The organism is Pseudomonas sp. A34-9 (assembly GCF_029543085.1).
GTDB lineage: Bacteria > Pseudomonadota > Gammaproteobacteria > Pseudomonadales > Pseudomonadaceae > Aquipseudomonas.
Map to the genome: position 1 here is coordinate 5061901 of NZ_CP119967.1, position 57671 is coordinate 5119571.

Here is a 57671-nt window from a genome sequence, read left to right on the forward strand (position 1 = left end):
AACGGGCCGAACTCCATGAGCGTTTGCACGCCCATGGCGTGCCGGTGGTGGATGTTCGGCCCGCCGAACTGGGGGCCGAACTGGTGACGCAGTATCTGAGCTGGAAAAGAAGCGGCGTGCTGTAAGGTTTCGCTCAGCGCTCTACCGAGACGTATACCGCGCCACTGTCCGAGGAGCCATCAGAGTTCTCGACCTTGACGGTAAGGGAAATGACATCCGACAAATCCATGGCTTTCCAATAGGTAGAGTATTGCCCCTTGTAATCGGTACTGGTAACCACAAATGGACCTCCATGAATGGAAACCAGAATGCTCCTGTTTGCCATTGGCTCACGGGAGTCCCTGCCCACGATCTGTGCAGTCATCGTGACAATCGAGTCCAACGGAACCGGATTCACCGACGCAACCACCGACTCGACCGCCGCGTGACGTGACTCGACCACCGAGAACGCCAACGACTGCACATCCCATCCGGCCAATCCGCCTTTCACCGAGGCCAGCAACAATGCCTGGCCCGATGCTTCGAGCGTAAAACGAGCCGTGGCCTTGCCATCGGTACCCGTGGAGGTTGGCGCCAAGCGTTTGTTGCCGTATTCCCACATCACCTCGACACCCGCCAAAGGCTCACCGGTGATGGCAGAAACCACCCAGGCGTCTGCACTCACCTCTTGCCCGGGATCGCCAACTGGATGCTCGCTGACCAATGCTTTGATCCGGCGCGGCTCATTCACAACAAACGGCAACGACAGCGACTCCGAATGCAACTCATCCCCCACCGTCGCAGTCAGCACGAATGCACCGGGGATAGTCGGCAGAAAATCGAGCGTCGCCACCCCGTAAAAATTGCTCACCGATGTCTTCACGCCAACATCGGCACTGCGCCAGGTCACCGTCACGCCGACCATCGGTTTACCGGTGATCGTCGAGACCACGGTGATCTGCTCCGATAGCGTGTCGCCCCAGAGCAGGGTCTGGTGAAGACGCTGACGATCAGCGATTTTCACCACTTGCGTACCTTGCCCCACCGACATTGCGCGTACTGGCGACAACCTCGCCAGCCGTGGCGAGGCAAAACAGAAGCCGAAGTTGCCGTCCTGCAGATCGCCGACCGCAAAATCATAGCTCAGCCCCTCCACGCTGAAATGTCTGGCCAGCCCAAGTGCTGGCGGGTCGAAACGAATGCCCAATTCCCCTGGCCCGGTACCGGTCATCCCCAGCAGCAGGTCGTGACCGATCAACGCACTGTCGGCCTCGGCAGACACTTTAAATCTGTGTTGCCCCTTGCGACGCGGGAAGCCGGCGCTCTCTTCTATCGCTCGCCCGTCCAGAAGGGTCGTCAGACCGTCCCACGGATCGCTCGCCAATGCCTTGACCAACATAGAACGTAACTCTTCAAAGCCGTCATACGCACTGATGACCCGAGCCTCTACCGTTTTCTCACCCCCCGTGGCGGGCACGTAGGGAAAACCGCTCCAGCCATCGCCAGCGGTGTTCGCTACCTCAGTGATGTCATCGACTGTCCATTTCACCGGCACCTGACCCACCGCCTGACCGGTGAATTGCGAGACCACCTGCAACCACATCCACGCCGGATCCTGTCCGACGACCGGATCTACCGCCGACTCGCGCGACGTTTTGATCCTGACTTTGTTGTGTGCCAGCGAAACCGCGTTTTCATCGGTTGAACCATAAAACGAACGAACATAAAGCTGAAAATGTCCAGGTTCAGTACTGCGGGAACAATCCAGGGTCCAGGTCGCACCATCGTCACCCAGCCGCTGCACGGTATTCTCAGAGGGATCGAGCGTGATACCCAGCTTCCCCGGTTGATCGCCATTCCAGTGCAGAATCACGCTATCGCCCACCAGAGGACTGAGTGCATGAGGTCTTAATATGTAGCGATGTATGGCCCCCAGACACGGATAGAGTGCCTGCCCCCGCGAGCTCGGCAACTGATCCAGCACCACGGAGACTTCATCGTTGAAATCACGGCTTAGCAGACGCCCGAACAACTCCCGGTCCTCGAGCCCTGCGGTGGTCAGCCGAAGCTCGAACATGCTACTGGTGCTTTGCGCGAGGTCAGACGCCAGCGTCCAGCTCAGGATCTGGCCCTCGCGCAGAACCTTGGGAACGCCCAGATCGCCCGGCACCAGCCCGATGCCAGGATCGGCCTTGCGCCATTCAAGCGTGATACTTTTGCCAATCAATGTGCTGCCGGGCAACGCCTCGACCCGCAACGTGTGCGACTCACCCCGAAAACACACAATGCCCGACTGATGGACTGGCATGTTGTCAGCCAGCGTGATCGTGACCTGATCCTTCCAGGTACTCCTTGCTATCGCCTTCACCGCGAATTCGCGCTCGATTGCCACCGCACCTTCGTGTGCCCTGACACGGGCGGTGACGGTCTGATCTCCAACATGGGTTGGCGGGTAAAGCAGACTTGCCCAGCCACCGGCCCCGGTACGGGACGAAAACTGACCATCAAGGGTTTGCCATTCGACCAGCGCGTCGATGACCCCATCACCTTCGCCACGGCTGGTGTCATGCACCACTTGCAGACGCAACAACACCTCTTCCTTGTCCTCCACCACCGGAGACTTGTTGGCTTCACGCACGTCGGCAATCCTGACCCGGTTACGCGCCAGTGACATCGGTTTGACCGGCGACGGCAACAACAGCTTCGAGCAGACCAGTGACAGTTCGAAGCGACCGTCGAGCCGATCTTCGCTGGTCAGCGTCCAGGCAACATCGCCGCCCGCGTACGGCAGCGGTTCTTCGAGCGACGGATCGACCGTCACCCCGAGCTGTTCATGGCCGAGACCGCGCCAGTGCAGCGCCAGGTCCGTGCCGCGCAAGGGACTGTCGGCGGGCAAACGCGCGATGACGGGATGGTCGCTGCCCCGATTGGGATACCCCGTCGCCTCCCACGCGGTTTCTTGTGTCTCGGTGACGGCTCGCAACGCCTTCCACGGATCCGTGGCCAATACCTTCACGGCAAATTCGCGAGTCACCACGCCGCTGGCGTAATAAGGGCTGTCGACCGAAGCCGTGATGACCACATCACCCGCGGCACTCGGTGCGAAATCAAAGTAAACCCAGCCTTGCTCGTCCGTGACGCCGGCGCCAAGCACACCTTGCCCGGGAGTTGTCCAGTTCACCGTGCGGCCATCCAGCGCCTGCCCGGTATAAAACGAAATGACTTGCACACCCAGACGGACACCTTGCTCATATTCGAGCACCGGGTAATACGCTGCTTCCTGCGCCTCGCGAAGATCCAGACGATGGTGCCCCAGCGACACGTCAATCGAATAAGGTTCGGCGTGGTACTGGTTGATCATGTTGATCGAGAAATCGTAACTTTTCTCTTCACCGATCACGGGGCAGTCGAGCAGCCATGACGAGGTCAGCGCTTGAACGCCCCCCCAGTCAGGCTCTGCCTTGACCGCTTCCAGCGGGTTGCCGGGGCTGGTCAAGGCGATTCCGGTACCCAGCCAGGCATTGCCCGCCTCCGGTACAAAAGACAACTGGTGCGCACTGTCCAAAGGGCGATTGCCCGGGGCTGCGCCAAATGAAGCCCCCAGGCACAGATACAACGTTTGGCCTGGCGACAGAACCTCTTCATCCAGACACACATTCTGCAGCTTCAATGGCTCCAGTTTCAGTTGCAGGTTGATGCGGGTGATACAGATAACCGAGCGTTTGTCCGAAGGGTCGCTCGCAGGACCGCTGACCTGGAAGCTCAGCGTCTCACCGCTGCCGAACGCCAGTTGATCCAGTGATTCTTGATAGGCAATCGGTTTGAGTTCGAGCGGCTGGCCCGCCGCCAAACGGGCTTGATCCTGTTCCAGGTGGCGTGAAGCTGCGTACTTGAGTTCAATGCTCATTAACACATCGCTGCCCTTGACGATGCGCAACCAGCCCGGCTCCCCCGTCCATGAACCTCCCGGACGCAACTCGCAAAGAAACGTCAGTTCGTAACTGGCATTGGCTGCGGGCGTCAGGGGCATTACAACAGCCTGTGTGGCTGAGCCGCCAACCCCGAGTTCCATATAATTGGTGAAGACGTTTTCGTAGTATTCCGCCCCTAAACCCACCGCGCCCTTGTGGGTCCACGCCGACAGCCCCTCATTGAAGTCACCATTGCGCACCAGACTTTGCATCGCGTGGATAACCGGCTCATTCATGTTGGCTGACTCCTTCAGAAGGTTTGCTCAGCGCGGCATTCTCAGCCGCGGTGACCAGGTCTTCGACTTTTTGGGTGAAGGTCGGCTCGCCAGACTTGGCGGTGTAGCGGATGCGCACAATGATGTCGGTCAACGAGTCGAGCATGGCAGCCTGCGGCTGTTTTGCCGGCCACGGGAAATTCAGTTTCCAGTGAGAGACTGCGCCGGTGTTTTCAAACGGGTTGAGCAGCCCCTCATCGGGTTTCATGGCGCTCAGACCGTTGTCGGCCAGCCCCACCGACAAGGCGATTTGCTGAGCGCTGCGCAGGTTGATCACCACATCCGATGGTGCGATACCCTTTGGATTGTGCATGTACTGCACCGACTGCGCGGTGGGCCGGGTCGCCGTCATGCTGCTGATCTGGAGCAAGGTCGACCGGACATCTTCGTAGGGTCCGGTGAGTACCGGCAGATCGACTTCCACCGAACTGATCTGCCGGCAGAAGTGGCCCGGATGATCACGATCGAACAGCAACTGGGTCAGTCTGAACTCCAGCACGCCCGTGTCTTTCAGTTGCTGCAATGCATCTGTCCAGTCCGCAATGCCGACCTGACGGTCAACCTCGTCGTCGAACAACTGCCGCAGGGAGACGGTTTTTATCAGCTCCAGCCGGCGCTCCCGGCGCTGCAGGTATTCACGCTCCATACGCAGCAGATGCCCGCGCAGTTGTTCCCCGGCGGTCAGACCATGGCGATGATCGAGCCAGACCTGGGGTAACGGGATCTGTGCATCATAATCGCCGGTTTCAGCCGCCAGCGAAGCCTGAGCGCTGAGGCACAGGCTGATGACAGCATCGTAGGCCTGATAATGCAGCGCCTTGAGCTGGCCGAGCATCCAGCCGAACAACTCGGCGTTGGTCGCGCGTTTTTTCAGGAAGTTGTAAACCGCCAATGCCTGAGCGTTGGCCCTGAGGGTTTGCGCCAGGCTGGATCGGGCCGCCGTGACCGCGTGCCCCTGGGCAACGATCTGCGCATCGATGGCCAGCACCTCGGCCAGCGCCTGATCGCGTTGCAACGCCCATTCGTTGCGACGGCGACGGTAGCCTTCGGTGGTCGCCTGTCTGTCGGCGTCGATTTGCAGCAGGGACGAGGCGACTTCCAGACCGAAAACCACCGCATCCGCCGCTTTTTCCAGGCGATGCCCACCATTGGAAAAGCCGAAAATATTCGGTAGCGAAGCCAGTACCGCCCCCGCCGGCTTGATCGACTTGGCCACCAGGGCGTACGTCTTGGACTGCTGCAGGCTCTCCATGACCTCATATTCAATGGCCGAAACGTTTTCGTTGTAGCGCGTTGCGTAAGCATCGGCCCGCTCTTGCGCCACTGCCCGGCTTTGCTGCAGCGCCGTGACATTGGCCTCCAACTGGGCAATGGACTGCTCCTGCACCGTTTCGGCGTAGCGGCCCAGTTCCACCAAATGGTTTTGCTGCAATTCTTCCTGCTCGGCGCGATCGCGTCGCTCCAGCAAACCAAGCAACTGACTGCCGTAATCCTGCAAGGCCTGCACGGCGCGCAACGCGACTTCGAAGGTCACGCGCCAGCGGAACGCATTGACCACCAGGCGCCCGCCCATCGGTCTTGGTCCGGCCACGCCACCGGCCGCCAGGTCACGCAACAATTGATTGGGATCGGTCGGTGGGCTGAACAGCAAAATATCCATCGGTTGACCGTCGAGGGTGAGATTGTTGCGCAGGTTATGCATCCGTTGCTCAGGCGCAGCAAACAGGTCCAGCAACGACTGATTGATCGGGATTTCGAAAGGCTCGCACGTCAGCAGTCCGAGCATGGGCGGGGTATCGGAAGCGGAGGGGTAATCCGCCAGGCTGAAATCCAGCGACTGCTCAAATGCTTCCAGCCCTGGCCGCGCCCCGCTCTTGTCCAAAAGATTCTTGACTGTGTCGGTTTGCCAACGGGTGCTGGTGTTTGCCGTGGGTGCCTTGCCCATCAGAAATCCGGCCTGGACATAGCACAACTTGGCCGCCACCAGACTGTCGCGGGTCAGTTGCCGGTAGTACCAGTCGCCCCAGGCCATCAGGTTTTTCACATAGTCGGTGAACACCAGAATCTGCAAATGCCAGGGGGCCGCGTAGCCAATCGCATCCGGGTCCGTGGGGTTCTGGGTTTCACAGCCGGGGTTGCCCTGGAGAGTGTCCAAGGGCCGGCAACGCCAGTACGCCGGTTTTGAATCGGGATTGACGGGCACCTCATCAGGGTCGGCGGGGGCCTGTGGATCGAACAGATAATGCAGCCAGTTCTGTGCCTCGCGAAAGCGTTCTTCATCACGCAAGCGCGTGGCCATCAAATGTGGCAGATGAAAAAACAGCTCCCAGAAAAACAGGCCGTTGGCACCGTCAAAGGCACCATTGGTTTCCTCGAATTGCGCGCCAGGTGGCAACGGCTGCGGCGGCGGTTCGCGCAAAAACTGGGAGTCCCAGTCCAGCACGTCATCCACGGAATCATTCGCGCGCTGCGCCAGTTCCGGGCCAAACAAAGAGTTGAGCCTGACGTATTTCAAGGCCAGTTCGGCCTGGTTGAAAGAAAGGAACTGCGCGGCATCAACGGTATTTTTGTGCAGGGTCGGCGGGGTGAAGTCCATGAGGTCGACAATCGTCAGGTCAAACGCTTTGACGCCAATTCCTTCATTTGTGGAGGAGAATGAAAAGGTGGTCGGCTTCGGCCATGCCCCTTTACTTCGTTTGAAGAAACCCGGTTCGGTAACCCCCCCCCCCGCCTTGGCAAAATCACCTTCTATTGTTTTATCCGCCGCTGAAGGATTGAGCATTTCCAGTTTCATGGAAACCACGCCACCCCCCATACTCCCTGGCCGGCAGACCCCCTGCACCATCAGTGTATCGTCGTCACCTGCGCGCAACGCCACGACGTTCAGCTCCAGATACGGGGTCATGGAACCCGCTGTGGTGACGTGGGAAACGACCGTCACCTGACTGCTCAGCGGATGCTGTACCGTTTCATTGCTGACGAAGCGTTGTTGCAGCGCCAGATCCAGCCAGGCCCCACTGTCCAGGGTGTCACGGCGCATCAGCACGTCATACACCGCAGCCTCCCTCAGATCAGGTTCGCCGGAGGTAGCGACAAACTTGCCCGTCAGCAAAATCCCCAGCTTGCCCTTGGGGTCCAGGTAATCGGTGCGCACACTGGCAATCAGCCGGGTACCCGGCAAAAGGTTGTGATCATGCTCCGAACTGCGCAAACACAGCGGAGCTGACCATTCGCCGTTCTGCCGCATGAATGCCAGATTGATGTCGAGCTTATAGGGGACGAATTCGCCCGTAGTTTTACTGTCGACCCGGACACGCCATTCGGCCCACACCAGACACAGCCGGCCATTCCAGACCACCGGACGTATGTCCAGCACCGGGTTGCCGGCCTGGATGTCCACGGCCTGCCACTCACTCCAGGCCGCCGGATTGACCGCGACACTCGCGGTGTTGAGTTCAATCCCGGCCTTGCGCCAGTAGTACTGGAACGGCTGCACCCGCTGCCGCCCGACAAAGTAATAATCAGCTTTGGCTGGCGTCGTGCCGTCCATATAGCAGCTGAGCACATCCAGATCGCAGGTCTTTTCGAATGACTGCAGATAGTCCTGCAGCGCCGCCTGTACGGAATCGTCGCTCAAACGCGCCTGGTTGAGGTTGTTTTCCAGGTTTTTGAACAGGCTGGTCTTGCGCTGACGCACGAAGGGATTGATGAAGTTTTCCGGGTAGCACGAGATCAACTGCACCGCCGCCCAGTCAGGGTAATTGTCGTAGAGCTGCCATTGGAGCAAATGTTCTTTGTCGAACTGTTGCGCCTGGAAGCCGGGTTCAAGCTTGCGATACACCGCATGAATATACTGCTGCGCACAGCTCGTCGCTTCGGCCACCCAGGAACTCTGCACCGCGTAGGTATCCAGCGGATCCATGCGCAGCAGTTCGAACAGATCTGCCGGCGTTTTCAGAAAAGAGTATTTCGCGCTGCCGACTTGTCCGATGCAGTATTCGAGCAGTGCCGAACGACGTTTTTCCAGCAGCCCGCCAATGTGACTCAGTGCCATGATCTTGCTCCTTGCGAGGGTACCCGGGGACAAATGTGCGCCAGGCGCTACCGCTCAGCCGGTGTGTCTACTCAACGGGCGAAAACGATGGGGTTGGCAAATATTCTTTCCTTATCGCCAGACTGAGTGCGAACACTGAGAGAGAAGGTGCCTCCCGTTGAACTGGACACAAAGACCCGCGTCAGCCCCTGCTGATTGGTGAAACCCTGTGCCGGCCGGATCGTCGCGACATCGAGTGTTGCGGGGGGGACACTCGCGGCAAACCATTCCACAATCGAGTTCTGCCCCAGGTTGCCGTAGTCGTCCTCCAGTACGGCGTAGAGTTCGACTTCCTCGCCTTTCGGCACTTCCCTCAACGGTGTTGGCGACAGCTCGGCAAGCGGGAAATGCAGTGTTGAGTAATCGGCGACGATTTCCACCGCAGGGGCGTACTCCGGTTCAAACAGGTCCAGCCAGAAGACGGGCGTGTCCCTGCCCATGACGCTGCCCGGGACAAACGTGGCCAGCAGCGTCCCGTCCAGTTCGGTCGCACCCGATTCGATGCTGCCCAGCGTGGCACGCCAGTAAACGTTGACGCCGCTGAGCGACTTCCCCTCGGCATCTTTGAGGGTCAACTTATAGGTGACTTTTTCGCCAGCCTTTCCGGCCACCACGGTGCTGCTGTCCACGACTTCGCGGGTTATCGTGACCAGCGCCTTGAGGTCGCCCGGCACCTGCACCATTGGCGCCCGCCCACGGACCTCACCCAACTGGGCAAGCTCGGCGGCCTCGGCATAAGCTTGTTTGTCGACGGTCTCGGGCAAATTGCCGATCAGGAAAATGGTCAACGCCTCCATTCCACTCTCGGTGGACAACTCTCGCACGCGCATCAGCAGATCAAGCTGGATGAGATTCTTCAGCACCTTTAAGTCAGTCGGATCGATGCGACTGACGCACTCGCGTACCTCTTGCACGCTCCAGCCAAAAAAATCGGCCAGTTTGATGGCGGCAGCCTGTTGCGCAAGCCTGAGTGCATCACCCGTGACGTCGGGCAGTTCATTGACCTGGCGCAGGTAATCCAGGAGCTTGTGCTCCGGCTGTTCGCTCAAGCCGAACGCCCGGGTGAGCGTCGACAGGTAATACAGCGTGCGCAACGACAACTCATGCTTGTTGTCCTGCGCGAGCCAGGCCCGGTAACCGTAATCCAGATAGTCCTGCAGCAGCGTGGCGCTGAGGCCCAGTGTCGATACCACCTCACTGCGGCGGCGTACCTCGGCCAGCAGATCAAGCAACGGATCGGCATTGCGATGGTGGCTGCGGCCCGGGTCCTCGGAACTTGCGCCGACTCTTTCCAGCACTTGTTGCAGCAATTGATAAACCGTAGCGTTTGCCCAGTTCAGGGTGGGTATGGCCTGCTCCACCCCGACGCCGGCATACACCGCCAGCGTCTCTTTCACCAGCGACACCTGAGCATCGCGAACCTGCAGCAGCACACTGGTCATCAGATCGATGATGTTCAGGCGCGTGAGTGGATCAATCACTCCCAAGGCACTGTCGACCGCCCACGTGATTTTTGCGCGGACAGTGTCCAGGTACTGCTCGAATGTCCCTGCCGGTGGCAATACCAGACCCTGGACGTCGACAATCGGCTCCAGACCATCCGCCGGTGTCGCCAGGAACTCCAGCCAGTCAGCGGCCCCGGCAGACGGCACGCCCCCAGCCAGAAAAGCGCCATTGGACACCAGCGCCGTCGGCAGCAGATTGCGGACCTGCTCGAAAAACTGCAGATCCTGCTCGGACGGTTCCAGCGCCGGTGGGCTGGCGACCGCATGTTGCAATACCCACAGCACCGCAAGCTTGCTCTGCACACACCACTGCACGCAGCTTCGCATGGCCTCGATCAGCTCCAGCGCATCCGGTGTTCCGAGCTGTATGGTAAGGATACGAGGAACACCTGCCAGGCCTTTGACCCAGTCATCCCCGCCGAGCAACGACAGCATCAGCACACCTTCGACCGGTGTGATGTTCAACAGCCGCGGCAGTCTTACCAAGCGGCAAAACGCGGAAATGATTGCCGGACTGCGCGTCAACTGGTCGGTCAACCCCTGGGCCTTGGCCACCGTCATCGCCAGGTAGTAATACGTCTGCAGGTCAATGGCCAGCCCGCTGCACAGTTGACTGATCGTCAAATCAACCACACCCGGCGCCGGCACAAGGTCGAACGGCTGATTGTCGAGTCTGAGGGGTTCGCGATAGCCCGCTTGAGCGTTGAAGATCTGGTCGAACTGCGAGAGCGCTTCGCCGCGGCCGTAGACCGACACATCACTGACAAACAGCGCAAAATCCGCTGCCGTGCATTCGTAACGCTCGCGCAATGTCTGAAACAAGCCCAGTGCACGCACCACGCCGCTCGATATATTCATCTCCTCCTCGACGGGAAGCTTATTACCCAGCCTTACTGCGCGGATGGCCGAGGTCAGCAGCGCATCCACCTGGTCGAAAGGCAACCCGGTCCAGTTGGCCAGGCGCACCATCCGGTTCATCCGGTCATAGCGATTGAAACCGGTCATGTCGGCGGGGTTGGCTGTCAATTGATGGCGAAGCACTGAATCGTCGCTAATGCGCACCGCCGGTGCGGTGTTGTCATTGATGTAGACCGATCCTGCGCGCTCGCTTTCCGGGAAGTCGGGCACCTCATCCGGGTAGGACACATTGGCCGAGCGCACCGGTGCGAAATCGCCGATCGACAACAAGGCTTCGATCTGCGTGCTGGTCAGCTTTGTGCGTTCACCAAAAAACACCACCTGACTGAGATTTGCCTGGTTATCAATATCACTGGTACCAAAGTTGCGATCGTAAAAATCCTTGCGATTGTCGAATTCCTCACGGGCCTCGGTCAGCAATTGCCGCTGGTAAGGGCCGAGCCGGGAAGCGTGGGCAAAACCGTCGCCGGTTTTGGGACCTCGCGCATTGGCTTGCAAAAAGTAGGGGTAAGCCAGATCGACCCGATGCTCGAAATCCCCCACCGACAAGCCATGAATCTGTGCAATACCATCAATGGTCACCCAATGTTGGTAATACGGCAGACCATTGGGATAGCGAGCTTCGATCAACGCATCTTCAATCGACGCATCGTTCTCCAGTTGCGAATTCGCCGCGATGAACGCCTCCAGCACCGCGACGATGATGTCCACCGACGAGATCGACCGATACACCGCATTAAAGTCGACAGCCAGCGGTAACAGATCCGTGCGGCGCTCATGCAACCTGTATTTTTCTTCCTGATCGCCTTGCGACTCGATACGGTCGCGGATCCAGCGCAACAACTCGATCAGATACGCCACCGGCGACGTGATCGACTCCAGTGCATCCGGCGGACACCGCGCCGCAAAGTCGGTGCCGATCAGGTTGTGATAATTGGGACCGTCCACCATCGACAACAGGCCGTCGGCGCTACGGGTTGCAGCGCGCTTGTCACCGCGCAGGGTCTGCTCGATAAACCGGCGACGTATATACGTGGCCATGCTGTTGGCCGCGCGCAGAAATCGCTGCGCCTCCTGTGCAGTGACCCGTTGCTCCCTGACCAGGCCTTGAACGCCCTTCTCCACCAAAGGAAACACCGAGCCACCCTGCTCGAAATAAGTCTTGAGGTTCTCCAGCCCGATGTTTTGTACTTGTTGTTCCTCGCCGAACAACTGATCGATCAGTTGCAAGGCAGGACGGCGCGAATCAACCATGATGTGTTCCTTGAGGCAACAAGGGGGTCCGGGCAGCCTGACGTTGTGGTCAGGCTGCGCATTCAGCAGATAGGATTGGGCGCTTCAAAACGATCACGGTCTACTGTCAGATCTGACAGGTTTTATGACCGTTCGTCGTAAGTACCGGCGTTCGAATCTGCCGCCGGTTCGACTTCGAAACGCGCACTGGTCACCCGATCGGACATCGTCGCGCCATCCGCCCCGTCCGTGATGGTCTGCTGGAATCGGTACCAGTTGCCGGTCGCGGGCAATGCTTGTGTCGAACCGCGCCACTTTCCACCGGTGACCGGCAATGCCGACGCCCAGCGCAGATCCGGGTTCCACCAGCTCTCGACATCGCCTGTACCCGTGCGGCCCGAGCCGGCAAGCGTCACCGGATTCACCACCCACTGGCCAGCCGCCGGCTCGTCAATGGTCGGCAGGAACGTCCCCAACACCACCGGTCGCAGTGCCTTGAGCGAAGTGAAATCAGCCAGCGATGCCACCACCTCAAGCGTGCAGGCGCCACCCACCAGCGAACTGAAATCCTGCGTCACCACCCAGGTGCGATCGGCCTGCACGATGGTGCTTGCCTGTACCGAACGCGCAGCGACCGTCAGCGACACCGTAACGGTGTCGCCCGGCACACCGAAGCCTGCGACCACGCCATGGCCGCCAATGTGCTTGCCCTCGGTCGGGCTTTCGACAAAGGGGGCGGCCGGGACGACGTCGTAGTGCAATGACTCGGTCTTGTCCGACGCCTGCAGCTGGCCTTTTTCATCGGTGAATGTTTGCCTGGCCCACAGGGTTTTGCTGCCCACCGGCAATGTCACCTCGCCTTCCCAACGGCCATCCCGGCCCACCGGGACATTCGTCAGCAATGGCTCGGCGACGCCCTCCAGAAAGACTTCGACATAGCCGTTGGCCATGCCGCGCCCCTCAAGCTTCGCGGTGCGTGGCAGCGTGCCGCCGGGCATTGGCTGGACGAATTCCGGGGGCAGCAACACCACTTTAAAAATGTGTAACTCACTGCGTTCCGACGGCCGCCCGTCAAGGGTTTGCTGCGCGTCGACGGTGTATTCCACAAACTCCAGATTGTCGAGTTCAATCGACCAGTCCCCGTCCTGCGCCAGTACTTTGGGGTCGCCAAGCGGTCGCTCGAAACGGGCATCGCGCAACTGCAGGGTCGCGCCCGCCATGCCGTCCTTGCCCTCCACGGTGACCGGGCGGCCGACTTTGGAACCCGCCTGCGGTTGGGTGATCTGCGGTTTGCGCATCGGCGCAGCGACGGTGAAGGTTCTGGACGCCGGGGCGGATGTCTGCTGCGCCGCCGTCTGGGTCACCGTCACGGTGTGAGTAATGTCCGGGGCAAACGTCTCGGCGCGCTGAAAGGTCCAACTGCCCTCGGTCACCGTCGCCTCATGGACTGTGCCGTCATCACTGAACACCAGGTTGACCCGGGCGCCCGGCCAGCACGTGCCGCTGAACTTCGGTGAGAGGCCATCCTCGACCGGATCTTCGACCTTCGGTGCCAAGGGTGGGATATTCACCAGCACCTCGATCCAGTGCGGTGATTCATGCTCGTCCTTGAACTGCCGGAAATACACTTTGCGCTCGAACGTGGGGCCCCATTCGTCAATGGCCCTGCTCGACCATTGGCCGTTTTGCACCGGCGCGTCGGGGGCAATGGGCGTAACGAGGTCTGCTTCAACCAGCCTCACCGTCGCGCCGGTAAAGCCTTTGCCACTGAAGGCGGGCCGGTACTCCAGGGTGAAATTGATGCCTTCGACGTTACTCAACGCCCGTTTGACCGTGAAGGCCAACGGCAGCGAGTCGATCCAGCCATTGGCACCGTCGGCGATCTGCTGAATGACTTCTACGGTGCTGATGCCCAACGGCCAGTTTGTCGGTGCTGTCTGCCACTTGCCGTCCGTGCCTACCGAGGCATGGGGCGGGGCTGTCCCCGGCCCTTCCTTGAGGGTGAGCTGGACACGGGTCGCGAAATGTTCGTCGAAATGACCGTCGCCGTAGAAATCCGCCGTGCTGTCGGTGGGGAAGTTGATGTTCGGCAATGCCAAGGTTGGCGGACGGATTTTGAAGGCGCGGGGTTCACTGCGTCCGGATCGGAGGTTAGCGAAAATCTGTTCGACAACGAGGCCGACGGGACCTGGCGGTAACCCGGTGACAGAGACGTTCCAGTCACCATTGGCCTTGGTCACCGTGTCAACGCCTAATGCAACGTCACGTCCATCCTGGAATACCACTAGCCGCGACGTAAGAAATCCGTTGCTGCCCTCTAGGGTTAAGGACGGCTCCTGCACGGATAACGGTTGTGGCTTCGTTATCGTTGGAACACCTACAACATTAATATCAACAGCATTGGTATAAAGATGACCAAAAACTGGATGGCTGACTCGGGCCGTAATCGAATTAAGCCCACTACGGGGGGCTTTCGTCATCGGCATCTGCCAAGTCGCCGCGAATCCTGCGGGGACGGGATTTCCCCACTCTTCATTGTGATTTAAATCACTGACTATCTGGATCACGGCGTCGGGGGTAGCAGTACCCTTGAAAATCAACTCTTTGGTCACCAGCGAGGACTGTTGTGGCGAAGTCATTTGTAACCGATATCCCGTCACAAACCCGGTCCGGTCAGAGGGTTTATCGCCAACCTGTTGATAGGCCTGAACCTTCAAAGACGACTGAGTTGCGGGGACCTGTGTAGACCAGCGCCCGTTGGAGGACAAGACACTCGATCCGATGGTTGTGACACCATTGCTAATAACCAGCGTGGCTCCGGCGATACCGCCGCCGCCCGTTACAGTGAGTGTTGAACCTACATAGGTTTGAATCTGATCGATGGTAGGTGTCGAGGGTTTGGCCTGATAACCAACCTCTTTTGACCCATCCATTATAGGATCCGGTCCATCGTTAACGTCATAGGTATATTTGAAGGTAACTTTGACCCGACTATTCGATGGTACGAATACCTGGCCGCCAAGACTATGCCACTCACCATCCTGGATAGCGGTCTTCGTCAGTTCTCTTTCCTCTATTTTTGAACCCACTATATGAAGAACTACGTCGCCCTTATTGTGACCGTTTTTTTTCGCACGGTATTCGAATCCATAACAATAGAATCCCAAGCCGTCGCTCATCCATTGATATATAAGTTTGAACTCTGCCCACACCCCGGTTTGTGATACGTGAAACGCCAGCGTTTCAGGTGCCTGGCTCTGTAACACTGGCTCGACCTGCCCCGCCAACTCCCCCGAACGCTCACCCAGCGGGCCATTTTCGACTTCGTCATTCTTGTCCATGATTTGACTCCGGGCTGTTCAGGGCGGCATGGCGCAGGGAAACGTCTCGCGCCATTCAATCCCGGCAATGCCCGCTTCCACACCTGACAGTTCTGACAGTCCCGACAAACGGTAACCTTTCCTACGCAGTAATCTGGCGACATCCTTCAGATGCCCACATGCGGCTACGTTGCCTTGCGCCATTGCCTACACATCCCTCAGAATCCGCCGGCTTGTGCGCTTTGTTGATGCCCCGTAACTTGGTCCGTGCCGCTGCCAATCAGTGGTCGGGTTTAGTCGCCCGGGGTGTGTCACCAATGTGTATAAGCGTCATCAAGTCGGGTATTCCCTATCCCCGCACTCGATGGTGGCTGTTCGCAGGGCGCTTCGGCGCGCCGGTTTTTGGTGATACCCCCCGGTCGACTAACCTGCGTCCAGCCGCCACCCCTCGTTTAGTCGCGCAGTGGTGACGGCCCCAATTACTAAGGGTTATCACTATGATCAAAGACACTCCGAATCCCCCCGAAACCAGCGACTCGGTTTCCCCCTACCAATCAGCCGATTCGAAAAAGCTTCACGAGGCCGCCGAAAAAGCCCTCGACCACTACCTAAAACCCGCCCCCTCGCCCACCCCCTCACGCAACTCCGTGGATCGCGGTATGCAAATGTTCATGGTCGTCCCCGACCTCAACCGCGAAGCCGTGGCCATCCAGACCTACGAAACGTTTTCGTCGGTGAGCATTCTGCTGCTGGATCTGGCCGACAGCCTGGAACACAAGCCGCGGCATCTGGCGATGGCGATCTATCAGTTGAGCGAGATGGGCTTGATGCTGGCGGAGAAGGCGCTGGATAACGAGCGGGCGATTGCCGTAAGCGTTTGAAGATCAAAAGATCGCCGCCTTCGGCAGCTCCTACAGGGGATTTATGTGAATCCTGTAGGAGCTGCCGAACGCTGCGATCTTTTGCTTTTGCTTTTGTTTTTGCAGTTCAGGCCGAAGCCGGCAACGGCTGAAAACTGAAGTACTGACGCAGCACCTCGACCAGTTGCCCGTATTCCGGCGGCGGTCGTTGCAGGCTGAAGCCGGCGTCGTAATGCAGCGGCGTCGCGTCTTCGTGACACCACAGGCAACACGCGGTGAGGTCGATCACCTGCTGGCAGCCATCGTCAGCAGGGATTTTCAGGCGCAGATTGAAATCCACCCCGGTCATCATCGGCAACTGGCTGATAAGCATCAGCCCGTCCTCGGAGACATTGCCGAGAAAACCGATGGGTTTGTCGGTGACGCTGTTGAACACCCTGAGAAAATACGGCAACTGGTGCCGTTCGATTCGGCGGTCGGTAAACATGCGCAGTTCGCCATGCATGGCTCTCTCACAGAGCCGCACCTTTGCTTCGGAACGCGCCTGTATCGCCGGCACGCTCTCCCCGCTTCCGGTGTGACGGTCGCTAAATCGCCGTCACCTGACAACTTGCCAGTCGCAGGTGTTGCACGGGCACATTAGAGACTCGGCTCTAAACCCGATTGATTCGACTATAGCTCAGGCTGTACAACCGGCCAGCTTTTGTATGACAACTGCCATCAAAAGCGCGTCGGACGTACCACGGCCGCAGCGCTGCGGGTCGGGTAATGGCCCAGACTCTGCAAGGTTTCCAGGCGCGCGCGGGCGCGGTAGGCGTATTCGCTGTTCGGGTACGAGGCCATGATGAACTGATAGGTCTGCGCCGCATCGACAAACATCTTCTGCCGTTCCAGGCACTGGCCGCGCATCATCGACACTTCCGGCCACACGTACGGGCGGGCACGGCTGGCGCGTTCGACCTTGGACAGTTCGAGCATCACCTGCTCGCAATTGCCGCGATCATAGGCGCTGTAGGCGTTGTTCAAATGATGGTTCATCGACCAACGGGTGCAGCCCGTCACGGCGAGGACGCTGAGGGCAAGGGCGGCAATGGTTACGAATCGCATGAGGGTTCTCCTGTCTTGTGCTCTTTATCGACCCTTGCCGAGAAATCTTCAGAAGTGTTTGCGCCAATCGTCGTGTTCAATAAAGAAAGTAATAAGTAGTGCATTCGAACAATGACTACACCTCAAGAGCATAGTAGCCTTCGCTAGCGCTTGAACTCAGGAGTCTTTGCATGTCCGTCCGTCGTACCAAAATCGTCGCTACCCTTGGCCCGGCCAGTAACTCGCCGGAAGTTCTCGAACAGCTGATTCTGGCTGGTCTGGACGTCGCCCGTCTGAACTTCTCCCACGGCACCCCCGACGAGCACAAGGCTCGCGCGAAGCTGGTGCGTGACCTCGCAGCCAAGCACGGCCGCTTCGTCGCCCTGCTCGGCGACCTGCAAGGCCCGAAAATCCGTATCGCCAAATTCGCCAACAAGAAGATCGAGCTGAAGATCGGTGACAAGTTCACCTTCTCCACCAGCCATCCGTTGACCGAAGGCAACCAGCAAGTGGTCGGCATCGACTACCCGGATCTGGTCAAGGACTGCGGCGTGGGCGACGAGCTGCTGCTCGACGACGGCCGCGTGGTGATGCGCGTCGAAACCGCCACCGCCACCGAACTGCACTGCGTGGTGACCATCGGCGGCCCGCTGTCCGACCACAAAGGCATCAACCGTCGCGGTGGCGGCCTGACCGCGCCGGCCCTGACTGAAAAAGACAAGGCCGACATCAAGCTCGCTGCGGAAATGGAAGTCGACTACCTCGCGGTGTCCTTCCCGCGCGACGCCGCCGACATGAACTACGCCCGTCAACTGCGCGACGAGGCCGGCGGCACTGCCTGGCTGGTGGCGAAGATCGAACGCGCCGAAGCCGTGGCCGACGACGAAACCCTCGACGGCCTGATTCAGGCGTCCGACGCGGTGATGGTTGCCCGTGGTGACCTCGGTGTGGAGATCGGCGACGCGGAGCTTGTGGGCATTCAGAAGAAAATCATTCTGCACGCACGCCGCCACAACAAGGCCGTGATCGTCGCGACCCAGATGATGGAGTCGATGATCCAGAACCCGATGCCAACCCGCGCCGAAGTGTCCGACGTGGCCAACGCCGTGCTCGACTACACCGACGCCGTGATGTTGTCGGCTGAATCCGCTGCCGGTCTGTATCCGCTGGAAGCCGTGCAAGCGATGGCGCGTATCTGCGTCGGCGCTGAAAAGCACCCGACCGGCAAGACCTCCAGCCACCGCATCGGCAAGGAATTCACCCGCTGCGACGAAAGCATCGCGCTGGCAACCATGTACACCGCCAACCACTTCCCGGGCGTCAAAGCGATCATCGCCCTGACCGAAAGTGGCTACACCCCGCTGATCATGTCGCGTATCCGTTCTTCGGTGCCGATCTACGCCTACTCGCCACACCGCGAGACCCAGGCGCGCGCAGCGATGTTCCGTGGCGTGTACACCATCCCGTTCGACCCGGCTTCGCTGGAACCGCACGAAGTCAGCCAGAAGGCGATCGACGAACTGGTCAAGCGCGGCGTTGTGGAAAAAGGCGACTGGGTCATCCTGACCAAGGGCGACAGCTACCACACCACCGGCGGCACCAACGGCATGAAGATCCTGCACGTGGGCGACCCGCAGGTCTGAGTATCGGTGCCTGCACCGACCTGTTTGCGGGCATGCCCGCTCCCACAGGTTTTGCCTGGTTCTGAGTGAACGCTTGCTGAAAAACGAAAGCCCCGCCATGTGAATGGCGGGGCTTTTTGCATTCTGATTGGCCAGAACAGCCAACCGTAGATCACAGAGCCGCCTGCCCCGTCTACTGTCAAACCTGACAGTAGACGGGGCAGGTTGATGGGTAGCTACTTGAGTCGAGCACCATCCACTCAGGGAGAGTTCCATGAACAGCTCCATCCGATCCTTACAAGCCGCCGGCACGCTGGATGAACAGTTTGCCGAGGCCGGCATTTTTCGTCTGAGCCTGCCCCACCTGGCGCCTGAAACACTGATCACCGGCGTTGAGGCAGAGCATTCGCCGCAACGCCTTTATTTCACCGGGCAAGCACGCTCAAGCACCACCAACCGGCCTTACCTGCTGGGTCGCTTGCTGCCCGACGGCACGCTGGATAACAGTTTTGGTACGGGGGGCGTCGTCAGCGGTTCGTTTAGCCCGGGCGCCCCCTCGCTGGGTAAATCCATCAGCCTGCTCGACGACGGCAAAATCCTCCTCACCGGGCTGGTGCGACTCGACGGAATTCCTGCGCTGGCCCGATTTTTTGCCGATGGCACGCTGGATCTCGGATTCGGCAACAACGGCTACGTTGTCCTCGAACACCCCGAGGCTGTTCAGGCCCATCGTGCAACCGCAGGTGCAGGTCTGCTCTCGAGCGTCAGCGCCACGGCTTTGGCCAACGGCAAGATTGTGCTGGTGCACAACTACGTCGTCGCTCATTCGGCAGATACCCGCGCCTTCATTTACCTGCTCGACAGCGTGGGCGCACTGGACACCTCGTTCAACCAGAAAGGTTACGTACCGGTCGTTTATCCCGGTGCCGATCCCGCCAACGTGAGACTGCGCAGTGCGTTGCTCGACGCGGATGGCAAGATCAGCGTGTGCGGCAATCTGACCGCTCAGTCCGGCTCGTCGGCACCGCTCTTCGCCCGCTACCAGGCCGATGGCAACCTTGATGCGGGCTTCGGTGATGCCGGGTTTGTCCTGGTCAGCACGCTACAGGCGAGCGCCGAACTCAATGCCGTGATTGCCCAGCCCAACAAACGCCTGCTGGGGATCGGCGAGACAGACGCCGCGCAAGGCCTGTTGATCAGCCTTGAACCGGATGGGCAGCCGAACATTCAGTTCAACCGTGGCCAACCGTTGCTGACCCGCCTGAATGACCTCGACACCCTTTGGCAACGCGGCGCCATGCAACCAGACGGAAGCATCGTGATGCTGGGCAAGATCCACCGGCCCAAAGAACAAGGCGAAGTGGCCGTCGCCCGGCTGCTGAGCGACGGCTCACTGGACCCGACGTTCAACGGCGCCGGCTGGGCAAGCACCCCGTTGGAGCGGTCGAGTACGTTCGACGCCCTCACCCTGCAGACCGACGGCAAAATCGTCATTGCAGGTTCCCTCGCCGCTGATTTTCAAGGCCTGGTGCTTCGTTACCACGGCCGTGGCTGAACAGGACGATCATCGCCCAGGCGATTGCCCGGACCATTCAAGGAACCAGAACATGAGCAATGATGCAGCGGTTTTGCGTAACGAAGGGCAGCTCGATCCGGCGTTTGGTAGCGCTGGCCGGGTCGTGTTGCAGGCGCCCGGCGCACCCGGGCAAAGCGTCTTGCCCCAAGGCATCGGGGTTGATGCTGCGGGTCGTGTGTATGTCGGCGGTGCGCTGCGCATCGGCGAAAATCGATTTGCCTATTACTGCGTGAGGCTGACGGCACAGGGGACGGTCGATCCGGCGTTCGGCGAGGCAGGTTATGTCATCGGCGAGTTTGCGCCACACAATGGCCGGATATCTTATTCGGGGGTCAGCGAGGTCATCGAACTGAGTAACGGAAAAATACTGCTGATCGGCAATTACTACGATGACACCTTCAACACCTGGAAAGGCCTGATCCGCTTACACCCCGATGGCACGCCGGATCCAGCCTTCGGCGAGGATGGAACACTATTGATTGCGCTTGGCAGCATCAGCGGGACTGACGATGACAGTGTCGATGGCCTGAACGTTTCCTCGACGCCGCGAACGGCCGGCAGCAATCTTCTGCCCGACGGCAAAATCCTTTTGCATGAATCCGTCTACGACGGCCTCGAGGAAACACAAACCGCGATCATCCGACTGACAGCCGACGGCGTACTCGACCCCGACTTCAACCAGACCGGCATTGTCTGGGTCGCTCATCCTGACTTTGCGCATACCGAAATCACCGACATTCTGCTGGCTGACGACGGGAAGTACGTGCTGGCCGGTCATTGCGATGAACCCGGGGATCCGCCTGCCCGGGCAATCTTTACCAGACTGCATGCCAGCGGCATCACCGACACCTCGTTCGCCAGCAACGGTTATCTGTTGATCGAATCGGCGCGAGGCGACACCAACTACCTCCTGGACAGGCTTGTGGCGCAGACGAACAAACGTCTTCTGGGCATCGGTTACGGCCTGGGTCAGGAGGATTGCGGGTTACTGATCAGTCGCGAAGCCGATGGCGGTGAAAACATCCAGTTCAATCGTGGCAACCCTCTGTTGCTGAAGCTCGACGGGCGCATCACCAGTTGGCACGACGCGATTATCCAGCAGGACGGCAGTATTCTGGTGTACGGACATCTGTATGACCCCGCTCGAACTGTCGTGGCAAAATTCACCGATGCGGGCACGCTGGATAAAACCTTCGGTGGCGGCACAGGCTGGCTGCAATACAGTGTCGATCCCTTCGGCCTGACGTCTGCCATCATCACTGATGCCAGCGTGCTGTTTTTTGGCGCAACCGTAGTCGACGGTCAGGCAATGCCGTGCATTGCCCGGGGTCTGATTGCCCCGCCGCGTTGAGGGCGAGGCTTTGTGCCGAGTTGAAGATCAAACGCAGCCTTCGGCAGCACCTCGGCTGCGATCTTTCAATGGCGTTTGATGAAACCGTTCAACGCTGCCAACGCTTCCGGCGAGCGCAGCCGTTGGGTGAACAGTGCGCCCTCCTCCTCGATCACCTGGCGGATTTGCTGGCGATCCGGCGCTTTCATCAATTGCTTGCTGATGCGCACGGCTTGCGGTGGCAGTTCATCGAAGCGCAACGCCATTTCACGCGCTTTGGCTAACACGGCTGCGCCACTGCCCAACGCTTCAGTGGCGATGCCCCACTGGGCGGCCTGTTCTCCACTGAAACCTTCGCCGAGCAGCAGCAACTCTGCCGCTTTGGCCTGCCCGAGCAAACGCGGCAGGATCAGGCTGGAGCCGAATTCCGGACATAACCCAAGATTGACGAAAGGCATGCGCAACCGCGCATCGCGGGCCACATAGACCAGATCGCAGTGCAGCAACAACGTGGTGCCGATGCCCACTGCTGCACCGGCCACAGCCGCAATCACCGGCTTGCGGCATTCGAGCAGGCCGCGCATGAAGTGGAACACCGGGCTGTCCAGATCGCTCGGCGGTTGCTGGATGAAATCGGCGATGTCGTTGCCGGCGGTGAAACACTCGGCGCTGCCGGTGATCAGCACGGCGTTGATCTCAGGATCGCTATCGGCCTGCTTCAGCGCCTCGGCGAGACGGCTGTACATGGCGCGGGTCAGGGCGTTTTTCTTGTCTGGACGGTTGAGGCGCAGGGTCAGCAAACCGCGTTCGCGTTCCAGCAGGATGGCATCGGTCATGGCGTGTCTCGCGTCTGAAATATCAGCGCTCAACCACGGCTCACAAACACATCAGCCAGCAGTTGGTTGCGCGGCAATCCGGCCAGGTACAGGCGTCGGGCGAAGGCGTCGACACTGGCCGTCGAGCCGCAGACTAAGGCCAGGGTTTGCCGGGAAACAAGGCGCAGTTGCGCCAAAGCGGCGGCTGACTCGGCCGCCGTCCATAGCTCCACCGTCAGGTTGTCCCGCTGCGCGGCCAGTGCCGCCAAGGGTTTGGCCAGATAGTGCTCGCTGGCGTCATGGGCCAGGTGAATGACGCGGATAGCGCCTTGGTGATCCTGCCGCAGGGCTTCACGCAGCACACCGAACAATGGGCCGAGCCCGGTGCCGGCAGCCAGCAGCCACAGCGGCCGGGTGTGCCAGTCGGGGTCGTAATGCAGCGCGCCGCCGCGCAGTTCGCCGAGACGGATCGAGTCGCCGATCTGCAAGCGCCGCGCGGCGTCGCTGAATTCGCCGGGCTGACGACAGTCGAGGTGAAATTCCAGAAAGCGGTCTTCTTCCGGCAGGCTGGCCAGTGAATAAGGCCGCGCGATGTGATCGATCCATAACACCAGATGCTGGCCGGCGCTGTAGCGCAATGGCCGTTGCGGGGTCAGGCGCAGACGCAGGACGCTGGCGCTGAGCCAGTCCAGCGCTGCGACCACCGCCGGGCGACCGTCGGTGAGCGGGTCGAAGGTGTGCACCTGCAAATCTTCGATCACCTGACACTGACACGCCAGGCGCCAGCCCTGCTGACGCTGCTCGGCGCTCAAGGCATCCGGGCGATTGTCCGTCGGCAGGCCGTGCACGCACTGCACCAGGCAGGCATGGCAACTGCCGGCGCGGCAACTGTAAGGTACGGCGACGCCGTTCTGGTTGAGGGCGTCGAGCAGGTTGCTGCCCGCCGCCACCGACCATTGCCGTTCACCGACACGAAGTTCAGGCATCGACGTTCTCCCACGCGGCCGCACACCGATTGCGGCCGTCACGCTTGGCTCGATAAAGCGCCTGATCGGCACGCTGCAACGCCTCATCCAGATCATCGCCCAGGGTCAGCAGAGTCATGCCCGCCGACAGGCTGAGACTGCGCACATTCAAGCCGATCAGTTCGACATCGGTGAAGGCGATACGCAGGCGTTCGCAACACGCGGTCAGGCGTTCGGCGTTGCAGTCGGGCAGCAACACCACGAACTCCTCACCACCATAACGCGCCAGCACGTCGCCGTCGCGCAGGCAGGCCTGGGCGACAGCGGCGAACGCCTGCAGCACCTGATCGCCGGCGGCGTGACCATGCAGGTCGTTGATGCGTTTGAAGTGGTCGAGGTCGATCAGCGCCAGGCCATGCACCACGTCGCTGTCCATGGCATTCAGCTCCCGCGAGGCCAGGCGCAGGAAGTGCCGACGATTGAACAGGCCGGTCAACTCATCCGTAGCGACCAGATCTTCGAGCTGGCGCATCATCCCGCGCAGGGTGTCCTGATGCGCCTGCAAGGCAAACCGGCGCTGCCGCTGGCGTTGGCGCGAAACCTGTACGAAGCGTGCATAAAGCACCAGCCACGCCAGCACCATCGCCAGAATGCACACCTGCAAGGCAGCAAGCGCAGGCTCGCGAAAGCGCAAGTGGTAAGCGTCCCACAGCGTGATCGCGCAGAAACTGAAAAACACCAACAGTGCGCAACGGACGAACGCCCGCCGACTGAGATGGAACAGGCCGAACAGCAGGATCAACACATAGAACACCAAAAAGGCGCCACGCGCTTCATCCAGATGGGCGATCAGCCAGGTCTGCCAGCCGAGGCCGAGCAGCACTTGTGCTTCGGTCAGGCTGGGGTCGGCAAAGCGCAGGTTTCGCCCGCTCCAGAACAGCGCGAACAGGGTGGCCTGACTGATGACCACCAGTGCGCTGCCGATGGCGATGGCACTGAGGGACTGCTCGTAATGACCGGTGAAAAACGCCAGCCACAGCAGCAGCAAAGCCAATCCATAGGTGGCTGCAGCGAGGGCAAAGCGTTTGAGCAAAAGACGTTGAATGGCGTTATGGGTCAATCGTTGACTCACCGTGCGATTGGAGGCTGACCGAGTGTCCTACTCTACAGACCGGCTGCCACTTTAGTGGCGTAGTCGATAAATGACCACCGATTTTCGGGCTCGAAATTTGACGTCAAAAGTGTGGCCTCAAAAGCCCCTCACCCTAGCCCTCTCCCAGAGGGAGAGGGGACTGACCGTGTTGTTTATCCGAGGTACACCGACCTGAAACATCGCGCCGGACTCAGGCCTGGAAGCGGCACATCAGCTCCCTTCTCCTCAGCCGAACTCAGGTTTTGAACAGCACCAAGATCGGCTCCCTTTCCCCCAGCCGAACTCAGGTTTTGAACAGCACCAAGATCGGCTCCCTTTCCCCCTCGCCCCCCTGGGGGAGAGGGCTGGGGTGAGGGGGTAGCTCTTGAAGAGCAAACCCCATGTCCGATATTCGCCCACCCATGCGACCAACGAATGACTGCCGGCGCGTGTACGCCCCATCGAGGCGCGTTATACTGCCGCGCCTTTTTAGCGTCGCGCCAGCAGCCCCGGCGTGCCTTGAAAGGTGCTTGCGACCGACCGAAACACCCAAGCCGCAGGCACCTTATTGAATGTTCCCGTCTTTTAGAGGAGCGCGACTCATGACCGTGATCAAGCAAGACGACCTGATTCAGAGCGTTGCCGACGCCCTGCAGTTCATTTCCTATTACCACCCCGTGGATTTCATCCAGGCGATGCACGAAGCCTACCTGCGCGAAGAATCGCCAGCGGCCCGTGACTCGATGGCGCAGATCCTGATCAACTCGCGCATGTGCGCCACCGGCCACCGCCCGATCTGCCAGGACACCGGCATCGTCACCGTGTTCGTGCGCGTCGGCATGGACGTACGTTGGGATGGCGCCACCATGGGCCTGGACGACATGATCAACGAAGGCGTGCGTCGCGCCTATAACCTGCCGGAAAACGTCCTGCGTGCCTCGATCCTCGCCGACCCGGCGGGCGCTCGCAAAAACACCAAGGACAACACCCCGGCGGTCATCCACTACTCCATCGTCCCGGGCAACACCGTGGAAGTGGACGTGGCGGCCAAGGGCGGCGGTTCCGAGAACAAGTCGAAAATGGCCATGCTCAACCCGTCCGACTCGATCGTTGACTGGGTACTGAAGACCGTTCCGACCATGGGCGCCGGCTGGTGCCCACCGGGCATGCTCGGCATCGGCATCGGCGGCACCGCCGAGAAAGCCGCCGTCATGGCCAAGGAAGTGTTGATGGAATCCATCGACATCCACGAACTGAAGGCCCGTGGCCCGCAGAACCGCATCGAAGAAATGCGTCTGGAGCTGTTCGAGAAGGTCAACCAGTTGGGCATCGGCGCCCAGGGCCTCGGTGGCCTGACCACCGTGCTCGACGTGAAGATCATGGACTACCCGACCCACGCCGCTTCGTTGCCGGTGTGCATGATCCCGAACTGCGCCGCCACCCGTCACGCGCACTTCGTGCTCGACGGCAGCGGCCCGGCCTCGCTGGAAGCGCCACCGCTGGACGCCTACCCGGAAATCGTCTGGGAAGCCGGCCCGTCGGCCCGCCGCGTCAATCTCGACACCCTGACCCCGGAAGACGTGCAGAGCTGGAAGCCGGGCGAAACCGTCCTGCTCAACGGCAAAATGCTCACCGGTCGCGACGCCGCGCACAAGCGCATGGTCGAGATGCTCAACAAGGGCGAAACCCTGCCGGTGGACCTCAAAGGTCGCTTCATCTACTACGTCGGCCCGGTTGATCCGGTCGGTGACGAAGTGGTTGGCCCGGCGGGCCCGACCACCGCAACGCGGATGGACAAGTTCACCCGGCAGATCCTCGAGCAGACCGGCCTGTTGGGCATGATCGGCAAGTCCGAGCGCGGCCCGACCGCAATCGACGCGATCAAGGACAACAAGGCCGTGTACCTGATGGCCGTCGGCGGCGCCGCTTATCTGGTGGCGCAAGCGATCAAGAAGTCCAAGGTACTGGCGTTCGCCGAGCTGGGCATGGAAGCGATCTACGAGTTCGAGGTCAAGGACATGCCGGTGACGGTTGCAGTCGATAGCAAAGGCGAGTCGGTGCACATCACCGGCCCGGCGATCTGGCAACAGAAGATCAGCGAAAGCCTGGCGGTAGAAGTGCAGTAAGCGCTTAAACCGTAAAAAGAAGGCCGGCCCGTCACGCGACGGGCCGGCCTTTTTTTGTGCCCGAACCTTCGGCAGCTCCTACAAGATCGGGCAATCTCATTTTTGGCGATAAAAACCTCGCCAATGCTTACAAATCGTTCTTGCGCACCTGTCAGGTCTGACAGGTTACGCCCCGCCCGGTTCTTGATAGCGTCTGTCCATCCTCGCCTCCCGCGTGTGCAACGGACAAGACCATGGCCGATCAGGAACTGAGCATCACCACACCTTCCATTGCCAAAAGCTCGTCGATTGCCACCATTGGCAAAAGTTGGGGTGCCGTCGGGCCGACCGGTGCCGCGTCGTTCGAGCTGCCAATCCCCCTGTCCGCCGGGCGTGGCTGGGATCCGCAGCTGTCACTGACCTATAGCAGCCAGGCCGGCAACGGCCCGTTCGGGGTTGGCTGGGGGCTGGGGCTCAGTCAGATCAGCCGGCGCACCAACAAAGGCGTGCCACGCTATACCGGGCACGACGAAATCATCGGCGCCGACGGCGAGGTGTGGATGCCGGAGCTTGAGGACGACGGCACCCTCAAGTCGCGGCTTGAATCCGCTTATGACGGCGATGACGTCGGACCGCACGCGGTAGTGCGTTACTGGCCACGGGTCGAAGGCGACTTTGCCCTGCGCGAGCTGTGGCAAGCGCAATCCGGTGAGCCGCCCTTCTGGCTGGTGCATGGCGCTGACGGCTCGTTGCATGTGTATGGCAAGTCAGCCACTTCACGCCGTGCCGATCCGGCCGACCCACAGCACATCAGCGTCTGGCTGCTTTGCGAAAGCATGAACGCACGCGGCGAACATATCTGTTATCAGTACCAGGCGGATGATCAGGATCCCGACCTGGTCCATGATTACAGCGCCCAGCGCTATCTGCAGCGGCTGTGCTACGGCAATTTCACCGCGAGCAAGAAGCTCTATGCCTGGGAGGCGGAGGATGCCGCGCAACCGGACTGGCATTTTCAGCTGGTGTTCGACTACGGCGAGCGCGCCACGGCGCTGACCGAAGTCCCGGCCTATGACGGCGACACCCTGCTGCCGTGGCCCGTTCGCCCGGATCCCTTTTCAACCTATGGCCAGGGTTTTGAAGTGGGCACCCGTCGGCTCTGCCGGCAAGTGCTGATGTTTCATCACTTCCCGCTCAGCCTGCCGGGTAAACCGGTGCTGGTGCGTCGTCTATTGCTGGAGTACCACTCGCCGCAAAACGTCACGCAGTGGTCCTACAGCCAGATCAGCGCCGCCCACTATCAGGCTTTCGATGCCAGCGGCGCAGTCGAAAACACCCCGCCGGTGGAATTCGACTATTCAGCCTTCGAGATCAACAAAACCCCGGCGCGTTTGTTCGAAGCGGATCATCAACCGGGCATCGAGGACGGCGCGTTCTACCAATGCGTCGACCTTTATGGTGAAGGCATTCCCGGGTTTCTCTACCGCCACGATCAGGCCTGGTATTACCGCGAACCGCTGCGCGCAGACGCAGGCGGTGACGCGATCGGCTATGGGCCATGGACGGCGCTGGACAAGATCCCGGTGGCCGCCCGTCACCGCCCGGTCGAGCAACTGCTCACCGACCTGACCGGTGACGGACGTCTGGACTGGATCACCGCGCAACCGGGCCTCAGCGGTGTGCGCACGCTGAATGCGCAACGCGAGTTCGCCGACTTCGTGCCGTTCGACGCGTTCCCGCTGGAGTTTTTCAACACGCTGTCGCAACTGGGCGACCTCAGCGGAGACGGCCTCAGCTCGATTGCCCTGATCGGCCCGAACTCGGTACGTCTGTACGCCAACCAACGGGAACAAGGTTTCGCAGCGGCCGAAGTCGTGGCGCATACGCCAGCCGACGACCGCTTGCCGCTGTTCAGCAACTCAGCCACTGAACTGGTCGTACTCGCTCACTTGCTGGGCAGCGACATGCCCGAGCTGTGCCGCATACGCCACAACGAAATCACCTGCTGGCCGAATCTGGGCCACGGCCGGTTCGGTGAAGGTCGCAAGATCAGCGAGCTGCCGTTCACCTATGAGCAATTCGATGCCTCGCGCGTACGTCTGGCCGACCTCGATGGCTCCGGGGCACCGGCGCTGATCTATCTGCAATCCGATGTCTTCGAGATCTATCTGAATCGCGGCGGTAATGGTCTGGAGCAAATTCCGGTCACGGTGCCGTGGCCCGAAGGCGTGCGCTTTGACCGTTTGTGTCAGGTGAGCTTCGCCGACCTGCAAGGCCTGGGCTGTGCCAGCCTGATCCTCACCGTGCCGCATCTGCAGCCGCAGCATTGGCGCTACGATTTCGTCTCGGCCAAACCCTGGTTGCTGACGGCCAGCAATAACAACATGGGTTGCAGCACCAGCGTGGTCTATCGCAGTTCGGCGCAGGAATGGCTGGACGAAAAACACCGCTTGCTCACACTCAAACGTCTGCCGGTCGCGCATTTGCCGTTTCCGGTGGCGGTGGTCAAACAGCAGCAGCAACGGGATGAAATCACCGGCAATTGCCTGACCCAGTCGTTCACTTGGCGTGAGGGTGTCTACGACGGCAGGGAGCGTGAATTCCGCGGTTTCGGCCACTTGCAGCAAACCGACAGTGAAAGCGCTGCGGGTGATGACGACGTCGGTTTCAGCGCACCGGTGCGGGTCTGTACCTGGTTTCATACCGGGCAATCGCTGGACCGCTCCCGCGAGGCCTATTTCAATGAGGATGCACGCGCGGTTGCACTGGGCAAAACAGTGTTCAGCCGTTATCACCCCGCCGACGAAGTCGACGAACCGATCGCGCCGCACGACGCCGACAGCCAATACCAGATAGCCCGGGCGCTGGTCGGCTCGGTCACCCGCGTCGAAACCTATGCCGATGCCGAGGTCGACGAACCGGGCATTGCCCTGCCTTATGCGGTGGAAGAATTTCGCTATCTGGTGCGCGAAGTACGTTGCAAAGGATCGTATGCGGCTGCGGTTCTACTGCCGCTGGTGCTGGAAAAAATCAGCTATCAGTACGACCGTTTCATCGACGATCCGCTGTGCCGGCACGAGGTCAACCTGCGCTGGAACGATTACGGCCTGTCGATCCATGCGCTGACGGTGAGCTACGCGCGCCGCCTGAGCGACACGGACACACCACCGTTTACCGATCCCGATGAGCAACAGTGGTGGCGCGACGCTCATGACGAGGCGCAACAGTCGTTCTATCTGAGCGAGACCCACAGTCAGTTCATTGATCTGGACAAGGATCCCCAGCACTGGCGACTCGGCTTGCCATTTCAACAGCGCAGCAATGCGCTGGTGCTGCCCAAAGGTACGCTGCCCACCGGGCTGTCCCCGGAGCAGGTGTCCTTCGGGCAACTGACGGAGCATCAGAATTCCTCACACTGGGAGACCGAGCGGGTCCTGACAACCCAGTCCGTACAACGCTACGTGAAAGAAGACGGCACCCCGCTGGCTGACGGTGTTGCAGAGTTCGAAGCACTGGCCGGGCCGCTGGAACTGGCGCAATTGGACAAGACCGCGCTGGACGCCTACGACGTGCTGCCGCCGCCCTTCGACATTCGCGAAGAGCTGGCGAAGATCGGTTATAAACCGATGGCTCTCCAGTTCGAACCACCCGCCCCGGCCGACGCCGAAGCCAACCTGTGGTCGGCAACATTCGGCTTTGCCGAGTACGGCAGCCTCAGCGATTTCTACAAAGTGCAGCGCTACCGCGAAACCCTCAGCCACGGTTTCACCACCGCCGAATACGACGACTATCGGCTGGCGGTGACCCGCGTCGAGTTGCCGGACGGCTGCACCACGCAGATCGCTTACGACTATCACGCCTTGCAACCGCTGCGCATCACCGACGCTAACGACAATATCCAGGAGGCGATCTACGAACCTTCCGGGCAGCCGCTGGCCAGCAGTTTTTACGGTAGCGAAAACGCTGTGGCCGCCGGCTTCAGACCGCTGAGTGAATACGAGCGCCCGGAGGATCATCGCCCGGACCCGGCCATCAATGATCCGGGCAAGGCTGTGCAAAAAGCCGCCAGCACCCTGCGCAAAGACCTGTTCAGCTGGATGGGGGAACTCCCGCTCGCGAATGCGGCGACAGCACAGTGGGTGGCGGACGGATACCTGCTGCCCAGCGGCCACATCCGCGCCAGCGCACGCCGGCGGCTTGCCCTGTCCAACAACCTGACGCCCGCCGAACAGACCTTGCGTGAGGCAATCGATGCGGCGCATCGCGAACCGGTCCACAGTGTGGTGCTGAGCGCCGACCGCTACCCCGACGATGAGGTTGCGGCGCAGATCCAGATCGTCAAAGTCTGCGTTGACGGCTTTGGCCGGACGCTGCAAACCCAGCAACGGGTTGACCCCGGCATGGCGTATGCGGTGGCCGATGACGGCTCACTGATTGTCGAGAACGGCAAGTTTGTCGAGGTCCATGCCGACCCGCGCTGGCGCATCAGCGAGCGCATCGAATACAACAACAAGGGTTTGGCGGTGCGTCAGTTCCGGCCGTTTTTCGCCAACGTGCATCGCTACGTCAACGATCACTCCCTGCACGAACTCGGCTACTTCGATCAATTGTTTTATGACCCGCTGGGCCGGGCGATCAGGCTGGTCAACGCCAAGGGTGACTTCTCCCGCGAGACATACCACCCGTGGTACCACACCAGCGAAGACTTCAATGACACCGCCGAGCCATCGCCATCGAAGGCGGCGAGATCATGAACAGCACGGTGGATTGGCGCACACCCGCGCTGGCGGTAATCGACAGTCGCGGTCTGCCGGTTCGGCAAGTCGCTTACTTGCGCACGGTTGCCGAAGACACGCCAGTACCACTGCCCACCCGCCAGCAACACGATGTGCAAGGGCGTATGGTCGCGCAATGGGACTCACGCCTGCCGCTGCCCTGCCTGACCACGGTTTACGGCCTGAACGGTGACGCGCTCAAGTCCGACAGTGTCGATGCCGGCTGGCGCCTGAACCTGCCCGGCCTGGCCGGTGAGCCACTGCAACGCTGGGACGCGCGGGGCAGTCATTGGCGCAGCACCTTCGATGAACAACTGCGGGTAATCGCGCTCGAGGAAAACAGCGAGGCCAGTGTGGAGGTGTTCCACTACGCCGACGCCTCGGACGACGCGCAGTACAACCGCCGCGGCCAGTTGCTGGAGCACAAGGATCGTTCCGGTTCGTTGCTCACGGACAGATTTTCCCTGACCGGTCAGGCACTGAAGGAAACCCGCACCTTCCACGATGACCAAGCGTTCACCAGCCTGCATGTCTTCAGCCCATTGGGTGCGCTTCTGGAACAGACCGACGCCGCTGGCCATCAACGACGCTCGCGCTACGGTCTGGCCGGGCAGCTCAAGCAAGTCGATCTGCTGATCAGCGGCACGCCGGACTGGCAACCGGTGTTACGGGACGCTCAGTACAACGCCAACGATCAGATCATCGAGCAACTGGCCGGCAACCATGTCCTCAGCACGTGGACGCATAACCCGGCGGATGGTCGTTTGCATGCCCAGTCCAGCCGCAAGGACGGCGGCGCTGTCCTGCAAAATCTCGAATACTTCTACGATCGCGTCGGCAATATCACTCGTATCGAAGACCACGCCTATCAGCCGCGCTACTTCGCCAACCAGCTGATCGACGGCCACCGTGATTTCAGCTACGACTCGCGCTACCGAATGACCAGCGCCACCGGCTACGACGACGCACCGCCGCCGGACATTCCCGGTCTGCCGCAGCCGGGCGATCCGAACAATCGCCTCAACTACACCCAGACCTATCAGTACGACAACGGTGGCAACCTGATCGAACTGTGTCATGTACGAGCGGGCAACAACTCGACCCGGCACATGCGCATCGACCCGAACAGCAATCGCGGGGTGCGCTGGACACCGGGCGAGCCGGAGCCGGTATTCGACGAACTGTTCGACCCGCACGGCAATCAACGGTCGGTGCAACCAGGCCAGCCGCTGCAATGGAACGCTCGCGATGAGCTGGAGAAAGTGACCCTGATTTCGCGCGAAAACGCCCGCAGTGACGCCGAGCATTACCGCTACAGCCAGGGCATGCGCGTGTTCAAACGCCACGAAACCTTCGCAGCCAACGCCGAACATTTTCATCAGGTGCGCTATTTACCGGGGCTGGAAATCCGCACCCGCGACAACGGCGAAGAACTGCACGTCATCACCCTCGGCAACGCCCGCTGCCTGCATTGGGCAGCGGAAAAACCCGATGAAATCGCCAATGACCAAATGCGTTACAACCTCGAAGACCATCTCGGTTCCAGCGTGATGGAACTGGATCAAGACGCCGTGATGATCAGCCAGGAGGGCTATTACCCCTTTGGTGAAACCGCGTGGATGGCACCGAATTCGGAAACCACGTACCGCTTCATCCGCTATTCAGGCAAGGAGATGGACGTCAGCGGGTTGTATTACTACGGCGCACGCTATTACGCAGCGTGGTTGCAGCGCTGGGTCAGTGCCGATCCCGCGGGGGATGTGGATGGCCTGAATCTGTACGGATTCGTCGGGAACAACCCGTTAACTTTTGTGGATGTGCATGGCAACAGCCAAGAGAAATTCGATATCGTCAATTTCTCAAACTTCGTGACCACTCTCGGTGATTACTCCGCCGCAACGCTTGACCAGATGCTGAAAGTATCAAGTGGGCTGTATGGAGCCGAACTGCTGGCGAACGCTGTTGCAGAATCACTGATAGGCACTGCCGGCTTCTTCGCTGGTTATTTCGGTGCCGGGTTCGCAGGCCCAACACTTACCACCGGCATGCCCGCCGCCATCGGCTACTTGTCCGAGATGATTGCCATGCACGTCAGCGGCGATATCGCCGAGGCGATCGCCAGCAAATACACTTCCTTTGCAAATTTGACAGCCCCATTGATTCCACAAACATCGGCAATGAGCGTCGCAGCCATTGATCAAAAGGTTGGCATCACAGAGCGTTCATCGAGTTTCACGCCGGCTGATGCAGCCAACATCTTACTGACCCGCGGCGTCGGAGCATATCTTCCAGGCGTAGGCGCGGCGCTTAATATCGGTTCGCGGGTGCAGGAAGCGCAGGACATTAAACAGGGTCTGGATCCGGTCAAGATTGAAAAAATCGAAACGATGCTCGCCGACTGGCAACAAGCCCTCACTTCGCGAATGGTCGATATTGAGAAAGCTTTCAGAAGCGTAGGACAAAACACGATCAATTCGGCTGACGTGCTACCTGACAAGAGCCGCTTGATGGCTGCCAAGACCATTCGGCTCAGTACCTTGCGAGAGCAGACCCGGACGATCCTGGGATATATCGAAAGCAGCCAGACCACCCTGAAGTGGTACAAAGAGGACTTGCTGACCGACAACAGATTTTTGCGCGAACAAGCGAAACCAGCGTCGAAATTCCAGAAATTTGTTAAGCCTTTCACCAACCATCATTTCAAATGAAATACGACCCCGTTCATAGGCGTACTCCCACGGTGGCGGTGATCGATAGCCGGGGCTCGCCGATCCGTCAGGTCAGTTACTTGCGCACTCTGGCCGACGACACACCAACAGCACTCGTGTCACGTCAGCAATATGATGTGGCTGGGCGGCTGGTGGCGCAGTGGGATCCGCGCCTGCAGGTGCCCAGCCTGACCACCGTTCATGGCTTGGGGCGCGCAGTGCTGAAGTCGGCCAGCGTCGACGCCGGTTGGGGCCTGAACCTGCCGGGGCCGGCCGGCGAACCGTTGCAGCGCTGGGACGAGCGCGGCAGCCATTGGCACACGACCTTCGACAATCAGTTGCGCGTGGTGGCGGTCGAGGAGAACGACGAGCGCGACGTCGATGTTTTTACCTACGCCGACGCCACCGCCGACGCGGAGCACAATCTGCGCGGAACGTTACTGGAGCAGAAAGCCCCTTCAGGCACGCTGCGCACAAATAGCTTCGCCCTGTCTGGCCAGCCCTTGAGCGAGACCCGTACCTTCATCGATGACGAAGCTTTCACCAGTCAACGGGTGTTCAGTCCGCTTGGCGTCGTGCTGGAACAGACCGATGCCGGCGGCCATCGGCAGCAGTCACGCTATGGCCTCGCCGGGCAACTCAAGCAGGTGCAACTGTGGATCAAGGGCCAGCCCGACTGGCAGCCGGTTTTACTCGACGTGCAATACAACGCCGCCGACCAGATCACCGAGCAACAGGCGGCCAACGGTGTGCTCAGCCAATGGACGTACGATCCGGCCAACGGTCGTTTGCACACCCAGTCCAGCCGCAAGTTTGTCGACCTCAGTCGCACTTAAATCGGGAAAAATGGATCCGGTAAGGGTTGAGCAAAAAGGCGAATACAAAACCGCGTCGCTGGGATCCTACGGCTATCAAAAGCTCCTGAAGACCTTCGAAGCAATCAGGAACCCTACTGAACTCAATATACTCAAAGCGTTCAAGGGCACCTCGACAACACTCGCCTCCGCCGCAATGAAGGCCCATGAAACCCCGGTAGCGGGAGAAGTCGGTGCGATTCTCGGTACCTTGTTGGGCGCCGCCGAAATCATCTATGAAATTGAATCAGCCAGGAACGGGATGACGCCCGGGATGCAGGAGAAGCTCGGCAAGCTGAAGCAACACATCCCCGGTTTGATTGACATATTGGAAAGGGGACTGGATGAAGTGAACAGCAGTTTCAGCGCCGCCCATCGCGATTCAATTAATACCTACCGCATGTTCTCAAAGATCTTCGGCCATGCACCCGGTGATACTCGACAAAGCGTGGCCGCTGCAACATCCGCGACGATCGATAACTTGAATAGGCTTAAAACCATACTTGAATGAGCAGACCGCTCAGGTCAGTTCAGGCAAATCAAATCGCATTCTGCATGCTATCGTGCCCGCCCGACCTGCCATCCATCTGCCCAGCATGCTGCCGACTTCCCGTACCCTGCGTCTGTCGTTGTATACCCTGCTGATCATCGCCGGTGCGGCGCTTGCCGCCACGCTTGCGATCCGCCACGCCGAGCGTCAGGCGCTGGAAGAGGACGCCGCTCGCGCCAACCAGCAACTGTCGCTTTATGCCAACTCGCTGCACACCCTGATCGACCGCTACCGCGCCCTTCCCGCTGTACTCGCGCTGGATCCGCAGTTGCGCTCGGCGCTGGCCGGGCCGGTCGATGCCGAGGAACAGGCGGCACTGAATCTGAAGCTGGAAAAGATCAACGGCGCGGCGCAATCCTCGACCCTTGAACTGCTCGATCACACCGGCCTTGCGGTGGCCGCCAGCAACTGGCGTTTGCCGAGCAGTTACGTCGGCCACAACTACGGTTTTCGCCCCTATTTCAGCCAGACCCGCACCCAGGGCAGCGGGCGTTTTTATGCGGTGGGCGTGACCAGCGGGATACCCGGTTATTTTCTCTCCAGCGCAGTGCTCGGCGACAACGACGAGTTCCTCGGGGCGATGGTGGTCAAGCTGGAGTTCCCCGAACTTGAACGCGAATGGAGCCAGGGCAGCGACACCCTGCTGGTCAGCGATGCGCGCGGGATCATCTTCATCGCCAACCAGACCGGCTGGCGCTATCGCGCGTTGCGACCGTTGAATGCCAGTGATCTGGCCGAGATCAAAGCCACCCGCCAGTACGATAAACAGTCGCTGGTGCCACTGACTCATCTGTCGCTGCGCCGCTTCGATGACAACAGCGACCTGCGCCGGGTCGAAGGCCCGCAGGGCACGGCGGATTATCTGTGGGAATCACTGCCGCTGACGGCTGAAGGCTGGACTCTGCATCTGCTGCGCCAGCCACAAGTGGCGTTCGAGGATCTGCGCAACGCTGGCCTCGCTGCCGCGGGTGTCTGGCTGGCGCTGGTGTTTCTGTTGCTGTTCCTTAATCAGCGTTGGCGGCTGTCGAAAATCCGTCAGCGCAACCGCGAAGAACTCGAGCAATTGGTGGAGGAGCGCACTCGCGACTTGCGTACCGCCCAGGACGGTCTGGTGCAGTCGGCCAAACTCGCCGCGCTCGGCCAGATGTCCGCCGCGCTCGCCCACGAGATCAATCAACCGCTGACCGCCCAGCGCATGCAACTGGCAACCTTGCGTCTGCTGCTCGAACATGGCCGCGTCGACGATGCTTACAAAGCACTGAAACCGGTGGACGAGATGCTCACGCGCATGGCCGCCCTCACCGGCCACCTCAAGACCTTCGCGCGCAAAAGCCCCAGCGGTTTGCGCGAGCGGCTGGACCTGGCGACGGTGGTGGATCAGTCTCTGCAACTGCTCGACGCCCGGCTGCGTGACGAACAGGTCAGTCTGGTGCTGCACCTGACCCGCCCGGCATGGGTGCGCGGTGATGCGATCCGTCTGGAGCAAGTGCTGATCAACCTGCTGCGCAACGCCCTCGACGCAATGCAGGGCAAGCCGTGCAAGCGTCTGCAAATCCGCCTGGAAGCCGATGAGCAACTGTGGCGGCTGAGCGTCAGCGATAATGGCGGCGGCATCGCCGATGAACATCTGGGTCAGGTGTTCGATCCGTTCTTCACCACCAAACCGGTGGGTGACGGCCTCGGCCTCGGGTTGGCGGTGTCGTTTGCCATCGTGCATGAATCCGGCGGACGCCTGAGTGTGGAAAACGCTGAAACAGGCGCAGTGTTCAGCCTGACTTTGCCGATCGATCTGGAGGCACACATCTGATGCTCAACTCGGTGATGGTGGTCGATGACGAAAGCAGCATTCGCAGCGCCGTGGAGCAGTGGCTGAGCCTGTCGGGGTTCGAGGTGCAACTGTTCAGCCGCGCCGAAGAATGCCTCGCCGCCCTGCCCGCGCACTTTGCCGGGGTGATTGTCAGCGACGTGCGCATGCCCGGTCTCAGTGGCCTGGAACTGCTGGCCGAGGTGCAGCGCCGCGATGCCGATCTGCCGGTGATCCTGCTCACCGGCCACGGCGATGTGCCGATGGCCGTCGAAGCGATGCGCGACGGCGCCTACGACTTTCTGGAAAAACCCTTCAGCCCGCAAACCTTGCTCGGCAGCTTGCGCCGGGCGCTGGACAAACGCCGTCTGATCCTCGAAAACCGTGCGTTGCACGAGCAGGCCGACAACCGCGCGAAACTCGACGCGACCCTGCTCGGCGTGTCCCGTGGCCTGCAGACGTTGCGTCGGCAAGTGCTGGATCTGGCGGCGTTGCCGGTCAATGTGTTGATCCGTGGCGAAACCGGCAGCGGCAAGGAACTGGTTGCGCGTTGCCTGCATGATTTCGGCCCGCGTGCGGCCAAGCCGTTCGTGGCGCTGAACTGCGCGGCGATTCCTGAACAGTTGTTCGAAGCCGAGCTGTTCGGCCATGAGAGCGGCGCGTTTACCGGAGCGTCGGGCAAACGCATCGGCAAACTGGAATACGCCGATGGCGGCACGCTGTTTCTCGATGAAATCGAAAGCATGCCGCTGGCCCAGCAGGTGAAACTGCTGCGGGTATTGCAAGAGCAGAAGCTGGAGCGCCTGGGTTCGAATCAGAGCATTCGCGTGGATCTACGCATAGTTGCGGCGACCAAACCCGACTTGCTCGACGAAGCGCGGGCCGGACGGTTTCGCGAGGATCTGGCGTATCGCCTGAACGTCGCCGAGCTGCGCTTGCCAGCGCTGCGTGACCGGCGTGAAGACATTCCGTTGTTATTCGAAAACTTTGCCCAGAGCGCCGCTCAACGGCTGGGGCGGACATTCCCGCCACTGACCGGTGCTCAGCTGAGTCATCTGCTCAGCCACGACTGGCCGGGCAATGTCCGCGAACTGGCGAACGTCGCCGAACGACAAGTGCTGGGGCTGGCCGAGCCGGCCCCGGGGATAGATCCGGGGCAGTCGCTGGCGACGCAGCAAGAGGCGTTTGAAGCGCAGTGCCTGCGTGCGGCACTGACGCGGCACAAGGGCGATGTGAAAGCGGTGCTTGAAGAGCTGCAACTGCCGCGCCGCACCTTCAATGAAAAGATGCAGCGGCATGGGTTGAGTCGGGAGATGTTTCTGGCCGAGTGAGGCTGGGTCGGGATTTTTGCTGTGGCTTAAATCCATCCCCCTCACCCCAGCCCTCTCCCCCAGGGGGCGAGGGGGAAAGGGAGCCGATCTTCATGCTTTTCAAACCTGAGTTCGACTCGGTATCTCAGGTCGGCGTAACCCTCAAGAACAGCTCGGTCAGTCCCCTCTCCCTCCGGGAGAGGGTTAGGGTGAGGGGCTTTTGATCTTCGCCCCAATAAGCGGAAATCCGCTCACAAGATCAAATCCATCGGCACAAACCCGCTCACCCAATCCCGTCACCCCCTCTAAACCGCCCCTCCCACCGTTGGCACACGTCCTGCTATAGCCCTCGCAGGCTGCGTTCCAACGCGCTCCACAAAAACAATTAAACGAAGGATCCTTCAATGGATAACTCCAACGCCCTGCCACTTGGGTCGGCTGCCGTGCCCGCCAAAGAAAGAACCACCGCCAGCCGGATCAAATCGATCTTCAGCGGGTCCGTCGGCAACATGGTCGAGTGGTACGACTGGTACGTCTACGCCGCCTTCTCGCTGTACTTCGCCAAGACCTTCTTCCCCGCCGGTTCCACCACCGCCCAACTGATGAACACCGCCGCGATTTTCGCCGTCGGCTTTCTGATGCGTCCGATCGGTGGCTGGCTGATGGGGATGTACGCCGACAAGGTCGGACGTAAGAAAGCCCTGATGGCCTCGGTCTACCTGATGTGCTTCGGCTCGCTGTTGATCGCCCTCAGCCCGAACTACGAGACCATCGGCATCGGTGCGCCGATCCTGCTGGTGTTCGCGCGACTGCTGCAAGGTCTGTCGGTCGGTGGCGAATACGGCACCTCGGCCACCTACCTCTCGGAAATGGCGACCAAGGAACGTCGCGGCTTCTTCTCCAGCTTCCAGTACGTGACCCTGATCTCCGGCCAGCTCATCGCGCTCGGCGTGCTGATCGTGCTGCAGAACGTGCTGACCACTGAACAGCTGTACGCGTGGGGCTGGCGTATTCCGTTCGCCATCGGCGCGCTGTGCGCAGTCGTCGCGCTGTACCTGCGTCGCGGCATGGAAGAAACCGAGTCGTTCACCAAGAAAGAAAAGTCCAAAGAAAGCGCCATGCGCACTTTGATGCGCCACCCCAAAGAGCTGTTGACCGTGGTCGGCCTGACCATGGGCGGCACCTTGGCGTTCTACACCTACACCACCTACATGCAGAAATACCTGGTGAACACCGTCGGCATGAGCATCTCCGACTCGACCACCATTTCTGCCGCCACGCTGTTTCTGTTCATGTGCCTGCAGCCGATCATCGGTGGCCTGTCGGACAAGATCGGTCGTCGTCCGATCCTGATCGCCTTCGGCGTGCTCGGGACGATCTTCACCGTGCCGATCCTGATGACCCTGCACACCATTCAAACCTGGTGGGGCGCGTTCTTCCTGATCATGGCGGCGCTGATCATCGTCAGCGGCTACACCTCGATCAACGCGGTGGTGAAAGCTGAATTGTTCCCGACTGAAATCCGCGCGCTGGGCGTCGGACTGCCCTATGCACTGACCGTGTCGATCTTCGGCGGCACCGCCGAATACATCGCGCTGTGGTTCAAGAGCATCGGCATGGAAACCGGTTACTACTGGTACGTGACGGCATGCATCGCGGTGTCGTTGCTGGTGTACATCACCATGAAGGACACCCAGAAGCATTCGCGGATCGTCACTGACTGATCGCGTTTTCACAGCCACTGCAACGGTGGCTGTTCTGGCCCCATCGCGAGCAGGCTCACTCCTACATTTGGAATGCGTTCCCCTGTAGGAGTGAGCCTGCTCGCGATTGGGGCGACTCGGTATCAAGTCAACTCGGCAACCTGCTGCTTGCCATAACGCTTCTGCGCATACGAAGCCCCGACAATCATCACCAGCAGAATCCCCGCCAGCACCGCCGACGAACCGACGGTGCCGAAGTCCAGCCCGCCCTTCTCATGGGATTTGGTCATCAAGTCACCCAGGGTCGCGCCGAACGGCCGGGTCAGCACGAACGCCACCCAGAACAACAGCACCGTGGAAATCTTCGTGAAGTACTTCAGCAGTACGACTGCCGCGATGGTCGAGCCGATCAACAGCGCGCCACCGGCAAAACCCAGCCCTGAATCGTCGGCAAGATAATCACCGAGTGCCGTGCCGAGGGTGTTGGAAAACAGAATTGCCATCCAGTAGAACATCTCGCCACGGAAGGTCTGCACCTTGCTGACGTTGAGCGAATCACCGCTCAGGCGCCACGCAGCGAAGATCGCCAGCAGAATCGCAATCAGGATCATCGAGCCGGTGGCGTAACCCAGTCCGAGGGTGCGGTCCATAAAGTCCGACATGGTCGTGCCGGCGGTGCTGGTCGACAGGATCACCAGCCAGTACAGCAATGGCTTGTAAGTCTTGGCCATCAACTGCGTGATCAGCGTCAGGACGAAGACGCTGATCAAAATCAGCGAACTCATGGCATAGCCGACGTCGAGGGTCATCGACAGCAAATCCCCCGCGGTTTCCCCCAGGGTCGTCGCGCAGATTTTCATGATCCAGAAGGCCAGGGTGATTTGAGGAAGTTTGTTCATCGCAGGGAACGCTCCAGTGTGTGACGGCCGGTTCTTGGTTTTCTGGCCGTGGGCAGACTGGCGTTGCAACGGTGAAAAAGCGGTCGGCAAAGTATGAAAAATCTGTCACGCCGCAAAAAACAGCGATTAATCGCTAATTAATGCGGCCCCTGCATTCTGCAATCACCTGATCGATGACCTGCGCGACGCTCGCTCCCACGACGAAAGCGAATTGAATGCGCCGCCCTTAATATCAAGTTAATCGATTGTTTTTAGCATCATTTTGCGCTTTTTAATCAATTTAGTTGGCGTAGCATTAAACCCATGCAAGACACACCCGCCAATGAATCCGGAGTAACGAACATGAAAACCCGACTGATCCTCGCCCTGACCCTGTCCGTACTGGCTGCCAACACTTTCGCTGCCGATGGCTCGGACAAAACCAAATCCGCTGACTTCATCAACGGTGCCAGCGCCGCCATCGAAACCAGCCACACCGGTACTTATGCCGCTGACGGTTTTGATAAAACCAATATCGGTAAAGCTGTGGCTGCCGATGGTTTCGATAAAACCAACCTGGGTAAAACCGTCGCGGCTGACGGCTTCGATAAAACCGGTACTGCCGCTGCCATCAGCTAAGTATCAGCAGTCCTCACACAGCCCGGCCTTGGCCGGGCTTGGTTATTTCTGGGGGATGACAATTTCTGAATTCCACACAAATCCTCGTAGGAGCTGCCGAAGGCTCGGGCCGCGATCGGACGATCTTTTGATTTTGCTTTAAGGATCAAGATCAAAAGATCGCAGCCTTCGGCAGCTCCTACACGGGGATCCTCGTCTGGCTGGAAATATGCCGGGCGTCCTTGCACTATGGCTGCATCCGAACCGCAGCCTCAGGAATTCACCCACCATGCCCGATGACATCCATTTCTACGAACCGGCCAACGGCCACGGTCTGCCCCACGATCCGTTCAACGCCATCGTCGGTCCACGGCCCATCGGCTGGATTTCTTCGCAGGATGCCAATGGTCAGCTCAACCTGGCGCCGTACAGCTTCTTCAACGCCTTCAACTACATTCCGCCGATCATTGGTTTTTCCAGCGTCGGGCGCAAAGACAGCCTGAACAATATCGAACAGACCGGCGAATTCGCCTGGAACCTCGCCACCCGCCCGCTGGCCGAGCAGATGAACCAGAGCTGCGCGATGGTCGCGCCTGAGGTCAACGAATTTGAATTGGCGGGATTGACGACGGCCGCGTCAAAAGTGATTTCGGTGCCACGGGTGGCCGAAAGCCCGGTGTCCTTCGAATGCAAGGTCACCCAGATCATTCAATTGCAGCGCGCTGATGGCGAGACGGTGCCGAGCTGGCTTATCCTCGGCGAAGTGGTCGCCGTGCATATCGCCAAGTGGCTGTTGAAGGACGGCATCTACGACACCGCCGCGGCAGAACCGATTCTGCGCGGCGGCGGGCCGGCGGATTACTTCCAGCTGGGGCCTGAGGCCCTGTTCAAGATGTGGCGTCCGGGCGCAACCAGGTAACGCGTTACCAGATCAACTCGGCGTCGTCAGTGACGCCCTTGAGGTTATCCAGTTCATTGATAGCGGCCTCGTCGGCGGCGATGGCGCCGGGGAAGACCTGATCATTGAGCAGTTTGTGAAAGCGTGGTGCGCCGCCATCGACCAGGGCCTTGACCGCGATTGCCGCGTGATAGCCCTTGTTGCCGCCCAACTCGACGGGGACGACTGCGGAAACTGCTTCGAAGTGTTCGAACTCTTTACGTGCCATGTCACACATCCCGGCTCAGACAAATTAAGCCGGACATTAAACCCTCAACCGACGAGTTTGTGTACCGGCGCCGGGCATTGACCGATGGCTTGCGCCGCCGACACGTCCTTGAAGGTGTGGAAGTCGAGGCTGTTGACCACCAGTTCCTGCACCAGCTCGGCGAAGATTTCCATCGACGGGCTGTTGAAATAGTTGGTCATCATTTGCTGGCTGCTCCAGAACCCGCAGACCAGCCACAGCTCGGGATCACACTGCGAATGCTGCAAGGCAAAGCTCAGGCAACCGGGGGCGGCGCGGGACGGCTCGATCAACGCGCTCAGGCGTACACCGAGCTCCGCCGAACGCCCGGCGCGCGCTCGAACGAAGGCCATATGACTGACGGGAATCTGCTTGGACATGTTCAACCCTCCCAGGGAGTCGCGTGGCAGCCGGGGGACGGGCTGCGACAGGATCCAAGATTAAGGGCCGCGCGCCGGCCGCCGTTAGTCGATTCCTGCCGCCGCGTTGCACAATCCTGCGAGACTTGCCTGAAGCTGAGTTCACACACATCCCATGCAGGAGCTGCTGAAGGCTGCGATCTTTTGACCTTAAAGACAAAAATCAAAAGATCGCAGCCTTCGGCAGCTCCTACAGGTGGGCGTCGCGTCGATGTTGAGCAATAGCGCGGTGCAGAATCAGGCAAGCATTTCGCAGGATGTGTCTACCGCTCTCGCTTGCACAAACATATGCTCTGCTCCATTCCACCTCCCCTGCCGAGGATGCCGTGCATGACGTCATTCGATCGTTTTCAAACTCCGCCCGACGCCGACATGGAAAAGCAGCGTGCGGAACTGGCGGCGATCATCCGCCGCAACACCACCGACGATGGCAGCTACGAGACCGCCATCGGCTCGCTGTTCATGTCGCGTCACACCCAATCCCACGACTTTGCCCCGGTGCTCGCGCAACCGGCGCTGTGCATCATGGCGCAGGGACGCAAAGAGGTGCGACTGGCCGATGAGTACTTCAATTACGACCCGCTGAATTATCTGGTGGTGTCGGTTTCGATGCCGCTGAGCGGGCGGGTGGTCAATGTGTCACCGGAGGAGCCGATCCTCGCCGTACGCCTGGACATCGACCCGGCGGAAATCACTGCACTGATCGCCGACGCCGGCCCCATGGGCGTGCCGACCCGGCCGACCGGACGGGGTTTGTATGTCGAGCAGATCGACAGTTCGATGCTCGATGCGGTGCTGCGTCTGGCCCGATTACTCGATACGCCGAAAGACATCGCCATGCTCGCACCGCTGATTCGCCGCGAGATTCTTTATCGCCTGCTGCGCAGCCCGCAGGGGCATCGCTTGTATGAGATCGCGATTGCCAACAGTCAGAGCCACCGCATCAGCCAGGCGATCAAATGGCTCAACGGCAACTTTGAACAGCCGCTGCGCATTGATGATCTGGCCAAGGAAGTGAATCTCAGCGTGTCGACCCTGCATCACCGCTTCAAGGCGATGACGGCGATGAGTCCGCTGCAGTATCAGAAGCAATTGCGCCTGCAAGAGGCGCGGCGTTTGATGCTGGCCGAAGGGCTGGAAGCGTCGGCGGCGGGGTATCGCGTGGGGTATGAAAGTCCGTCGCAGTTCAGCCGCGAGTACAGCCGCTTGTTTGGTGCGCCACCGCTGCGGGATCTGGCGCGGTTGCGGTTATCGGTGTGACCGTCAAGAGCCCCTCACCCTAACCCTCTCCCGGAGGGAGAGGGGACTGATTGGGGGATGTTCAAGAAGTACACCGACCTGAAAGTGTTCTGCCGAATCCATAATCGACTGGATTTTTCAGGTCGATGGATAGCGCCAGACACTTCGGTCGGCTCCCTCTCCCGGAGGGAGAGGGCTGGGGTGAGGGGCGATTCGGAGTCAGACCTCGCTCTAAGCCCCCAACACCCGACACGCCTCCACCGGCAACGTCACCGACACCGGATGCCCTATCCCCAATCCAATTCCCTGACACGGCGTACTCAACGCCGTAAACGTCACCCCGGAACACTCCACCGTCGTCTCGATGGTCGCGCCGATATCACGCACAAACGTCACTTTGCCAAGTAATCGATTCCCCGCCGTCGCTTGCGGCGCGGACAGTTGCAGGTCTTCCGGACGAATCAGCATCTTCACTTTCTGCCCCACGACAATGCTGCTGCAGATCGGCACTTGCAGCGCATCGCCGCCCGGCAGGCTGACCTTGCCGTCGCCCAGCGCCGTGGCCGGAAAAATATTGCCCGAGCCGATGAAGTCCGCGACGAATTCGTTGGCCGGATGCCGGTAGATCTCGATCGGCGTACCGACCTGCTGCACCTTGTGCTCGCCCAGCACGACGACGATATCGGCCATGGTCATCGCTTCGCGCTGGTCGTGAGTGACCATGATCGTGGTGATGTTCAGGCGCTGTTGCAGTTGACGGATTTCCACCTGCATCGATTCGCGCAACTTCGCATCGAGCGCCGACAGCGGCTCATCAAGCAGAAGGATTTTCGGGTGCGAGGCAATCGCCCGAGCAATCGCCACGCGTTGGCGCTGACCACCGGAGAGCTTCGCCACCGGACGGTCGATCATCGCCTGCAACTGGATCAGCTCCAGCAACTCGACCACCCGCGCCTGCTGCTCGGCCTTGCTGACGCCGCGCAGTTTCAGCGGGTAGGCGATGTTCTCACCGACGGTCATGTGCGGGAACAGCGCCAGCGACTGAAAGACCATGCCGAAGTTGCGCAGGTGCGCCGGGGTCTGGCCGATGTCCTCGCCATCCAGACGAATCTCACCACCAGTGAGGGTTTCCAGCCCGGCGATCATCCGCAACAAGGTGGTTTTGCCGCAGCCCGAAGGGCCGAGGAAACACACCAGTTTGCCCTCCGGCAAATGCAGGTTGACGTCCTGTACCGCACAAGCCGAGCCGTAGAATTTCTCGACGTTTTCCAGAATCAGACCAGTCATGTTGCACCTCAAATCAAAAGGAAACGCCGCCCTCGCCCACCAGCTTCTCCAGCGCCCAGATCAGGACGAAGTCGATCAGCACGATCAGCACGGCAAACGAGAACACGGTAGGGTCGAGCGATGACACGGTGCGGCTGTACATCCAGATCGGCACGGTCATGACGTCGATGGTGTAGAGGAAATAGGTCACGGTGAATTCGTTGAACGAGACGATGAACGCCAGCAGCATGCCCGCCAGAATCCCCGACTTCATCAACGGCACCACCACATCGACAATCGCGCGCAGCGGCGAGGCGCCGAGCATGCGCGCGGCTTCTTCGACTTCACTGCCGATGGAGAGCATCGCCGCGGTGCAGTTCTTCACCACGAACGGCAAGGCCAGAATCACGTGGGCGATCACCAGTCGCGACGTGGTCATGTGGAACGGCAGACTGTCGAACACCAACAACAACGCCAGGCCCAACACCACCATCGGAAACACCAGCGGCAGCGACATCAGCTGCAGCGCCACGGCTTTGCCACGGAACTCGCACCGGGTCAGCGCGTAAGCAGCGGGCACTGCGATCAGCGTGGCGAAGATCATCGTCAGGCACGACACCAGCAGACTGGTGGCCATCGCCTGACCGAGGCTCAGCACGTCGCTGGCATCCGGCGAAACAAACGTGTGCCAGGCCGCTTTGTACCATTGCAGGCTGTATCTGCTCGGCGGGAAGTCGAGGTTCGACGCACCGCTGAACGACATGACGATCATCGTCAGGATCGGCAACACCGCCAGCAGCAGAATGAACCCGGAGAGGATGCCGGCGAATTTGCCGGTGTCGCCGGGCAGCAGCGCCATGCGCTTGTTGATCAGGGCACTCATTGCGAAGCCTCCAGCAGCCGCCGACGACGACCCGTGATGTATTCGGACAAGGTCATGATTGCCAGTGTGGTGACAATCAGTACGACACCGGCAGCGGACGCGGCAGGCCAGTTCATCAGCGGCGCGATCTGGTCATGCACCATCACCGCGAGCATCGGCACGCGACGGCCACCGAGCAGCAACGGCACCACGAAGCTGCTGGCGTTGTAGGCAAACACCAGCGTTGCGCCGGTGATGATCCCCGGCAAACTCATCGGCAACACCACTTGGCGGAACACCTGAAAACGGCTGGCGCCGAGGGTCGCGGCCGCTTCCTCATAGGTGCGGGCAACCCCGCGCATGGCACTGGCAATCGGCAGCACGGCCAGCGGAAACGCGGTTTGCACCAGGCCCATCAACACGCCGTTCTGGTTGTACAGCAACATGATCGGGCGCTTGATCAGGCCGAGGGCCATCAGCGCCTGATTGAGCATCCCGGCGGGGCCGAGAATCACCAGCCAGCCGTAGCTTTGCAGCAACAGGTTGACCAGCAATGGCAGCAGCACCGCAGCGAGGAAGATCCGTCGCAGGAACGGCGAGGTCAGCCGCGACATGGTGTACGCCACCGGGATCGCCAGCACCACGGCAATCACCGCGCTGATCAGCGCCAGACGCAAGGTCAGCAGCAAGGATTTCAGGTAATAGGGTTCGAGCAACTGGGCGTAACTGGCCAGGCTGAAACCTGTCCACTCCGCGCCTTTGGTGCCGACGCTCATGCGCAGCACCAGCAGGCTGGCGGCAATCAGCACGCCGAGAAACAGCATCGACGGCGTGAGGAAAAGCCACGCCCGCGCGGTCGGTGAAACAGCGCGCGTCGGGCGCACGGCAGCGGCGCCGACCGGTTGGGTCAGGGATTGATGTTCCATAGCAATGATCTCGTCAATGGAAAGCCAAACAACACATCCCTGTAGGAGCTGCCGAAGGCTGCGATCTTGTGATCTTGCTGTTGATCCTCATCTGCTCAGAGAAGATCAAAGGCAAAAGATCGCAGCCTTCGGCAGCTCCTACAGGGGGACTTCGGGTCAGGAAGAAAATATTTCCGTATAGCGACGAATCCATTGGTCATGCACGGTGGCCAGGAAGGCGTTGTCGTGCATGATCGCCTTCTCGGCAATCTGCTCCGGGGTGAGGATGTATGGGCTCTTGCGCGCTTCGGCGGAGATGATCGCCTTGGCGTTGACCGGGCCGTTGAAGATGTCTTCGGCCATCTTGCCCTGCACCAGCGGGTCGAGGGAGTGGTCGATAAACGCGTAGGCGAGATCGCTATCGCCCGGACGATTCTTCGGCATCACCGAGAGCATCAGGTCGGTGTAGAAGCCTTCCTTCATGCCAAACGTAGCGCCGAGGCCGTAGTTCGGATCGCGAATCTGCTTGGGGAAAAATGCCGGCGCGTACAAGCCGCCCATGTCCAGCGAACCGGTGCGGAACAGTTCGGCGATCTGGTTCGGGTTTTCACCCAACGTCACCACACGATCCTTGAGTTCGGCGAGTTTCTTGAAGCCCGGTTCAATGTTGTGTTCGTCACCGCCGGCGAGTTTCGCGGCGATGATGATCAGGTCCATGGCCTCGGTCCAGTTTGGTGGCGGCAGGAAAATGTTCGGTGCCAGATCGGCATCCCACAGCGCGGCATAACTGGTCGGCGCTTCTTTCTGGGTGCGGGTGCTGTAGACCAGACTGTTGCACCACAACAGGTAACCGATGCCGTGGCCATTGGCGCCGGTGCGATATTTCTCCGGGACGTCGACCAGGTTGGGAATGCGGTTCAGATCGGGTTTTTCCAACAGCCCGGCGGCGGCCAGACCTTCGGCGCCGACACCCGCCAGGGTGATGATGTCGTACTGCGGACGATCACCGCCGGCCTTGAGTTTGGCGACCATTTCCGAGGTGCTGCCGGTGCGGTCGGCGATGACCTTGGCGCCAGTCTTGGCTTCGAACGTGGCGGCGATGTTGCGCAGTGCCGCGAGGCCGGTGTCATCCGACCAGGTCAGTAAACGCAGGGTCTTGCCGGCAAAACGCGTGTCGCTGGCGCTCGCCCGGATGAAGGGCATGCTCATGGCGGCGGCCGCCACCGAGGCGACGCCAACGGTTTTAATGAATTGACGCCTGTTCAGATCGTGCTCGCCCATGACGGACTCCCTTTGTTCTTTTAAGTATGAGGTTGGTCGCAACCGTTGCATCCGCGCGGCCGGATCCGCGCCAAGCCCCGATTCATAAGGGCTTGAGCGCTGCCGACGGGTTCATCCTGAGGTCGTGCAAAACACCTGACTATCGATAAAAACTCATTGAAGCCATGACGCCGGCGCATGCCTCGTTGCGAGGCATGCGCTGACCTTTTTCGGGCGTTTCAGAGCGCCCGGATCACGTGTTTGATTTCCTGAAACGCGGTCAGGCCCCACGGCCCCAACTCGCGACCGATGCTGCTCTGCTTGTAACCGCCCCACGCCGTTTGCGGGAAGATCACTTGCGGCGCGTTGAGCCACACCAGTCCCGCCTGCAGGGCGTTGGCGACACGGTCAGCCGTTTCGGCGTTACGCGTCACCACACTGGCGACCAGCCCGAATTGACTGTCGTTGGCCAAGGCAATTGCCTCGGCTTCGCTGCTGAAACGACGCACGCACAACACCGGGCCAAAAATCTCTTCGCACCACAACGCACTGTCGAGGGGCACATCGGTGAACACCGTCGGCTGCAAAAAATAGCCGCGCGGCAAATGCGCCGGACGATTACCGCCGCACAGCAGCTGCGCCCCGGCGCTCAGGCCACGGTCGATGTGACCGAGCACGCGCTGGTATTGCGCCTGGTTGACCAGTGCGCCCATCTCCACGTCCGGGTCGAACGGATCCGCCACGCGAATGGCTTGCGCACGCTGTTGCAAACGTTCGAGGAATTCATCCGCCAGTTCATCGGCGACCAGCACGCGGCTGGTGGCCGAGCACATTTGCCCGGCGTTGAAGAAACCGCCACCGCAAGCCAGTTCTACCGCCAGCTCCAGATCGGCATCGTCCAGCACCAGCAGCGAGGATTTGCCGCCCAACTCAAGGCTCACGCCCTTCACCGTTTCAGCGGCGCGCTGCATCACCTGCACGCCGACGGCGTTGCTGCCGGTGAAGGAAATCTTGGCGATGCGCGGATCCGCCGACAGCGGCGCACCCACGGCCAGACCGGTGCCGCAAACCACGTTGAACACGCCTTTGGGCAGACCGGATTCGGCAATGATTGCCGCCAGTTCCAGCTCCGGCAGCGGCGTGACTTCCGACGGTTTCAACACCACGCAGCAACCAGCGGCGAGGGCCGGTGCGAGTTTCCACGCGGTGGTGACCATCGGGAAATTCCACGGCACGATCAGCCCGACCACACCGCACGGTTCGCGACGCAGGCGTGCGCTGAAATCATCGCTGGGCAGCGGCACATGGCTGTCCTGTCTGGCGTCGAGGCCTTCGGCGAGTTCGGCGTAATACTCGAACGTGGCGATCACGTCATCGACGTCGATGGCCGCTTCGAACTGCGGTTTGCCGTTGTTGCTCGATTGCAGGTTCATCAAATGATCGCGACCGTTGCGCACGCCATTGGCGATGTTGCGCAGGATCGCGCCGCGCTCGGCGCCAGTGGTTTGCGACCAGTCCTTGAATGCTTCAGTCGCAGCGGCGACGGCTTGCTCGACCGCTTGCTCGTCACCACCATTGACCGTGGTCAGCAGCGCTTCGGTGGCCGGGTTGATCACCCGCAGATGTTCGCGACCGGCCGACCATTGGCCGTTGATGTAGAGGCCGTCGAGTGTGGTTGGGAAACTGATCATCGGGCCACCGCCTGCATCCACTGGTTCTGGTCGATTTCGATCACGGTCGGGCCTTGGCGATCGGTGGCGGCGCGCAGTGCACCACGCAATTGCTCAACCGAGCTGATCGCTTCGGCGGCGCAGCCGAGGGCCTTGGCCACACCGATAAAGTCCGGGGTGTAGATATCGACGCCGACCGGCTCAATGGCGCGATTGACCATGTATTTCTTGATCTCTTCGTAGCCCTGGTTATTCCACAGCAGGACGATCACCGGCGTGCGTGCTTCGACGGCGCTGGCCAGTTCCGGCAGGGTGAATTGCAGACCGCCGTCGCCGATCAGGCACACCACTGGCGGGCGCGCGCCTTTGTCGAGTTGACCACCGAGCCAGGCGCCAATCGCAGCGGGCAACGCGTAGCCGAGGGTGCCGTAACCGGTCGATGAGTTGAACCAGCGCCGCGGGCGCTCCGCGTTGAAGGTGAGGTTGCCGGTGTACACCGGTTGCGTGGAGTCGCCGACGAACACCGCATCGGGCAATTCGTGCAGCACGGTTTCGAGGAAACGGGTTTGCGCCAGCGTCGGGGCATCCCAGTTCGCGGCCAGATCTTCACGCAGACGCGCCGCGCGCACCTGGCCCCAATCGTTGCGGCGCTCGGCCTGCGGCTTCTGCGACAAGGCGCTGAGCAGTGCTTGCGCGGCATTGCGCGAGTCAGCAACCAGTGCGACGTTTGGCGGATAGTTACGCACGGTCTGATCGGCATCGATGTCGATGCGCAGCAGTTTGCCGGGAATCTCGAAGCCACCGGCGAAGGTCACGTCGTAATCGGTTTCGGCCAGTTCGGTGCCGATCGCCAGCACCACATCGGCATCGGCGACCAGTGCGCGGGTGGCGACCAGGCTTTGCGTCGAGCCGATCAGCAGCGGATGCGCGGATGGCAACATGCCCTTGGCATTGATGGTCAGCGCCACCGGGGCATCGAGCAGTTCGGCCAGCTCGGTGAGTTCGGCAGCGGCATCGATCGCACCGCCACCGGCGAGAATCAAGGGACGCTGTGCGCCGGCGAGCAACTCGCTCATGCGGCTGACGGCAGCGGGGGCGGCACCGGCGCGGTCGATGTTGACCGGGCGGCTGGCGAGCAAGTCATCGGCTTCTTCTACCAGCACGTCCAGCGGGATTTCGATGTGCACCGGACGCGGGCGGCCGGCCTGGAACAAGGCGAATGCGCGAGCGAGCACGCCCGGCAATTCCGACGCCGACATCAGCGTGTGGGAGAACGCCGCGACACCGCCGACCAGTGCGCTCTGGTTCGGCAACTCGTGCAGCTTGCCGCGCCCGCCGCCCAACTGGTTGCGGGTCTGTACGCTGGAGATCACCAGCATCGGGATCGAATCGGCGTAAGCCTGGCCCATCGCCGTGGTGATGTTGGTCATGCCCGGCCCGGTGATGATGAAGCACACACCCGGTTTGCCGCTGGTGCGCGCATAACCGTCGGCCATGAAACCGGCGCCTTGCTCATGCCGTGGGGTGACGTGGTTGATGCTCGAACGGGCCAGCCCGCGATACAGCTCCACGGTGTGCACGCCGGGAATGCCGAACACCTGCTCGACCCCATAATCTTCGAGTAACTTGACCAGTACTTCGCCACACGTCGCCATGTCGTTGCCCTTCTTGTTCGTTTGAGACACAAGGCCCATGAAGGCCTTCAATGGGCTCATTGAACGGTCGGCAGGTAGCGGCAACAATCGATTAAAAGTCATACTAGCCATGTCCTCACGTCATACCTTGGATCCACATGAAACGACTGCCACCCCTGCCCGCCCTGCATACGTTTCTGATCACCGCGCAGTGCTGCAACTTCACCCGGGCCGCCGAGCAGTTGCACATCACCCAGGGCGCGGTGAGCCGGCAGATCGCCGGGCTGGAAGATCATCTGGGGTATGAATTGTTCATTCGTCTGGCCCGGGGTCTGGAGCTGACGGCTGAAGGTCGTGAGTGGCTGCCGCGAGTGGAGAAGGTTTTCGCTCTGATCACCGAGGCCACCGAGCAGATCGGTCTCAAGCGCGAAACCCTGCAACTCAAGGCGCCGAGCTGTGTCATGCGCTGGCTGGTGCCGCGCCTGCTGCAATGGCAGAAGGAGCGCCCGGATGTGCCGGTCAAACTCACCACCACTCTGGCCCATGGGGTGGATTTTCAACGTGAGCAATTCGATGCGGCGGTGATTTATGGAACGCCACCGGATAACTCGTCGACCGCGCTGCATCTGTTCGATGAACAACTGACCCCGGTCTGTTCACCGGCACTGTTGAAAGGCCCGCCGGCATTGTCCGAGCCGGCCGATCTGCAACAGCACTTGTTGCTACATCCGACTGCCGATACGCAGGACTGGAAAGTGTGGCTGACGGCGGCGGAGTTGCAGCTCAATAACGTGAACATGGGCCAGCATTTCGAAACGCTGGATCAGGCGATGTCGATGGCGTCGCATGGGACGGGGGTGGCGATTGGAGATTGGTCGTTGATCGGCGATGACCTGCGCGCCGGGCGGCTGGTGATGCCGTTTGAGTTGAAGGTGAAGACGGGGCTGGCGTATTACGTGGTGGTGCCTGCGGGAACCGAGCCATCGCCGCAGCTGGAAGAACTGATGATCTGGCTGGTTGAGCAGGCCCATTTGCGCTGAGGCTTTTCCCCTCACCCTAACCCTCTCCCAGGGGGAGAGGGGACTGATTGCGGGTTGCTGAAGAAATACAGCGACCTGAAAATGCTGTACCGAATCCATAATCGACTCGATCGTTCAGGTCGATGTACCACGCCAGACAACTCGGTCGGCTCCCTCTCCCTCGGGAGAGGGCTGGGGTGAGGGGCGAGGTTTCACTCAATACCCGACCGTAAACCGCTGACGCGAATGCTTCGGCGCTTCCACCTCGTCAATCAGCGCAATCGCGTAATCGGCAAAGGTGATCCAGCTACGCCCCTCGGTACTCACCAGCAAGTGATCCTGGCCGACACGGAAACTACCCGTGCGCTCACCTTCGACAAACTCTGCCGAAGGCGACAGAAAGGTCCAGTCCAGATCCTTCTCCTGACGCAACGCCTGAAGAAACGCCGAACCTGCACTGGCCTCGGTTTTGTATTCCGCCGGGAACCCCGCACTGTCGATCACGCGCGTATCGTCCGGCAGCAACAACGAACCGGCACCGCCCACCACCAGCAAGCGTGGCACGCCCGCCTGCTTCACCGGCCCGACAATCGCCGCCGCAGGGACGGTGGCGAAATGTGCGGCGGTGATCACCACATCGTGACCCGCCACCGCGTCTTGCAACGCTGCTGAATCCAGCACATCGACATTCTTGCTGACCACACCGGCACGGGCGCCGATCTTCGAGGTGTCGCGGGCGATAGCGGTAACACTATGGCCACGACGCAGGGCTTCTTCCAGCAATTGGCTACCGGCGCGGCCGGTGGCACCAATGATTGCGATCTTGCTCATGACATTCTCCAGTTGGCTTGAGATTGCTGCGTTTTCAGATTCGGCTTACCACTGCATTTCGCCCTTGGCGACTTTCGCGCTCAGCTCCAGCGAGCTTTCTTCGCCGAGTGTCGGGTAGCGCTTTTTCATCGCCTCGATCAGTGCGGCGGAATCTTTGGCTTTGGCGGTTTGCGCGTCGAAAGTCTTAATGTAGTCGGCGGTGAATTTCACGCTGGCCAGCGAACGGCTGCTGTCGCCCAGGTAGTGACCCGGCACCACGGTGTTCGGCTTGAGGGTTTCGATCGAGTGCAACGTTTCCAGCCAGTCAGCGTGGGATTGCGCGGTCTGGGTGTCGGCCATCCACACGTGAATGTTCTCGGCGACGACTACGCCACCGACCACGGCTTTGAGCGACGGAATCCACACAAAGCTGCGATCCGGCTGTTTGCCTTCAAGACCGACCACCTGCAACTTCTGCCCTTCGAGCATCAGGCTGTCGCCCTTGAGCACACCCGGCACGATGGTTTTCGCTGGCACATCGGCGCCCATTTTCGGCCCCCAGAAGGCCAGTTTGCCGGCGACGGTTTTGTTGATGTGATCGACGGTCGGTTGCGAGGCCAGCACCTTGGCGTCAGGGAACGCCTGGGTCAGAGTGTCGAGACCGAAGTAGTAATCAGGGTCACCGTGACTGATGTAAATGGTGGTCAGGTGCTTGCCGCTCGCACGGATTTTTTCCACGACTTGTTCAGCCTGGGATTTGCCGAATTGCGCATCGACGAGGATCGCGTCTTTCTCACCGCTGACCAGCACCGAGGTCACCGGGAAAATCGCCTTGGTTCCCGGGTTGTAGACGTCGAGGGTCAGGTTGGCAGCCGCTGCATGCGCGGCGAAACCCAGGGAAGCGGTGGCGAGCAGAACGCGTTTGAGTGTGGTGAAGCCGATCATCTGTTGCTCCGGTGTCCGAATGCCGTGTTTGCGATGGGACAGAGCTTAGTTGCCTGACTCAGTACAAAAAATGCGATGCTTGAACATAGTTTGTTTCTGAAAGCGGGCAAATCATGGATCGTCTCCAAGCAATGCGGGTGTTTGTCACCGTGGTGGATCTGGGCAGCCAGTCGGCCGCAGCCGATCATCTTGACCTTTCGCGGCCGGTGGTTTCACGTTATCTGGCGGAGCTTGAGGACTGGGTCGGCGCACGCCTGATGCACCGCACCACGCGCAAGTTAAGCCTGACCGCAGCCGGCAGCGAAATCCTGCCGCGCTGTCGGCAGATGATCGATCTGTCGACGGACATGCAGGCGGCCGTCAGCGAACCCCACGATGCCCCGCGCGGGTTGTTGCGCATCAGCGTCAGCACCTCGTTCGGTCAGGCACAACTGGCCGATGCGATGGCCGCGTACGTCAAGCGCTATGCGGGTGTGAGCATCGATCTGCAAATGCTCGATCGCACAGTGAATCTGGTCGATGAACGCATCGATCTGGCGATTCGTACCAGTAACGATCTCGACCCCAACCTGATCGCCCGACGCCTGACCGTTTGTCGCTCGGTGGTGTGCGCCGCGCCGGCGTATCTGCAAGAACAGCCGGCGCCTCTGCGGGTCGAGGAACTGAGCCGACACAACTGCCTGACGCACTCGTATTTCGGCAAAAGCCTGTGGCATTTCGAGGAGGATGGCGAAGCGGTTTCGGTGCCGGTGCAGGGCAACATCAGCGCCAATGAAGCCAGCACCTTGTTGCGCGCGACACTGGCGGGCGCGGGGGTGGCGATGCTGCCGACCTATCAGGCCGGGGTGCATATCCACAGCGGTGAACTGATCCGCCTGCTGCCCCATGCCGAACCGCGGCAGATGAGCATCTACGCGGTGTACGCCTCGCGCAAACACATGCCGGCGGCGCTGCGCAGCATGCTGGATTTTCTGGTGGAGCGCTTTCCGGAAAATCCGCAATGGGACCTGGGCTTTTAAAAGTCAAAAGATCGCAGTCTTCGGCAGCTCCTATACCGATCTCTGTAGGAACTGCCGAAGGCTGCGATCTTTTGATCTTGTTCTATGCTGAAAGTAATACCGCAGGGTATGTCGTTCAGAGGTCTACGCCATGAACATCAAAACAAGAAGGTACTTCGCGATTTTCATCACCTGCGCCGCCACGCTGGCGCTGTACGGCACGGCTGCCTGGCGGGTCGAACAGCTGCGACAGTTGCCGCGCGAGTATGCGAGCTGCAACTTCGAGCGCTGCATTCCGCACAATGCCACGCTGAACGCATTGCGCTGATATTCAACTGTGGGAGTGAGCCTGCTCGCGATAGCGGTGTGTCAGTCAAACTTTATCTGAATGACACACCGTTATCGCGAGCAGGCTCACTCCTACAGGGGGCTTGTGGTGTGAGTGGTTACTGCTCGGCCTTCAGACGGTCACGGAAAGCCTTGGGCGATATCCCCACCCGGCGCCGAAACAGCCGTGTGAAGTTGGTCGGATCGGAAAACCCCAACAACTCCGACATCTCGTAAATCGTCATGCTGGTGTAGGTCAGCAAGCGCTTGGCCTCCAGCAACTGCCGTTCATGCATGATCTGCAACGCCGGCTGCCCCGCCAATTCTCGGCAGGTGCCGTTGAGGTGCGACACCGAAATCCCCAGGCGATGCGCCAGGTCCTCGACCTTCACATGCTGGCGATAGGTCTCTTCGACCAATTGAATAAAACCGTTGAGGTATTCGCGCTGACGTTGCGGCCGCTGACTGGCTTTGTGCCGCACGATTGCCTGACGGCTGACCCAGACCATGATCACGCTGACCAGCGAATGCATGAGCATTTCCCGCGCCGGTTGGTGGCCGTTGTATTCGGCCTGCAACGCCGAAAACAGGCTGTTGAGGTAATCGCCATCCGGGCCGGCCGGGTAGTTTTCCGCGCTGGCAAGCGCCTGTACCGAATCGCCCAGTTGCGCCTGCAAGTGATTGATCAGCGGTGTAGCGAGGGTAACGATGAACCCCTCAACGTCCTCGGAAAAACGAAAGCCGTGCACCGATAACGGTGGCAGCACTTGAATGGCCGGGGTTTGGAGTTGCGTGCGTTGCCCTTCGATCTCAAGCTCTGCCTGACCTTTGAAGACGAAGAGCAACTGGCACAAATCGGCGTGGCGGTGGGGTTTGATTTCCCATTGATGTTCGCGACTGCGGGAGGAAATGGTTTCACAGTGCAGCAAGTCAGGGGTCGGCCAGTCCAGGCTTTCACCGTAGAGCTTGAACACTGGAATCGAAGGCAGCTCAGGCTTGTTCATCACTTCAATCCAGGCCTCGGGGTTGTGGGCGATAATCGCACCGATTGGCAGAATGTACAGGTATCGGCTCAGTTTTCACCTTCAATTGACAGACCCGCAAGGGAAAAATGCAAGCACTCGATCCATAAAAATCACTCACCGGTC

The 57671-nt window shown here is 60.3% G+C and carries 40 protein-coding genes (1 of these 40 running past the window's edge); 19 read left to right on the forward strand and 21 right to left on the reverse strand.

The genetic code is table 11. The features are described 5' to 3' along the window. On the forward strand, positions 1-125 hold the 3' portion of the coding sequence (locus tag P3G59_RS22615) for a DUF58 domain-containing protein (RefSeq protein ID WP_277759026.1). 1207 nt of this gene lie to the left of the window's left edge; the window shows 125 of its 1332 coding nt (coding positions 1208-1332); the start codon falls outside the window, past its left edge; it ends in the stop codon at positions 123-125. A gap of 8 nt (positions 126-133) precedes the next feature. Here the strand turns inward: P3G59_RS22615 and P3G59_RS22620 are convergent, their stop codons facing one another. The 4 genes from P3G59_RS22620 to P3G59_RS22635 form a co-directional block, all read right to left on the reverse strand. Continuing rightward, the gene (locus P3G59_RS22620) at positions 134-4186 is read right to left on the reverse strand and encodes a hypothetical protein (RefSeq protein WP_277759027.1); all 4053 of its coding nucleotides are present in this window, start codon (positions 4184-4186) and stop codon (positions 134-136) included. After that, entirely contained in the window at positions 4179-8279 is a 4101-nt protein-coding gene (locus P3G59_RS22625; RefSeq protein WP_277759028.1) for a neuraminidase-like domain-containing protein, read from the reverse strand. Before P3G59_RS22625 ends, P3G59_RS22620 begins: the two co-directional genes overlap by 8 nt. A 71-nt stretch (positions 8280-8350) precedes the next feature. After that, a complete protein-coding gene (locus tag P3G59_RS22630; protein WP_277759029.1) occupies positions 8351-11995 on the reverse strand; it encodes a Tc toxin subunit A in 3645 nt (1214 codons plus the stop codon). Between the two features lie 122 nt (positions 11996-12117). Next, on the reverse strand, positions 12118-14214 hold the full coding sequence (locus tag P3G59_RS22635; RefSeq protein WP_277759030.1) for a hypothetical protein: 2097 nt from the start codon (positions 14212-14214) through the stop codon (positions 12118-12120). A gap of 1577 nt (positions 14215-15791) precedes the next feature. Here P3G59_RS22635 and P3G59_RS22640 point away from each other — a divergent pair. Next, positions 15792-16175 (forward strand): DUF6124 family protein, encoded by a 384-nt coding sequence (locus P3G59_RS22640; RefSeq protein WP_277759031.1) that lies wholly within the window; start codon positions 15792-15794, stop codon positions 16173-16175. A gap of 106 nt (positions 16176-16281) precedes the next feature. Here P3G59_RS22640 and P3G59_RS22645 read toward each other — a convergent pair whose 3' ends face one another. Both P3G59_RS22645 and P3G59_RS22650 read right to left on the reverse strand, forming a co-directional pair. Further along, positions 16282-16641: a PilZ domain-containing protein gene (locus P3G59_RS22645; protein ID WP_277762195.1), complete on the reverse strand. Its 360-nt coding sequence runs from the start codon at positions 16639-16641 to the stop codon at positions 16282-16284. A 233-nt stretch (positions 16642-16874) separates the two neighbouring features. After that, positions 16875-17261 (reverse strand): tetratricopeptide repeat protein, encoded by a 387-nt coding sequence (locus P3G59_RS22650; protein WP_277759032.1) that lies wholly within the window; start codon positions 17259-17261, stop codon positions 16875-16877. A 170-nt stretch (positions 17262-17431) separates the two neighbouring features. Here P3G59_RS22650 and pyk point away from each other — a divergent pair, with 170 nt between their 5' ends. From pyk to P3G59_RS22665, 3 genes are all read left to right on the forward strand, one after another. Further along, on the forward strand, positions 17432-18883 hold the full coding sequence (gene pyk / locus P3G59_RS22655) for a pyruvate kinase (protein WP_103306425.1): 1452 nt from the start codon (positions 17432-17434) through the stop codon (positions 18881-18883). A gap of 253 nt (positions 18884-19136) precedes the next feature. Then, positions 19137-20417, forward strand: a complete 1281-nt coding sequence (locus P3G59_RS22660) for a hypothetical protein (protein ID WP_277759033.1) — start codon at positions 19137-19139, stop codon at positions 20415-20417. Positions 20418-20469: 52 nt separating this feature from the next. After that, positions 20470-21789 carry a hypothetical protein gene (locus tag P3G59_RS22665; protein ID WP_277759034.1) on the forward strand — a complete coding sequence of 440 codons (1320 nt, stop codon included), beginning with the start codon at positions 20470-20472 and terminating at the stop codon, positions 21787-21789. Positions 21790-21854: 65 nt separating this feature from the next. On the opposite strand, the gene P3G59_RS22670 is transcribed toward P3G59_RS22665, so the two are convergent. Genes P3G59_RS22670 through P3G59_RS22680 form a run of 3 tightly spaced genes read right to left on the reverse strand, consistent with a single transcriptional unit; the run spans position 21855 to position 24668 of the window. Beyond that, complete coding sequence (locus P3G59_RS22670; RefSeq protein ID WP_277759035.1) at positions 21855-22604, reverse strand: enoyl-CoA hydratase-related protein; 750 nt, start codon at positions 22602-22604, stop codon at positions 21855-21857. Positions 22605-22633: 29 nt separating this feature from the next. Beyond that, positions 22634-23569 (reverse strand): iron-sulfur-binding ferredoxin reductase, encoded by a 936-nt coding sequence (locus tag P3G59_RS22675; protein WP_277759036.1) that lies wholly within the window; start codon positions 23567-23569, stop codon positions 22634-22636. Next, on the reverse strand, positions 23562-24668 hold the full coding sequence (locus tag P3G59_RS22680; RefSeq protein ID WP_277759037.1) for a GGDEF domain-containing protein: 1107 nt from the start codon (positions 24666-24668) through the stop codon (positions 23562-23564). The genes P3G59_RS22675 and P3G59_RS22680 overlap by 8 nt, the downstream gene beginning before the upstream one ends. Positions 24669-25282: 614 nt before the next feature. Between P3G59_RS22680 and P3G59_RS22685 the strand changes: the two genes are divergently transcribed. The 8 genes from P3G59_RS22685 (at position 25283) to P3G59_RS22720 (ending at position 40510) form a co-directional block, all read left to right on the forward strand. Then, entirely contained in the window at positions 25283-26806 is a 1524-nt protein-coding gene (locus tag P3G59_RS22685) for a fumarate hydratase (RefSeq protein ID WP_016773454.1), read from the forward strand. A 233-nt stretch (positions 26807-27039) separates the two neighbouring features. Continuing rightward, on the forward strand, positions 27040-31539 hold the full coding sequence (locus P3G59_RS22690; RefSeq protein WP_277759038.1) for a SpvB/TcaC N-terminal domain-containing protein: 4500 nt from the start codon (positions 27040-27042) through the stop codon (positions 31537-31539). Then, positions 31536-34268, forward strand: coding sequence for an RHS repeat-associated core domain-containing protein (locus tag P3G59_RS22695; RefSeq protein WP_277759039.1), 2733 nt, complete (start codon positions 31536-31538; stop codon positions 34266-34268). Before P3G59_RS22690 ends, P3G59_RS22695 begins: the two co-directional genes overlap by 4 nt. Then, the gene (locus P3G59_RS22700; RefSeq protein ID WP_277759040.1) at positions 34265-35104 is read left to right on the forward strand and encodes a hypothetical protein; all 840 of its coding nucleotides are present in this window, start codon (positions 34265-34267) and stop codon (positions 35102-35104) included. Before P3G59_RS22695 ends, P3G59_RS22700 begins: the two co-directional genes overlap by 4 nt. Positions 35105-35114: 10 nt before the next feature. Beyond that, positions 35115-35633, forward strand: a complete 519-nt coding sequence (locus tag P3G59_RS22705) for a hypothetical protein (protein WP_277759041.1) — start codon at positions 35115-35117, stop codon at positions 35631-35633. A gap of 85 nt (positions 35634-35718) precedes the next feature. Further along, entirely contained in the window at positions 35719-37479 is a 1761-nt protein-coding gene (locus P3G59_RS22710; protein ID WP_277759042.1) for an ATP-binding protein, read from the forward strand. Beyond that, a complete protein-coding gene (locus tag P3G59_RS22715) occupies positions 37479-38807 on the forward strand; it encodes a sigma-54 dependent transcriptional regulator (protein WP_277759043.1) in 1329 nt (442 codons plus the stop codon). Before P3G59_RS22710 ends, P3G59_RS22715 begins: the two co-directional genes overlap by 1 nt. A 383-nt stretch (positions 38808-39190) precedes the next feature. After that, positions 39191-40510 (forward strand): MFS transporter, encoded by a 1320-nt coding sequence (locus tag P3G59_RS22720; RefSeq protein ID WP_007912608.1) that lies wholly within the window; start codon positions 39191-39193, stop codon positions 40508-40510. Between the two features lie 122 nt (positions 40511-40632). On the opposite strand, the gene P3G59_RS22725 is transcribed toward P3G59_RS22720, so the two are convergent. Beyond that, positions 40633-41388 (reverse strand): hypothetical protein, encoded by a 756-nt coding sequence (locus P3G59_RS22725; RefSeq protein WP_277759044.1) that lies wholly within the window; start codon positions 41386-41388, stop codon positions 40633-40635. A 342-nt stretch (positions 41389-41730) separates the two neighbouring features. Between P3G59_RS22725 and P3G59_RS22730 the strand changes: the two genes are divergently transcribed. Together P3G59_RS22730 and P3G59_RS22735 are read left to right on the forward strand one after the other, a co-directional pair. After that, positions 41731-42006: a hypothetical protein gene (locus tag P3G59_RS22730; protein ID WP_277759045.1), complete on the forward strand. Its 276-nt coding sequence runs from the start codon at positions 41731-41733 to the stop codon at positions 42004-42006. 268 nt (positions 42007-42274) lie between these two features. Continuing rightward, positions 42275-42904, forward strand: coding sequence for a flavin reductase family protein (locus P3G59_RS22735; RefSeq protein ID WP_277759046.1), 630 nt, complete (start codon positions 42275-42277; stop codon positions 42902-42904). 4 nt (positions 42905-42908) lie between these two features. Here the strand turns inward: P3G59_RS22735 and P3G59_RS22740 are convergent, their stop codons facing one another. Both P3G59_RS22740 and P3G59_RS22745 read right to left on the reverse strand, forming a co-directional pair. Next, positions 42909-43151, reverse strand: a complete 243-nt coding sequence (locus P3G59_RS22740; protein WP_016985292.1) for a hypothetical protein — start codon at positions 43149-43151, stop codon at positions 42909-42911. Positions 43152-43195: 44 nt separating this feature from the next. After that, positions 43196-43549 (reverse strand): antibiotic biosynthesis monooxygenase family protein, encoded by a 354-nt coding sequence (locus P3G59_RS22745; RefSeq protein WP_277759047.1) that lies wholly within the window; start codon positions 43547-43549, stop codon positions 43196-43198. A gap of 369 nt (positions 43550-43918) precedes the next feature. Between P3G59_RS22745 and P3G59_RS22750 the strand changes: the two genes are divergently transcribed. Beyond that, positions 43919-44848: an AraC family transcriptional regulator gene (locus tag P3G59_RS22750; RefSeq protein ID WP_277759048.1), complete on the forward strand. Its 930-nt coding sequence runs from the start codon at positions 43919-43921 to the stop codon at positions 44846-44848. 210 nt (positions 44849-45058) lie between these two features. On the opposite strand, the gene P3G59_RS22755 is transcribed toward P3G59_RS22750, so the two are convergent. The 6 genes from P3G59_RS22755 to P3G59_RS22780 all read right to left on the reverse strand — a co-directional run bounded on the left by P3G59_RS22755 (position 45059) and on the right by P3G59_RS22780 (position 52445). Further along, a complete protein-coding gene (locus tag P3G59_RS22755; RefSeq protein WP_277759049.1) occupies positions 45059-46114 on the reverse strand; it encodes an ABC transporter ATP-binding protein in 1056 nt (351 codons plus the stop codon). 13 nt (positions 46115-46127) lie between these two features. Then, positions 46128-46976 (reverse strand): ABC transporter permease, encoded by an 849-nt coding sequence (locus P3G59_RS22760; protein ID WP_277759050.1) that lies wholly within the window; start codon positions 46974-46976, stop codon positions 46128-46130. Then, complete coding sequence (locus P3G59_RS22765; protein ID WP_277759052.1) at positions 46973-47881, reverse strand: ABC transporter permease; 909 nt, start codon at positions 47879-47881, stop codon at positions 46973-46975. Before P3G59_RS22765 ends, P3G59_RS22760 begins: the two co-directional genes overlap by 4 nt. 156 nt (positions 47882-48037) lie before the next feature. Continuing rightward, positions 48038-49141 (reverse strand): ABC transporter substrate-binding protein, encoded by a 1104-nt coding sequence (locus P3G59_RS22770; RefSeq protein WP_277759053.1) that lies wholly within the window; start codon positions 49139-49141, stop codon positions 48038-48040. Positions 49142-49359: 218 nt separating this feature from the next. Then, positions 49360-50811 carry an aldehyde dehydrogenase family protein gene (locus P3G59_RS22775; RefSeq protein WP_277759054.1) on the reverse strand — a complete coding sequence of 484 codons (1452 nt, stop codon included), beginning with the start codon at positions 50809-50811 and terminating at the stop codon, positions 49360-49362. Beyond that, entirely contained in the window at positions 50808-52445 is a 1638-nt protein-coding gene (locus tag P3G59_RS22780) for a 5-guanidino-2-oxopentanoate decarboxylase (protein WP_277762196.1), read from the reverse strand. Before P3G59_RS22780 ends, P3G59_RS22775 begins: the two co-directional genes overlap by 4 nt. Before the next feature lie 137 nt (positions 52446-52582). Between P3G59_RS22780 and P3G59_RS22785 the strand changes: the two genes are divergently transcribed. After that, positions 52583-53464 (forward strand): LysR substrate-binding domain-containing protein, encoded by an 882-nt coding sequence (locus tag P3G59_RS22785; RefSeq protein WP_277759055.1) that lies wholly within the window; start codon positions 52583-52585, stop codon positions 53462-53464. Between the two features lie 195 nt (positions 53465-53659). Here P3G59_RS22785 and P3G59_RS22790 read toward each other — a convergent pair whose 3' ends face one another. Together P3G59_RS22790 and P3G59_RS22795 are read right to left on the reverse strand one after the other, a co-directional pair. After that, positions 53660-54274 (reverse strand): NAD(P)-dependent oxidoreductase, encoded by a 615-nt coding sequence (locus P3G59_RS22790; RefSeq protein ID WP_277759056.1) that lies wholly within the window; start codon positions 54272-54274, stop codon positions 53660-53662. Positions 54275-54319: 45 nt separating this feature from the next. After that, positions 54320-55198, reverse strand: a complete 879-nt coding sequence (locus tag P3G59_RS22795) for an MBL fold metallo-hydrolase (protein ID WP_277759057.1) — start codon at positions 55196-55198, stop codon at positions 54320-54322. Between the two features lie 113 nt (positions 55199-55311). On the opposite strand from P3G59_RS22795, the gene P3G59_RS22800 reads away from it, so the two are divergent. After that, entirely contained in the window at positions 55312-56217 is a 906-nt protein-coding gene (locus P3G59_RS22800) for a LysR family transcriptional regulator (RefSeq protein ID WP_277759058.1), read from the forward strand. A 130-nt stretch (positions 56218-56347) separates the two neighbouring features. Next, entirely contained in the window at positions 56348-56524 is a 177-nt protein-coding gene (locus P3G59_RS22805) for a hypothetical protein (RefSeq protein WP_008085463.1), read from the forward strand. A gap of 118 nt (positions 56525-56642) precedes the next feature. On the opposite strand, the gene P3G59_RS22810 is transcribed toward P3G59_RS22805, so the two are convergent. Then, a complete protein-coding gene (locus tag P3G59_RS22810; protein ID WP_277759059.1) occupies positions 56643-57527 on the reverse strand; it encodes a helix-turn-helix domain-containing protein in 885 nt (294 codons plus the stop codon). Between the last annotated feature and the right edge of the window lie 144 nt (positions 57528-57671).

What these genes read in the sequence shown, in the direction of transcription:
- P3G59_RS22730 (WP_277759045.1), top strand. Translation starts at nt 41,731, where the DNA reads ATGAAAACCCGACTGATCCTCGCCCTGACCCTGTCCGTACTGGCTGCC.
- P3G59_RS22645 (WP_277762195.1), bottom strand. Translation starts at nt 16,641, where the DNA reads ATGTTTACCGACCGCCGAATCGAACGGCACCAGTTGCCGTATTTTCTC.
- P3G59_RS22660 (WP_277759033.1), top strand. Translation starts at nt 19,137, where the DNA reads ATGAACAGCTCCATCCGATCCTTACAAGCCGCCGGCACGCTGGATGAA.
- P3G59_RS22685 (WP_016773454.1), top strand. Translation starts at nt 25,283, where the DNA reads ATGACCGTGATCAAGCAAGACGACCTGATTCAGAGCGTTGCCGACGCC.
- P3G59_RS22785 (WP_277759055.1), top strand. Translation starts at nt 52,583, where the DNA reads ATGAAACGACTGCCACCCCTGCCCGCCCTGCATACGTTTCTGATCACC.
- P3G59_RS22780 (WP_277762196.1), bottom strand. Translation starts at nt 52,445, where the DNA reads ATGGCGACGTGTGGCGAAGTACTGGTCAAGTTACTCGAAGATTATGGG.
- pyk (WP_103306425.1), top strand. Translation starts at nt 17,432, where the DNA reads ATGTCCGTCCGTCGTACCAAAATCGTCGCTACCCTTGGCCCGGCCAGT.
- P3G59_RS22800 (WP_277759058.1), top strand. Translation starts at nt 55,312, where the DNA reads ATGGATCGTCTCCAAGCAATGCGGGTGTTTGTCACCGTGGTGGATCTG.
- P3G59_RS22620 (WP_277759027.1), bottom strand. Translation starts at nt 4,186, where the DNA reads ATGAATGAGCCGGTTATCCACGCGATGCAAAGTCTGGTGCGCAATGGT.
- P3G59_RS22770 (WP_277759053.1), bottom strand. Translation starts at nt 49,141, where the DNA reads ATGGGCGAGCACGATCTGAACAGGCGTCAATTCATTAAAACCGTTGGC.
- P3G59_RS22700 (WP_277759040.1), top strand. Translation starts at nt 34,265, where the DNA reads ATGAAATACGACCCCGTTCATAGGCGTACTCCCACGGTGGCGGTGATC.
- P3G59_RS22725 (WP_277759044.1), bottom strand. Translation starts at nt 41,388, where the DNA reads ATGAACAAACTTCCTCAAATCACCCTGGCCTTCTGGATCATGAAAATC.
- P3G59_RS22805 (WP_008085463.1), top strand. Translation starts at nt 56,348, where the DNA reads ATGAACATCAAAACAAGAAGGTACTTCGCGATTTTCATCACCTGCGCC.
- P3G59_RS22735 (WP_277759046.1), top strand. Translation starts at nt 42,275, where the DNA reads ATGCCCGATGACATCCATTTCTACGAACCGGCCAACGGCCACGGTCTG.
- P3G59_RS22690 (WP_277759038.1), top strand. Translation starts at nt 27,040, where the DNA reads ATGGCCGATCAGGAACTGAGCATCACCACACCTTCCATTGCCAAAAGC.
- P3G59_RS22695 (WP_277759039.1), top strand. Translation starts at nt 31,536, where the DNA reads ATGAACAGCACGGTGGATTGGCGCACACCCGCGCTGGCGGTAATCGAC.
- P3G59_RS22760 (WP_277759050.1), bottom strand. Translation starts at nt 46,976, where the DNA reads ATGAGTGCCCTGATCAACAAGCGCATGGCGCTGCTGCCCGGCGACACC.
- P3G59_RS22750 (WP_277759048.1), top strand. Translation starts at nt 43,919, where the DNA reads ATGACGTCATTCGATCGTTTTCAAACTCCGCCCGACGCCGACATGGAA.
- P3G59_RS22640 (WP_277759031.1), top strand. Translation starts at nt 15,792, where the DNA reads ATGATCAAAGACACTCCGAATCCCCCCGAAACCAGCGACTCGGTTTCC.
- P3G59_RS22650 (WP_277759032.1), bottom strand. Translation starts at nt 17,261, where the DNA reads ATGCGATTCGTAACCATTGCCGCCCTTGCCCTCAGCGTCCTCGCCGTG.
- P3G59_RS22720 (WP_007912608.1), top strand. Translation starts at nt 39,191, where the DNA reads ATGGATAACTCCAACGCCCTGCCACTTGGGTCGGCTGCCGTGCCCGCC.
- P3G59_RS22790 (WP_277759056.1), bottom strand. Translation starts at nt 54,274, where the DNA reads ATGAGCAAGATCGCAATCATTGGTGCCACCGGCCGCGCCGGTAGCCAA.
- P3G59_RS22630 (WP_277759029.1), bottom strand. Translation starts at nt 11,995, where the DNA reads ATGGTTGATTCGCGCCGTCCTGCCTTGCAACTGATCGATCAGTTGTTC.
- P3G59_RS22775 (WP_277759054.1), bottom strand. Translation starts at nt 50,811, where the DNA reads ATGATCAGTTTCCCAACCACACTCGACGGCCTCTACATCAACGGCCAA.
- P3G59_RS22710 (WP_277759042.1), top strand. Translation starts at nt 35,719, where the DNA reads ATGCTGCCGACTTCCCGTACCCTGCGTCTGTCGTTGTATACCCTGCTG.
- P3G59_RS22625 (WP_277759028.1), bottom strand. Translation starts at nt 8,279, where the DNA reads ATGGCACTGAGTCACATTGGCGGGCTGCTGGAAAAACGTCGTTCGGCA.
- P3G59_RS22765 (WP_277759052.1), bottom strand. Translation starts at nt 47,881, where the DNA reads ATGGAACATCAATCCCTGACCCAACCGGTCGGCGCCGCTGCCGTGCGC.
- P3G59_RS22755 (WP_277759049.1), bottom strand. Translation starts at nt 46,114, where the DNA reads ATGACTGGTCTGATTCTGGAAAACGTCGAGAAATTCTACGGCTCGGCT.
- P3G59_RS22745 (WP_277759047.1), bottom strand. Translation starts at nt 43,549, where the DNA reads ATGTCCAAGCAGATTCCCGTCAGTCATATGGCCTTCGTTCGAGCGCGC.
- P3G59_RS22665 (WP_277759034.1), top strand. Translation starts at nt 20,470, where the DNA reads ATGAGCAATGATGCAGCGGTTTTGCGTAACGAAGGGCAGCTCGATCCG.
- P3G59_RS22810 (WP_277759059.1), bottom strand. Translation starts at nt 57,527, where the DNA reads ATGAACAAGCCTGAGCTGCCTTCGATTCCAGTGTTCAAGCTCTACGGT.
- P3G59_RS22795 (WP_277759057.1), bottom strand. Translation starts at nt 55,198, where the DNA reads ATGATCGGCTTCACCACACTCAAACGCGTTCTGCTCGCCACCGCTTCC.
- P3G59_RS22670 (WP_277759035.1), bottom strand. Translation starts at nt 22,604, where the DNA reads ATGACCGATGCCATCCTGCTGGAACGCGAACGCGGTTTGCTGACCCTG.
- P3G59_RS22675 (WP_277759036.1), bottom strand. Translation starts at nt 23,569, where the DNA reads ATGCCTGAACTTCGTGTCGGTGAACGGCAATGGTCGGTGGCGGCGGGC.
- P3G59_RS22715 (WP_277759043.1), top strand. Translation starts at nt 37,479, where the DNA reads ATGCTCAACTCGGTGATGGTGGTCGATGACGAAAGCAGCATTCGCAGC.
- P3G59_RS22705 (WP_277759041.1), top strand. Translation starts at nt 35,115, where the DNA reads ATGGATCCGGTAAGGGTTGAGCAAAAAGGCGAATACAAAACCGCGTCG.
- P3G59_RS22740 (WP_016985292.1), bottom strand. Translation starts at nt 43,151, where the DNA reads ATGGCACGTAAAGAGTTCGAACACTTCGAAGCAGTTTCCGCAGTCGTC.